37 protein-coding genes are annotated in these 46,036 nt (G+C 34.2%); 19 read left to right on the top strand and 18 right to left on the bottom strand.

Annotated features, from left to right (window positions below; genetic code table 11):
- Positions 1-198 (bottom strand): hypothetical protein (locus tag ACHZDT_RS17155; protein WP_394775861.1); only part of this gene is annotated, 198 nt, incomplete at its 3' end.
- Between the two features lie 796 nt (positions 199-994).
- On the opposite strand from ACHZDT_RS17155, the gene ACHZDT_RS17150 reads away from it, so the two are divergent.
- From ACHZDT_RS17150 to ACHZDT_RS17135, 4 genes are all read left to right on the top strand, one after another.
- The gene (locus tag ACHZDT_RS17150; protein WP_394775860.1) at positions 995-1,252 is read left to right on the top strand and encodes a hypothetical protein; all 258 of its coding nucleotides are present in this window, start codon (positions 995-997) and stop codon (positions 1,250-1,252) included.
- Between the two features lie 422 nt (positions 1,253-1,674).
- Positions 1,675-1,830 (top strand): hypothetical protein, encoded by a 156-nt coding sequence (locus tag ACHZDT_RS17145; RefSeq protein WP_394775859.1) that lies wholly within the window; start codon positions 1,675-1,677, stop codon positions 1,828-1,830.
- 11 nt (positions 1,831-1,841) lie between these two features.
- Complete coding sequence (locus ACHZDT_RS17140; protein ID WP_394775858.1) at positions 1,842-2,024, top strand: hypothetical protein; 183 nt, start codon at positions 1,842-1,844, stop codon at positions 2,022-2,024.
- 170 nt (positions 2,025-2,194) lie between these two features.
- A complete protein-coding gene (locus ACHZDT_RS17135; protein ID WP_394775857.1) occupies positions 2,195-4,114 on the top strand; it encodes a glycoside hydrolase family 97 catalytic domain-containing protein in 1,920 nt (639 codons plus the stop codon).
- 81 nt (positions 4,115-4,195) lie between these two features.
- On the opposite strand, the gene ACHZDT_RS17130 is transcribed toward ACHZDT_RS17135, so the two are convergent.
- The 14 genes from ACHZDT_RS17130 to ACHZDT_RS17065 all read right to left on the bottom strand — a co-directional run bounded on the left by ACHZDT_RS17130 (position 4,196) and on the right by ACHZDT_RS17065 (position 26,452).
- A complete protein-coding gene (locus tag ACHZDT_RS17130; protein WP_394775856.1) occupies positions 4,196-4,657 on the bottom strand; it encodes an OsmC family protein in 462 nt (153 codons plus the stop codon).
- A 307-nt stretch (positions 4,658-4,964) separates the two neighbouring features.
- A complete protein-coding gene (locus ACHZDT_RS17125; protein WP_394775854.1) occupies positions 4,965-6,149 on the bottom strand; it encodes an aldose epimerase family protein in 1,185 nt (394 codons plus the stop codon).
- 279 nt (positions 6,150-6,428) lie between these two features.
- Entirely contained in the window at positions 6,429-7,937 is a 1,509-nt protein-coding gene (gene araA / locus ACHZDT_RS17120) for an L-arabinose isomerase (RefSeq protein ID WP_394775853.1), read from the bottom strand.
- A 204-nt stretch (positions 7,938-8,141) separates the two neighbouring features.
- Positions 8,142-8,843, bottom strand: a complete 702-nt coding sequence (locus ACHZDT_RS17115; RefSeq protein ID WP_394775852.1) for an L-ribulose-5-phosphate 4-epimerase — start codon at positions 8,841-8,843, stop codon at positions 8,142-8,144.
- A complete protein-coding gene (locus ACHZDT_RS17110) occupies positions 8,827-10,518 on the bottom strand; it encodes a ribulokinase (protein WP_394775850.1) in 1,692 nt (563 codons plus the stop codon). The genes ACHZDT_RS17115 and ACHZDT_RS17110 overlap by 17 nt, the downstream gene beginning before the upstream one ends.
- 168 nt (positions 10,519-10,686) lie before the next feature.
- Entirely contained in the window at positions 10,687-12,672 is a 1,986-nt protein-coding gene (locus tag ACHZDT_RS17105; RefSeq protein WP_394775848.1) for an alpha-L-arabinofuranosidase C-terminal domain-containing protein, read from the bottom strand.
- Positions 12,673-12,881: 209 nt separating this feature from the next.
- Positions 12,882-14,864 carry a glycoside hydrolase family 127 protein gene (locus ACHZDT_RS17100; RefSeq protein WP_394775847.1) on the bottom strand — a complete coding sequence of 661 codons (1,983 nt, stop codon included), beginning with the start codon at positions 14,862-14,864 and terminating at the stop codon, positions 12,882-12,884.
- A gap of 13 nt (positions 14,865-14,877) precedes the next feature.
- Positions 14,878-15,861: an arabinan endo-1,5-alpha-L-arabinosidase gene (locus ACHZDT_RS17095; protein WP_394775845.1), complete on the bottom strand. Its 984-nt coding sequence runs from the start codon at positions 15,859-15,861 to the stop codon at positions 14,878-14,880.
- Positions 15,862-16,033: 172 nt separating this feature from the next.
- Complete coding sequence (locus ACHZDT_RS17090) at positions 16,034-16,993, bottom strand: glycoside hydrolase family 43 protein (RefSeq protein WP_394775844.1); 960 nt, start codon at positions 16,991-16,993, stop codon at positions 16,034-16,036.
- 449 nt (positions 16,994-17,442) lie between these two features.
- Positions 17,443-19,062, bottom strand: a complete 1,620-nt coding sequence (locus tag ACHZDT_RS17085) for an arabinan endo-1,5-alpha-L-arabinosidase (protein WP_394775843.1) — start codon at positions 19,060-19,062, stop codon at positions 17,443-17,445.
- Positions 19,063-19,072: 10 nt separating this feature from the next.
- Entirely contained in the window at positions 19,073-20,620 is a 1,548-nt protein-coding gene (locus tag ACHZDT_RS17080) for an alpha-N-arabinofuranosidase (protein WP_394775842.1), read from the bottom strand.
- A 75-nt stretch (positions 20,621-20,695) separates the two neighbouring features.
- On the bottom strand, positions 20,696-21,706 hold the full coding sequence (locus ACHZDT_RS17075) for an arabinan endo-1,5-alpha-L-arabinosidase (RefSeq protein WP_394775841.1): 1,011 nt from the start codon (positions 21,704-21,706) through the stop codon (positions 20,696-20,698).
- A 109-nt stretch (positions 21,707-21,815) separates the two neighbouring features.
- Complete coding sequence (locus ACHZDT_RS17070) at positions 21,816-23,378, bottom strand: RagB/SusD family nutrient uptake outer membrane protein (protein ID WP_394775840.1); 1,563 nt, start codon at positions 23,376-23,378, stop codon at positions 21,816-21,818.
- A gap of 29 nt (positions 23,379-23,407) precedes the next feature.
- Complete coding sequence (locus tag ACHZDT_RS17065) at positions 23,408-26,452, bottom strand: SusC/RagA family TonB-linked outer membrane protein (protein WP_394775839.1); 3,045 nt, start codon at positions 26,450-26,452, stop codon at positions 23,408-23,410.
- 562 nt (positions 26,453-27,014) lie between these two features.
- Here ACHZDT_RS17065 and ACHZDT_RS17060 point away from each other — a divergent pair.
- Complete coding sequence (locus ACHZDT_RS17060) at positions 27,015-27,704, top strand: NUDIX domain-containing protein (RefSeq protein WP_394775838.1); 690 nt, start codon at positions 27,015-27,017, stop codon at positions 27,702-27,704.
- Positions 27,705-28,054: 350 nt separating this feature from the next.
- On the opposite strand, the gene fsa is transcribed toward ACHZDT_RS17060, so the two are convergent.
- Together fsa and ACHZDT_RS17050 are read right to left on the bottom strand one after the other, a co-directional pair.
- A complete protein-coding gene (gene fsa, locus ACHZDT_RS17055; RefSeq protein ID WP_394775837.1) occupies positions 28,055-28,711 on the bottom strand; it encodes a fructose-6-phosphate aldolase in 657 nt (218 codons plus the stop codon).
- 547 nt (positions 28,712-29,258) lie between these two features.
- Positions 29,259-30,257: a GntR family transcriptional regulator gene (locus ACHZDT_RS17050; protein WP_394775836.1), complete on the bottom strand. Its 999-nt coding sequence runs from the start codon at positions 30,255-30,257 to the stop codon at positions 29,259-29,261.
- Between the two features lie 101 nt (positions 30,258-30,358).
- Here ACHZDT_RS17050 and ACHZDT_RS17045 point away from each other — a divergent pair, with 101 nt between their 5' ends.
- The 8 genes from ACHZDT_RS17045 (at position 30,359) to ACHZDT_RS17010 (ending at position 38,204) form a co-directional block, all read left to right on the top strand.
- Positions 30,359-31,414 (top strand): aldose epimerase family protein, encoded by a 1,056-nt coding sequence (locus ACHZDT_RS17045; protein ID WP_394775835.1) that lies wholly within the window; start codon positions 30,359-30,361, stop codon positions 31,412-31,414.
- 57 nt (positions 31,415-31,471) lie between these two features.
- Positions 31,472-32,632 (top strand): galactokinase, encoded by a 1,161-nt coding sequence (galK, locus tag ACHZDT_RS17040; protein ID WP_394775834.1) that lies wholly within the window; start codon positions 31,472-31,474, stop codon positions 32,630-32,632.
- A gap of 16 nt (positions 32,633-32,648) precedes the next feature.
- Positions 32,649-33,704, top strand: a complete 1,056-nt coding sequence (locus tag ACHZDT_RS17035) for a UDP-glucose--hexose-1-phosphate uridylyltransferase (RefSeq protein WP_394775833.1) — start codon at positions 32,649-32,651, stop codon at positions 33,702-33,704.
- Positions 33,705-33,984: 280 nt separating this feature from the next.
- Positions 33,985-35,670, top strand: coding sequence for a sodium/sugar symporter (locus ACHZDT_RS17030; protein ID WP_394775832.1), 1,686 nt, complete (start codon positions 33,985-33,987; stop codon positions 35,668-35,670).
- Between the two features lie 196 nt (positions 35,671-35,866).
- Positions 35,867-36,259 carry a helix-turn-helix domain-containing protein gene (locus ACHZDT_RS17025; protein WP_394775831.1) on the top strand — a complete coding sequence of 131 codons (393 nt, stop codon included), beginning with the start codon at positions 35,867-35,869 and terminating at the stop codon, positions 36,257-36,259.
- Positions 36,260-36,663: 404 nt separating this feature from the next.
- Positions 36,664-37,269 carry a hypothetical protein gene (locus ACHZDT_RS17020; RefSeq protein WP_394775830.1) on the top strand — a complete coding sequence of 202 codons (606 nt, stop codon included), beginning with the start codon at positions 36,664-36,666 and terminating at the stop codon, positions 37,267-37,269.
- Positions 37,270-37,469: 200 nt separating this feature from the next.
- A complete protein-coding gene (locus ACHZDT_RS17015) occupies positions 37,470-37,628 on the top strand; it encodes a hypothetical protein (protein WP_198529559.1) in 159 nt (52 codons plus the stop codon).
- A 6-nt stretch (positions 37,629-37,634) separates the two neighbouring features.
- Positions 37,635-38,204 (top strand): GNAT family N-acetyltransferase, encoded by a 570-nt coding sequence (locus tag ACHZDT_RS17010; RefSeq protein ID WP_394775829.1) that lies wholly within the window; start codon positions 37,635-37,637, stop codon positions 38,202-38,204.
- A 22-nt stretch (positions 38,205-38,226) separates the two neighbouring features.
- Here ACHZDT_RS17010 and ACHZDT_RS17005 read toward each other — a convergent pair whose 3' ends face one another.
- Positions 38,227-39,489, bottom strand: coding sequence for an NAD(P)/FAD-dependent oxidoreductase (locus tag ACHZDT_RS17005; protein WP_394775828.1), 1,263 nt, complete (start codon positions 39,487-39,489; stop codon positions 38,227-38,229).
- 101 nt (positions 39,490-39,590) lie between these two features.
- On the opposite strand from ACHZDT_RS17005, the gene hutH reads away from it, so the two are divergent.
- The 6 genes from hutH to ACHZDT_RS16975 all read left to right on the top strand — a co-directional run bounded on the left by hutH (position 39,591) and on the right by ACHZDT_RS16975 (position 45,755).
- Positions 39,591-41,111: a histidine ammonia-lyase gene (gene hutH / locus ACHZDT_RS17000; protein ID WP_394775827.1), complete on the top strand. Its 1,521-nt coding sequence runs from the start codon at positions 39,591-39,593 to the stop codon at positions 41,109-41,111.
- A 39-nt stretch (positions 41,112-41,150) separates the two neighbouring features.
- Positions 41,151-42,365: a WG repeat-containing protein gene (locus ACHZDT_RS16995; protein WP_394775826.1), complete on the top strand. Its 1,215-nt coding sequence runs from the start codon at positions 41,151-41,153 to the stop codon at positions 42,363-42,365.
- A gap of 124 nt (positions 42,366-42,489) precedes the next feature.
- Positions 42,490-43,221: a 3-oxoacyl-ACP reductase FabG gene (fabG, locus tag ACHZDT_RS16990; RefSeq protein ID WP_394775825.1), complete on the top strand. Its 732-nt coding sequence runs from the start codon at positions 42,490-42,492 to the stop codon at positions 43,219-43,221.
- A 173-nt stretch (positions 43,222-43,394) separates the two neighbouring features.
- Positions 43,395-44,630, top strand: a complete 1,236-nt coding sequence (locus tag ACHZDT_RS16985; RefSeq protein ID WP_394775824.1) for a beta-ketoacyl-[acyl-carrier-protein] synthase family protein — start codon at positions 43,395-43,397, stop codon at positions 44,628-44,630.
- Complete coding sequence (locus ACHZDT_RS16980; RefSeq protein WP_394775823.1) at positions 44,623-44,877, top strand: acyl carrier protein; 255 nt, start codon at positions 44,623-44,625, stop codon at positions 44,875-44,877. Before ACHZDT_RS16985 ends, ACHZDT_RS16980 begins: the two co-directional genes overlap by 8 nt.
- On the top strand, positions 44,877-45,755 hold the full coding sequence (locus tag ACHZDT_RS16975) for a lipid A biosynthesis acyltransferase (RefSeq protein WP_394775822.1): 879 nt from the start codon (positions 44,877-44,879) through the stop codon (positions 45,753-45,755). Before ACHZDT_RS16980 ends, ACHZDT_RS16975 begins: the two co-directional genes overlap by 1 nt.
- Positions 45,756-46,036: the final 281 nt, after the last annotated feature.

Below are 46,036 nucleotides of genomic sequence, written 5' to 3'. Positions count from 1 at the left end.
GCTCTCTTTTACCGGAATGGGGTGCTCACTTTTACCAGAATTTGCAGTATCACTCCATTCATTAAATTTTACAGTTAGCCCCGTTCGTGATTTTTGATCTATTCTATTGCTATCCCAAAACCTAACATAAATGCTGGATAATTCAGATTTGCCTTTTATAATAAAATATCGAATTTTCATAGAGTTAATTGTTATCATACGAAGATAACATTTTGCCGAAATATTGCCGAAAATATCTTAATTTATCCTACTTTGCCTTAATCTGTCTTAATTTTTTTGTAAGAACAAAACACACAATCCTATTAAATCAAAGGGTTTCGCAATGGTTTCTCTAATTTCTTTTATTCTTACAAATTAAGAGGGTTGTAAAACGGCTCCGGGTACAAAAACCTCTTCTTAACGGAAGAGGTTTTTTTGGTTTTAGGTATCTCAAAGCAGCTAAACTCGCATCCGTTTAATAACGTACAAAATCATAATAAAATCTATTAACTTTGTACATTAACTACTTTCCATTATAACAAAAAAATATTGCATGAAAAAAAGCAATATTTTAAAGAACTAATTTCAAATTATAATTCTTTTACGTTTATAATCATTCCTTAAAATAATTCTTTAGTAAGCTTAACTAAATAAAACAATTAAAAGCCCATTGAGGAATCTGCATTTTAATCTTCTTTTGCATTCATTATTATTTATTCTTAATTAAAATCCCTCTATAAATAAATCGATAGTTATAAGAAAATATTGTAAGAAAATAGTTAAAAAATAGAAATTTTCTAATAACTTAAACAAAATGCATATATTTGGATTTTTAAGAAAAAACTGTATTTTTTAAGATTTATCAACATGCTTTATTGAAAATTAATCTAATGAATAATATAATCCCTAAAATAAATGTGGAAGCTATTCGAGAAGTTTTGTCCAAGTAACTGTAATTATTTGGGCCCACATTAAAATACACTCGAAAAATTCATATTAAATTAAAAAAATAAAAATGACAAAAATTAAACATTCAGTTTTAGCACTAATGGTAGCCCTTTTTGCAACAGTTTCATGTTCAAAAGAAAGTGTTACTGATGAAAGTGAAAGTGCAATTAATAAAAGTGAACATCTACTTTTAAAGCAGGTATACGGCTTTGAAAATATTACTCAAAATATCAACGTATCAAATGTAGAAGCATTTAAATCATATAATTTAAAAAAATTCACAAATAAATCAACTAGTTCAGAAGAACTTAATTACAAAATATAACAGAGATAGACTGGGGCAGTAATAAGATATCTTATTTAATACCGTTTGTTAATAATCCAAAGAAAACTATTATTATTTTAGTAGATAATAATATTAATATTCAATATATTGATTTTGGCAAAGGAACAATTGTAGAAAACAACTTAAATCCAACCACCGGAAATGGAAATATTATAATAACCACTCAAGAGGGAACAGTAAAAAAATCTTTTGCAGATGGTGTTTTAATAGTAAACCTAACATCAAAAACTTTTAGACAGTGCTTCGATGATGCATATAATGCAATTTGCGATGGAGCAATTGGATGTGCTTCTTGGTATTCAAGCCCTCTTCCTGCATTAACATCTATTGCATATTGTGCGGCTACGGCAACAGAGAAAAATAGTCCAGCGTTACCAAAACTTCCATTAGATGATCAGCCTTTGCCAACAATGCCTGATGAAAATGAGCCATTGCCAACAATACCTGGTGGTTATGAACCGTTGCCAACATTTCCGGGAGATTATCCATTACCAAAATTACCGACATTACCACCAACTGATATGTCAGATAGTCCACTTAGAAAAGTAAAACCATAAATTATATCATCATGAAAAAGAATAATAAATTATTTTTAGTAATAGCAATTATAGGTTTAATTGCAGGTACTCTAGTTAAACTAACAGGAAATAAAACCTTAGGAGATATTTTTCTTGGATTGTCGACCTTACTTTGGTTATATATGATAATACCTGTAGTTTACAAAATTATGACTCGAAAACTAAGATCGTAATTTATAATCTACATTAACTTAAAAGGCATTTTAGAAATTCTAAGATGCCTTTTCTGAATAGTATAGACAATCTTTTCCTCTTTTTCAAACCCCATTAAATTATTCGTAACAAACAATTTATATCAAAATTATTTTTTTTATATTTACAAGTGTAAATAAAACACTTAACTATGAAAAAACTATTATTACTAACCATTTTTGGAATATTTACCAATTCCTTTGCTCAAAAAAAACCAAATTCATTTTTCACAAATTCCCAGAAGACTATAAAAGTAGACTTCGAAATGAATGCGAAAAACACTCCAACCTATTCCATTTCTTACAATGGAAAACCCGTCCTAAATGCTTCTGAATTGGGAATTATCCGCGAAGACGCTAATTTCTATTCCGATTTAAAGGTGATTAAAATCTCTGACGCTAAAAAAGTAACTGACCACTACTCGATGCTTCAGGGAAAACGAAAAGATATTTCTTATTCAGCAAATCAATATATAGTAAGTCTTCAAAATTCTAAAGGTGAATCAATGGAAATTATTTTCCAACTTTCAAAAGATGGTGTTGCACTTCGATATAACTTTCCTTCAACATCAAAAGATCTTAAACGAATCGTCGAAGAAAAAACCACTTATAACTTCGATTCTTCGGCGAAAGCCTGGTTACAACCTATGTCGAAAGCAAAAACAGGTTGGAAAGAAACCAATCCGGCATATGAGGAACATTATGCAATGGGCGTTCCTGTAAACACAAAACCTGCAATGGGCGAGGGTTGGGTTTATCCTGCACTTTTTGAAACCAACAACAATTGGGTTTTGATTACCGAAACTGGTTTGCATAATAAATACTGCGGAACACGATTACTTTATAATGAAAATTCAAAAGCGATGCAGGTAACTTTTCCTCAAAAAGAAGAAATTTTCCCAAATGGTGCTTTAAATCCAGAATCAAAATTGCCTTGGATTACTCCGTGGCGAATTATAACGATTGGATCTTTGAACACGATTACCGAAAGCACTTTAGGAACTGACTTGGCTGATCCTTCAATAAAAATGGATACTTCTTTTATTAAAGGCGGACTTTCGTCATGGAGTTGGGTTTTATTAAAAGATGATTCGGTAAACTATGAAACCACGCACCAGTTTATTGAATATGCATCGAAAATGAATTGGACTTATTGCTTAATTGATGCCGATTGGGATACAAGAATTGGTGACGAAAAAATGAAGGAATTGGTAGCTTTTGGAAAAACTAAAAATGTAAAATTATTGGTTTGGTACAATTCTTCCGGTCCTTGGAACAGCACTGAATATCATCCGAAAAATAAATTACTAACACATGAAAACAGAGCTTTCGAATTTAAAAGACTGAATGATTTAGGCATTGCCGGAATTAAAGTTGATTTCTTTGGCGGTGACGGACAATCAATGATTGCCTATTATCATGATATGCTGAAAGATGCAGCAGATTATAAACTAATGATTAATCTACACGGCGCAACTTTGCCTCGTGGATGGCAACGTACATATCCAAATTTACTAACTACCGAAGCCGTAAAAGGCTACGAATATATTACGTTTTTCCAAGATATTGCCGACTTAGAACCGAGTCATTGTGCAATGTTGCCGTTTGCCAGAAATGCTTTTGATCCAATGGATTTTACTCCGATGGCTCTCGATAAGATTCCGAATATTAATAGAAAAACAACTCCTGCTTTCGAATTGGCTTTACCTGTTTTATTTTTATCGGGGATTCAACACATTGCAGAAATTCCAGAAGGAATGGCCAAGATGCCTGCTTATGTGGTTGATTATTTAAAAGATATTCCAACGAATTGGGACGATTCTAAATTCATTGCAGGTTTTCCGGGGAAATATATTGTAATGGCGAGAAGAAGCGGAAACATCTGGCACATTGTTGGAATTAATGGCGAAAATTCTCCAAAAGAAATCGAAGTGGATTTATCTTTTGTGAAGAACAAAAAAGGTTTTATTATTCTGGAAGATGAAAATGGTTTTAAACAAGAAACTATTTCTAAAAATCAAAAACTGACTGTGAAGATGAAACCTAACGGTGGATTTGTGGTTAAGATATAAATTCCAATATTTTAAAATTCAAAATTCCAATGATGTTAGCTATCTATTGGAATTTGGAATTTTTTTGTTTTGGAATTTAATTTATATTTCACAACTCGCATTATGCAAAATAGGAAAATTGCACGAGTTCGCGATAAAACACAATTGATTTGCTTTTGTGTGCAATTCTATTGCTAATTCTATTTTATTAGGATTTGAAATCTTTACTCTCGGATTTAACTGAACTTCTGTAAAGCGCCCGCTTCCGTCAGGAGAAACTTCGAGAGTTGCTTCGGCATTGTCTGAATATTCCACAACTTCTATTCCGTTTTGAGAACAAACGTATAAGTATGACATCATGTGGCAGGAAACCAAACTGCTTAACAATAAATCTTCAGGATTGTATAATTCAGGATCGCCTTTGAACGCTTTTGCTGCTGAAATATTTAAAGCTGGTTTTCCTTCAATTTTAATTTGATGACTTTTACTATAAAATCTCTTTGCTGAATCTTCTTGATTTTGTTGGGAAGTCCAATTTGCTTCTACTTTGAATAGATGTCTCATTGAATGTTTAGTTTTTATTGTTGCTAAATTAAGATTTTTATAAGATGCAAATGATTAATCTCGCAAAGTCGCAGAGGCGCAAAGTTTAAACACAATTTTGTCATTTCGACTGGAGGGAGAAATCACACTTGCAATTCGACAAAGATTGGAGGCTTTTCTGTGCGGAGTTACTAGTGTGATTTCTCGCTCCGGTCGAAATGACAAAAATTCGTGAAATTGATGGCGACTTAACCCCATAAAAAAACCTCGAAAGCATAACTTTCGAGGTTTCTTAGAGAATTACTAAACTAATAAACAAATTCTAAAACTATTTTTTTACAGAAAACTTAAAAACAGTTTTAGTTTTATAATTTTCTCCCGGGTTTAAAACCGTTGTCGGGAAGTTTTTTTGGTTTGGAGAATCCGGATAATGTTCTGTTTCTAAACAAAGTCCTGTTCTGTGTGCGTAAGTTCCGCCGTTAGGCATTGGTAAAGTTCCATCAAGGAAATTTCCGGAGTAAAACTGAATTCCAGGTTCGTCAGTTGTCATTTCCATAATTCTTCCGCTTGCTGCGTGATATACTTTTGCTATGATTGTTTTTCCTTTTTCAGGATTGTTCAATACCCAGCAATGATCGTAACCTTTTCCTCTTTCTAATTGTTCGTTTTTCACTTCGATGTCTTTCCCAATTAATTTTGGCGTTCTGAAATCGAAAGGTGTATTGGCAACATCATCTAATTTTCCTGTTGGAATAAGAGTCGCATCAACCGGAACCAATTTATCAGCATTCAAAGTCAATTCGTGATCTAAGATTGTTTTTGTAAAATCTCCCGACAAATTGAAATATGAATGTTGCGTCAAATTCACAACCGTTTTCTTGTCTGTTGTTGCTTCATAAAGAACCTCTAATTCGTTATGATTTGTTAAAGTATAAGTCACAAAAACTTGTAAATTTCCAGGATAACCTTCTTCCATATCTTTACTTAAATAAGATAATTTCAAGGTAGCTTCTGCTCCGGATTTTGCTTCTTCAGCTTTCCAAACCACGTTAAAATATCCTTGTGGTCCACCGTGCAAAGCATTTGGTGCATTATTGATGGCTAGTTGATATTCTTTTCCGTCAAGCGAAAATTTCCCTTTAGCAATTCGGTTTCCGTATCTTCCGATCAAAGCTCCGAAAAATGGATTTTCTTTTTCGTATTGTGCCAAAGAATTAAATCCAATTACTACATTTTCCGAAACACCGTCTTTATTGGGTACTTTCAAATCTGTAATTCTTCCACCAAAAGTGATGATATCAACTTCCATCCCTTTTTGGTTTTTCAGCTTATAACTATCAACCTTTTCTCCTTTAGCAGTTGTCCCGTAAGAAGATTTTTCGATTGAAACTGTAGCTTTTTTATTTGAAACAATTTTTTCTGTATCTGATTTTTTATCGCTTTTGCATTGAATTGAAACCGTAGCCAAACTCAAAAGGCTTATTCCGAAAACGCAACGTTTTAATACATTCATAAATGATAATTTTGTGGTTATTGTGAAATGTTAGATGTTAAAGTAATCTGTTAGACATAATAAAAAATGCTATATTTTGACGCGGATTAGACAGATTCGTTTCACGAAGACGCGGATTTACACAGATTTTTTAATATCTAAAATCCGTTTTCATCTGCGCTTTTGCCAGCAAATCCGTTTTATCTGCGTTTTATTTTCACAAAGTGAATTTATTACCACAACAAGTTAAAAGTAACAAAAACTTAGAAGCTTAGCAACTTAGAACCTCAGCATCTCAAATTACAGTCCGTGTTGAAACAAATGATAATACGCTTCATTCGCATTGATCTTATCTTTAAAATCTCTTACTGTCGTTTTTTCGTCGATAACCAATAATTCAATTCCGGCGATATCTGCAAAATCTTCCATGTATTCTGTTGTGATTGCCTGACTGTAAACGGTGTGATGTGCTCCACCGGCTAAAATCCAGGCAGTTGCTGCAATATCAAGGTTTGGTTTACAATCCCATAAAACTCTTGCAACCGGTAATTTTGGTAAATCTGCCAATGGTTTAATAGCTTCAACTTCGTTTACAATCAAACGGAAACGATTTCCCATATCAACCAACGAAACATTAATTGCATCTCCCGCAGGCGAATTAAATACCAAACGTGCAGGATCTTCTTTTCCTCCAATTCCTAATGGATGCACTTCGCAAGAAGGTTTTGCATCTGCAATTGATGGACAAATTTCTAACATATGAGAACCTAAAACATATGATTTTTGTGGTGTAAAATGATACGTATAATCTTCCATGAAAGAAGTTCCTCCTTCAAGACCTACATTCATAACTTTTAAGGCACGAACCATTGCAGCGGTTTTCCAGTCGCCTTCGCCACCAAAACCGTAACCATCCGCCATTAATCTTTGTGTTGCAATTCCAGGAAGTTGTTTCCAAACTCCAAGGTTTTCAAATGTATCTGTAAATGCTCCAAAACCTCCTTCTTCAAGGAAAGCTCTTAAACCTAATTCTATTTTTGCTGCTTCTACTAATGAACTTCTTTGTGCTCCGCCTTCTTTTAAAGAATCAGTCAAAGAATAAGAAGATTCGTAAACTGCTAATAAATCATTTAATTGTTGGTCTGTAACTTTCTCAATATGTTTGGTAACATCTGATGAATCATATCCGTTAACAGACATTCCGAAACGAATTTGAGCCTCCACTTTATCACCTTCTGTAACGGCAACTTCACGCATATTGTCTCCAATACGGGCTACTTTTAAGTTTTGAAGTTCATCCCAACCAAGAGCTACTCTTGTCCAAACACCTAATTTGTTCAAAACGCGAGGATCTTCCCAATGTCCTACTACTACTTTACGCTTTTTACGCATTCTTGACATGATAAAACCAAACTCACGATCTCCGTGTGCCGATTGATTCAGGTTCATGAAATCCATGTCGATAGTTCCCCACGGAATTTCAGCGTTGTATTGTGTATGCAAATGACACAATGGTTTCTTTAAAATACTCAATCCGCCAATCCACATTTTTGCAGGAGAAAATGTATGCATCCAGGCAATAATTCCAATACAGTTTTTAGCTGAATTTGCTTCTAAACATACATCTAAGATTTGAGAAGGAGATTTTACAACATCTTTATAAACCACTTTTACAGGAATTTGAGATGACATTCCTAATCCTTTTGCGATTATTTGAGAATGTTCCGCAACTTTTCTTAAAGTTTCTTCACCGTATAATTCCTGGCTTCCTACTACAAACCAAACTTCTTTTTGAGATATATCTATCATGTCTTTATTTTGTTTCAAGTTTTCTTTGTTTCAAGTTTGCTTCGCCTGTTCGAGCAGAGCTCTCGAGTCAAGTTTTGAAATGTCGAAAATCTTTGTTATTTATCTTTTTGTTATTGTTGTTTCAAGTTTTTCTTTGTTTCACGTTTCTGGTTTCACGTTCCAACAACTTGAAAGAAAAAAACCTGAAACCTGAAACTAAATTTTCTACTGTCCGTAATACGAGTCTTTGCCGTGTTTACGATTGTAATGTTTCTTTATTAGGGAATCTTTTAATCTTAGTGCGTTTGGGTTTATTTGTAAAGTCAGGTACGCCATTTCGGCAACCACTTCTAAAACCTTGCTATTGTATACTGCTTTTGCTGCATTTTTTCCCCAGGCGAATGGACCGTGGTTTCCGATCAAAACCATTTCTACTTCTTCGTAAGAAAGATTTTTTTCTTTGAAACAATCCAAAATCTGAATTCCGGTATTGTGTTCATAGTTTCCTTCGATAAGCGAATCTGCCATCGGTGGCGCACACGGAATATCAGCTGTTAAATGGTCGGCATGCGTAGTTCCAAAGATTGGAATATCACGTTGCGATTGTGCCCAAGCTACCGAATATGTTGCGTGTGTATGTGCAACGCCTCCAATATTTGGCCAGTTTTTGTATAAGTATGCATGCGTTTTAGTGTCAGATGATGGACGCATGGAACCTTCAATGATATTGTTATCAAAATCGACAATTACAATATCTTCCGGTTTTAAATCTTCGTAAGGAACGCCGCTTGGTTTGATAGCAAAAACACTATTTTTTCTGTCCACTGCACTTACATTTCCAAAAGTATATACGACCAAATTCAATGCATTTAACTGCATATTGGCTTCGTAACATTCTTGTTTTAAATCTTTATAAAGAGAACTCATGTTGTGATGTTTTTATGGTTGGATCTTCAAAAGCACTTAATTGATCGTAAGCGATTAACAATTTGTTATATGCTGCTACTTTATCTAATTGAGGGAAATATTCTCCGTCAAAATCACTTCCTATTTTTTGACTTGCTTCGATTACGTTCGGATAAATTCCGGCTGCAACGGCTGCGTAAATCGCTGCTCCTAAAGCCGGAGTTTGGTCCGAAGCTGCAATTTTAATCGGTTTGTTTAAAACATTAGCCAAAGTTTGCATGATGAAAGGAGATTTACGGGCAACGCCGCCAATTCCGATAACGCTGTCGATTTTTACACCTTCTTCTTCAAAACGATCCACAATTTTCTTTGCTCCAAAACAGATTGCGTTTACTAAAGCTTTGAAAATATGCGGTGCTTTTGTTCCTAATGATAAATTCGAAATTGCACTTTTTAATTCCTGATTGGCATCTGGAGTTCTTCTTCCGTTAATCCAGTCTAAGGCAATTGGAAGGCTTTCTGAAACCGGAATTTTCTCTGCTTCGTTTGTTAATTCTACAATTAATTTATCATTGAATTCTTCTCTTAATTGTTCTTTTTGAGCAGCTGTTAAAACAGAAGATGAAGTCAATAAATGATCGGTTGGCCAAAGTAATAATTCTTTGTACCAAGCCAGTAAATCTCCAAAAGCAGATTGTCCCGCTTCTAAACCAATGAAGCCCGGAATTACAGATCCGTCAACTTGTCCGCAGATTCCGCGTACTGTTTTTGTTCCAACTTCATCATAAGAACCTACCAAAATATCACAGGTTGAAGTTCCCATAACGCGAACTAAAGTGTTCTCTCCAATTTTTGCTCCAACAGCTCCGGAATGTGCATCGAAAGTTCCTACGGCTACAACTGTATCTGTAGAAAGTCCTAAACGATCTGCCCATTCTTTGCTTAAATTTCCGGCAACTAAATCAGATGTATACGTTTCATCATATAAATTCCCACGAAGCGTTGCCAAATACGGATGCAGTTTTCCTAAAAATTCTGCCGGTGGCAAACCATTCCAGTCTTCGTGCCACATCGCTTTATGACCCGCGGCGCAACGGCTTCTTTTAAAGGTTTTTAAATCTTTATCTTCAATCAATAAATACGTCATTAAATCGCAATGCTCCATCCAGGTGTGCGCTGCATTTCGAACGGCTTCATCTTCTCTGGCAATGTGCAGGATTTTTGCCCAAAACCATTCTGATGAATAAATTCCGCCTACATATTTTGTTACGTTTTCTCCGCCCCAGCTTACTGCCAGTTCGTTGATTTCGTTTGCTTCATTTATAGAAGTATGATCTTTCCAAAGTACCATCATCGCATTCGGATTTTCCTCAAAACCTTTTGTCAATGCCAGCGGAATTCCTTCTTTCGTTACAGGCACAGGAGAAGATCCAGTTGTATCAATACAAATTCCTCGAACTTGCGAAGGATCAACTTTACTCTCTTTTATAACGGTTTGAATCGTGATTTCTAATCCTTCAATATGATCTAATGGATGCTGACGAAACTGGTTTATCGATGCGTCACAATATTGCTTGTTTTTCCATCTTTTATAATGAGAAACATTGGATGCCAACTCTTGTCCATTTTCAGTATCTATTAGCATCGCCCGAACAGAATCTGTTCCGTAGTCCAATCCTATAACGTAATTTTTCATTCGAAATTCATTTTATGATAATGACAAATATAATTATAAATAATTTATAAGTGTATAAAAAACACTTAATAAAAATAAGTACTCGAATTTTTGCAAATAATGCATCAAAACAGGAATTTAGGATCAAAACAAAAAACAAACGTTGGTATTACATTTATTCTGTTGCGATTATTTCAACTTAATTTTCAAAACAGTAACTGAGTACGCCGGAAAATCATATTGAACCTTGTTTCCGTTTACTTTAAATTCGCTTTCTTTCGGACTAATTTTAGTTGGAGCTTCAAAAGAATTCTCATCATTTATTCCGTCTCCTTTTAAAGTTATAGCTGTTCCTTTTGAATCTAATTTGGCTCCTTTTACATCAATTGAAACATTTTGAGATGTCGCAGCGGCGTTTACAATTTTCAGGATTACTTCTTTAGAATTCACATCTTTTACTGCCGATGCAAACAAATCATTTTGTCCTGTAACTGCTTTTCCGTCTTTTGTAATATTGATTAAATCGGTTCCTTTATTGTTGGAGAATAATTTCTGAACATAATAATTTGGTGTTCCATAAGATTGTAAATTGTTGAACCAAATCATGTCCGGCGTCCATTGCCAGCCTTCTACGTGAGCCAATAACGGTGCATAAGAAGTCAAGTGAACTACGGCAGCATTACGTTCCATTCCCATCATAAAAGCCGCTTCAGAGAAAGCACATTCCCAGTTGTTTTTATTGTCCGGACTTGCAATTGCCACACTTTGCGCTGCGTATTCTCCAGCAAAAATCTTTGGTCCTTTACGGTCGTAATTATCGTAACGGGTTACATTTTTACGGAACCAAGCCGGATCTTTATAATAATGTTCGTCGACAATTTCTGCGTTCAGTTTTTTAAGTTCCGTCATACCGTAATCAAAATAATCTCCGTCAGGAAAAGGTCCGGTTCCGGAAACAATGATAATGTTTGGGTATTTATCTTTAATGGCTTTTTGAAATACTTTGAAACGCTCGATATAATCGGGTCCCCATTGCTCATTTCCAACTCCGATATGTTTTAAATTAAAAGGTTTTGGATGTCCCATATCGGCTCTGACTTTTCCCCAAGCTGTCGTTTGATCACCGTTTGCAAATTCAATTAAATCTAAAGCATCTTGTACATAAGGATCAATTTGATCCATCGGAACTAATTCTCCGGTGTTGAACTGACAAGCCATTCCGCAACTTAAAATTGGTAACGGTGAAGCTCCGATATCTTCAGCAAGTTGAAAATATTCGAAGAATCCTAAACCAAAACTCTGGAAATAATCCGGTGCCAGTTTATGTGCAAATTCGGTATTCCAACGGTTGATCATCGTTTCTCTGTCCTCAACATTTCCAATTGATTTTTTCCATTGGTAACGCAAAGCCAAAGTTTTTCCTTCGACAATACATCCTCCCGGAAAACGTAAAAATCCTGGTTTCAAATCGTATAATAATTGTACTAAATCTGCACGCATTCCGTTCTTTCTTCCTTTCCAGGTATCTTCCGGAAACAGCGAAATGGCATCTAGATCTATTACTCCTGTTCCTTCAAAAGTGATTCTGATTTGTGCTTTTGCTTCTGTTGCCGTTGCAGTTAATTGTGCGGTGTAATTCGTCCAGTTTTTGGCTGTTGGCGTAATCGAAGTTTCGCCTAAAATCTTTTTATTTTTATCAATGAATTGAATTTTAATCTTAGAAATATCTCCTGATAATTTTGAAGCTTTCAAGGATAAATTATATTTCAAATCTTTCTTGATTCCCATTCCTCTGAAACCTTCGTTGATCATTTCATAACCGTTTGCATCGTTAACCGTAACGCGGCAATAATTATGATTTGTGCCTTTTTGAGAATACTGAATAATATTGGCTATTCCGGATTGTAGGTTTAGTTTGTGTCGGTCGCTGTTGGGCTCGTTCCATCCCATCATTGGGGTTTCGAATTCGAATGATCTGTTTTTGATCATTTCGGCATATAAACCTCCATCTGCAGCAAAATTGATATCTTCAAAAAACACTCCGTACATCGTCGGTTCGATTTTAGTTATTGTTTTTGCAGCGTCAACCTGAAAATTATTTTTTTGTGCCGAAGCATAAAAGCCGTTCAGCAATAAACCACAAAGGGTAATTTTGGTAATTAAATTGGACTTCATTTTTATTTTGTTTGTGTTTTAATGGCACGCGGATTACACTGATTCACTAAAGTGAAAAGGCGGATTAAAACGGATTTTTATTTTTTTTGTTCTCCTGCAAGGTTTCCAAAACCTTGTAGGTATTATTAAGTCCCTAAAGTTTAAAAATTAAACCTACAAGGTTTTGGAAACCTTGCAGGAATAGAATCCTAATTCTTTATTCTATTCTCTTAATTCTCATAATCCAACCAAACTTTCATCTTCCCAACGCCTCTGTTTGACCAAGAATAATATGGTATTGCTTTGAATTTTGAATTTTCGATGACGTTTACGCCTTGCAATAAATTAGCTTCTTTTTTTACTTTGAAAGTGTCTCCGGCGGCTACATCTATTTTGTCAAAATTGGTTTTGTTGTCGATTTCTTCTACGGCATAAACGATTGGTCCGTATTCTAAAGAGACTTTATTTTTATTGGTTTCAACTTTAACATTTGTTTCTACTTCCTGAACTTCCATTGGGAAATTAAGGTTGATTTTATCGCCTTTTTTCCAATTTCTGGTAATCGTGAAATAACCGTCTTGTGGCTGAATGGCTAAAGTTTCTCCATTTAAATTAATGGTTGCTTTTTGAGTGGATGCTTTTTTATACGAATATAAATTGCTTGGTAAAACTTCATTTCTTGCCCAACCCGGAACTCTAAGTTTGATGGTGAATTGGCTTTCTTTTTTCGGGTTAACTGAGATTGCTATTTTTCCGTTCCAAGGATATCCGGTTTGTTGCGAAATCTGTAAATCGGTTTTTCCTAAAGTCAAAGAGGCGTTGTTTGAAGCATACAAATTCACATACAAAACATCTTTTGATTTCGAATAAATAAGTCCCGGAATCGAAGGCACAAATCGGATTAAGTTTGTTGGACAACAAGAACAGTCAAACCAAGCCTGACGTGTGCAAGATCCTCTATTCGATTTAAAAACACCATCCGATTCTAAGGCATTTGGGTAGAAAAATTCTTTTCCGTCTAAGGATATTCCCGAGATTAATCCGTTATACATTGTTCTTTCGATCACATCAAAATATTGTGATTTTCCGGTTAAATTATGCAATCTGTGATTCCAATATACATCGCCAATTGCAGCGCAAGTTTCGTTGTATGCGGTTAGATTTGGCAATTCATAATTAGCTCCAAAAGCTTCTCCGTCATGTCTTGAACCAATTCCGCCTGTGATGTACATTTTTTTGTTGACCATATTGCTCCATAAATTATTTACGGCATCTGTATAGCCTTTGTCTTTTGTCATGGCAGCAATATCTGTCATTCCCGCGTACATATAAACGGCTCTTACGGCGTGACCAACAACTTCATTTTGCTGTATAACCGGAATATGATCTTGTGCATATTCGCCATATAATTTATGATTGTTCGGATTTCCGCGATTGTCTAAAAAGTATTTTGCTAGTTTTAGATAGTCTTCTTTTCCGGTAATTTGGTATAATTTTATCAAGCCCGTTTCTACAATCTGATGTCCCGGAACGCCTTTTACCTGACCCGGTTTGTCTCCAAAAGTTTTTACTAATAAATCTGCATTTTCGATCGCAATGTCAAGGAAATTTCTTTTTCCGGTCGCTTCATAATGCACAACAGCAGCTTCAATCAAATGTCCTGAATTGTAGCATTCGTGACTAATTTGTAATGATTCCCAACGCTTTCCTTCAATTACCGGAACCCACGGCGCTGGCGGTTTTGCAGGATTTATAGTTCTCCAGGTCGTTAAGTAACCGTCTTTTTCCTGACCTATTTTTACAATGGCAATTAAGGAATCTAAAACGCGATCTAATTTTGGGTTTGGTGCGCTGATCAAAGTGTTCGATGCGCCTTCGATAATCTTATAAACATCGGTATCATCAAATGGCATTTGTCCTCTGACTTCTCCGGTTCTTTGTTTTCCTGCGATTAAAAAATTCTCGAAACGACCTTCTTCATTGCATTTTTGAATGGCATATGCAATCGTAATTTCCTGCACTCTTTTAATAATAGGCAACCAAAAAGAATCGGTTAATTTTACATTTTGAATGTTTACCGGTTCAATTTCGTAACCCGCTTTTAGGGCAGAAGTTTTATTCGATTGCACAGCATCGTTCTTCGTTTCTTTACAGGAAATAAAGATCAAAAGTGATAGAAAAATCGTCAAGATATGGAAAGTGTGTTTTTTCATTATTTGGAATATTCTATTTTAAAACGGGCCATAAATCATTGTCCCAAATCATTTCTTTGACTACTAATCTTGGTGTTCCGTTGGTTTTCTTTTCGTAAGCGTGATAAAAAATATAATCTTTACCATCAAACGTGTAAGCACTGTTATGGCCTACGCCAAAATAATTTTCATCGCCCTGAACTACGATGCTTCCGCCACCTTCGGTTAATAATTTTCCGTCTTTATCTACATAAGGTCCGGTTACGTTTTTAGATCTTCCAATAACAACTTTATAGGTGCTTTTTTCTCCGCGACAGCATAAATCCCACGAAAGGAATTGATAATAATAGCCGTTTTTCTTAAAGATAAAAGGAGCTTCAAGTGCGCCATCGCCCGGATCAGCATCTGCAAGTTGGAAGGTTCTTTTGCGTTTTGCAATCGTATGCCATTCCTGAGGCTGAGCGATTGATTTTAAATCGGGATTTAGTTTTACTAATTTTAATCCTTCCCAAAAAGAACCAAAAGATAACCACGGCGTATTGTTTTCGTCGAAGATTAAATTCGGATCAATGGCATTCCACATATCTCTGTTTGGCTGTGATTGAATAACAATTCCCTGATCGACCCATTTGTAATTTTTGTCTTTTGGATCTAAAGTAGTATTGGTCGCAACGCCAATTGCCGATGTGTTTTTGGCGAAAGCCGAAACGGAATAATACAGATAATAAATATTGTTATGCAATGAAATATCAGGCGCCCAAATATGGTTTTTGAAATCGGCCGCCACGCCCTTTGCCCAAATTGGTTTGTCCATGAAAACCTGAGGTTCGGGATTCCAGTTTTTTAAATCTTTGGAACTAAAAACACTGATTCCGTTTCCTGTGCAATATAAATAATAAGTATCTTTTTGTTTGATGACAACAGGGTCATGCACTACAATTTCCTGCGCAAATGAGAGTGAACCAATCAATAAGATTAGAATAGGAAGTGCCTGTTTTATGTTTTTGTAAAACTTCATAAGTTGATGTTTTTTTTCACCATATAAGTGATGTAAGATAATTTAAGTTTGAACTAAAAACTGTTACTTTCTAAATCATATAAGTTTTTCCAACCTTAGTTTTAAATGAACTTATAGAACTTATATGGTGAAAATTTGTTCTGTTATTTTGAAAACTGAGACTGAAAACTTTTTACTGAATTCCTTCAGAAGTCATCACGACACGTTTCATTGTTCCATCTTTGTTATAGTATAATTTGTCTACGCAAACAGATCTTCTAAAACTTCCTCCGTTTGGAATTGATGCTCCGTTGTGATAAATAAAATACGATTGTCCTTTAAAATCTATAATCGATTGATGGTTTGTGTTGCTGTTTCCGGCAAGTTCATTTAAGATTCCTTTGAATTCCCAAGGACCTGTAATAGACTTACTCATCGCATAAGCTATCTTTTCTGGAAATTCATAAGCGTATGATAAATAATACCAGTTTTTGTGTTTGTGAATCCACGGCGCTTCGGTAAAATGAGGTAAATCAATGTGTTGAATTGGTCCGTCAAGTTCAATCATATTTTCTTTTAATTTGGCGTAATGACAAGAAGTATTTCCCCAAAACAAATAGGCTTGTCCATCCGTGTCGATATAAACCGTTGGATCAATATCGTCCCAGCTTATGTCGGTAAATTTGGTCATGTCATTTGTAATCAGGGCTTTTCCTAAAGCATCTTTAAAAGGTCCGGTTGGACTATTTGAAACCGCAATTCCAATTGATTTTCCGTGCACTGAACCATGTTCAACAGTAACATACCAATAAAATTTTCCATTTCTTTCAATTACTTGTGACGCCCATGCATCGCCGGAAGCCCATTTAAAATCGGTTACTTTTAAAGGTACCGGATGTGATTCCCATTTTTTCATATCTGATGAAGAATACACGACCCATTCGTTCATTTTATAGAAGTTGAAATCGTTTGGTGCTTCGTCATGACCGGCGTATAAATACACTTTGTCTTTATAAACCAATGCCGCAGGATCGCCTGTGTATTGATCTTTTATAATTGGATTATTGAATTTTGCGGGATCAATCTGACTTTGAACTGTTTGACAGAAGGCTAGCAAAACTAAAAGTGATATGATCGTAATTATATTTTTCATTATGATTTATTTTAAAACATAGTTTCTATGCGTTAAGTTTTTTTTTCACGCAGATTTTGCAGATTTAAGCAGATTTTTTTTCTTTTATTCTATCTAACTTTTTAAGATAGTCCCAACGGGACGTCATATTTATAGAACTTTTATTTGTGTTTTCATAAAACCCCATCGGGGTGACATAGTAGCAATCATAAGAAAACTTAGATGTCGCTCCGCTGGAGCTAATAAAAAGAACATATTATATTGGCTATAAATATTACGCTCCGCTGGAGCTTTAATGCACATAGCTATGTGTTTTATTTGGAATGAAACGTCTTTTCCGATTTGTTAAGCTATGTTTCTATGTGTTAAATATTTTTTCTCGCAGATTTTGCAGATCAGGCAGATTTTTTCTCTTTTCAATCCTTTGATGTTTGGTTATTGATGTTTGGAATTTAAAAATTGGAATTTCCTTAATTTATCTTTTTTCCCCAAACCGGTAATCCGCCTGATGTTAAACCTGAATAACTGATCGTCACTTTTCTTGTCGCTAATTCCCAATCCCAAGCATCAGATACATTGCATTTTACTCCGTTTACTGTTAAGATTTTTTTGGTGCTGTCATACGACCAGGTTCCGTTTGCATCTCCGCTCACTTTTTTATCTGCAGTTAAATAAAGGGTTACTGATTTCTGAATGACTTTGTATTGATAATTCATCGTGATTTGTTCCCAAGTACCCACAAAATTAGCTTCTGTAATTGTTGTGGCTGGTACTGCTGCGTAACGTTCCGCTTCTACAACCGGCCAACCGTCTTCTGTCCATTGAATACCGCGAACATGTCCCATCATTACGGCATTTGAAACGGCAATTCCGGCTACTCCTTCCGGTAAACGTGCCTGAGAAGCATAATACCATTGTTTGGTATCCGGGTTTTGGAAAATTCCACAATGTGAAATTCCTACCCAGCCTGTGTGATTTTTAAAAGAATATGGATCTGTTAACATCGGGAAACAATCTGCTCCGTTTGTAATACTGGTTCCGGTAATGGTTTGGTATGGTCCTAAAATGCCTTTTGAACGTGCTACACGTGTATTGTACGCAACCGATAATTCGTCATAAGCCAAGAATAAATAATAATATTGTGTATCCGGATTATAGATAATTTCAGGTCCTTCGAGTGCTTGCCAACGGTTTGTATTTACGTTTCCGCGTCCTGCAATTCGCACTCCGTAATCGTCAATGGTTTTTAGTTTATCAGGTTTTCCTGTTGTTGGATTCAGTTTTAAAGCTGCAATTCCGGAATGCCATGAACCATAAATTAAATACTGATCGCCTTCGGGAGTTTGAATAAAACTCGGATCGATGGCATTGAATTTAAAATACGCATCCCAATCATTTCCTCCATTTCTCACGTAACTTTTTAAGCCGTCAGGTTCTGAGCAAACTACCATTCCTTTATCTGTCCAATTGTTTGAAGCCAGATCGTCTGTTTCGGCTAAGCCAATGAAAGCGCGTTCTGTCCAGGAAGTATTCGTGTCTGTTCCTACAATTGGGTTTGTGACTACGATGCTGTAATACATTCTGTAAATATTTCCGACTTTCCGAACGCAAGGCGCCCAATATCCATAATTCGGATTTGTAATTGCGGGCAATGCCGGAGACATTCTCGCTCTTTTGTTATTCAAAGAATCTTTTACCCAAGCCGGAGCTTCGGTCATTGATGATCCCATAAATTCCCAGTTGACTAAATCCTTTGATCTTCTGTAAAAAAAATGTCCGTGTCCGTCTGTTGCATTTCCATAAGAAGCATCTGTTTGATACATATAATAATATTCACCACATTTTTCGACTGACGGATCGTGCACGTTGGCTAAATTCCATTGTGCTTTACTTCCCCAGCTTGATATTGAGGTATAATTATCTGCATAAGTTGGTCCGGGAAAAGCATTCGGAACTACTACAACAGGCGGATCAACGACTGGATCAGGATCTTTTGCAGGATCATCACTTGAACAGCTGACCGAACTCAGAACAATCAGCAACAGCCCAATGTAAGACGCTATTTTTATTATGGAATTTGATTTTTTCATTTTTAGATTTTTATTTTCCTTCTAAAACCACTACTGAGAAAGGAGGAATTGTGATTTCTAATTTTCCTTTTTTATTTTCAAAACCTTTAAAAACGGTTGGTACAATTTTGTTTGGCGTATCGAATGAATTGTAATCTTGTAATTTTGTAGATGTTAAAATTATTCCTGTAAAGTTTTTAACACCCAAATCTTTTACATCAATTTCTATTTTATTTTGATTTTTGGCATCCACATTTACTAATGAAATATGAACCAATCCGCTTTTATCTTTTGATGCTGAAGCCGAAACTGCAGGAAGTGATTCTCCGTTAAAACTGTACAATGGCGATTGAAAACTGATTGGTAATAATTTAGCATCCTGATGAACGTTATACATTTTCATTACATGATAGGTTGGCGTTGTAATCATTTTTGCTTTGTCCGTAAGGATTACAGCTTGCAAAACATTTACGCATTGTGCTAAGTTTGCCATACGAACTCTATCCGCATGATTGTTAAAAATATTTAAAGTTGCTCCGGCTAAAACAGCATCTCTCATGGTATTTTGTTGGTACAAAAATCCAGGATTTGTTCCTTGTTCTACCTCGTACCAAGCGCCCCATTCGTCAACGATCATGGCTACTTTTTTTTCCGGATCATATTTGTCCATTATAGCGGAATGTTTGGTAACCAATTCTTCCATTTTTAAGGCAGATTGCATGGTATGGAAATAGCCATCTTCGGTAAAGTTTACTCCGTCGCCTTTTTTACCCCAATCAATTACGGCATAATGGTGAACGCCAACTCCGCCTAACATATTGATTGGAATGTTTTTCATTAAAACTTCTGTCCAATTATAATCGGCGCTATTTGATCCGGAAGCGATTCTGGTGATTCCTCCGGTATTTTCCCAATCTGACATGAATGTGGCATATTTGCGATATTCATTCGCATAATATTCTGCTGTCATATTTCCTCCGCAACCCCAGGCTTCATTTCCAATTCCCCAGAATTTAACTTTCCAAGGTTCTGTTCTTCCGTTCTTTTTACGCAAATCGCTCATTGGACTTTTACCGCTAAAATTGGTGTATTGAACCCAATCTGATAATTCCTGAACGGTTCCGCTGCCTACGTTTCCCGACAAATATGGTTCTGCTCCCAGAAGTTCGCACATATTCAGGAAATCATGTGTCCCGAAACTGTTGTCTTCTGTTGTACCGCCCCACCATTTGTTTACAATTGTTGGTCTTTCCGGTTGCGGTCCAATTCCGTCTTTCCAATGGTATGTATCAGCAAAACATCCGCCCGGCCATCTTAAATTCGGAATTTTTAATTCTTTTAAAGCTTTAATAATATCATTTCTAACTCCTTTTGTATTTGGAATTTTTGATGTATCTCCCACAAAAAAACCTCCATAAATAGAACGTCCTAAATGTTCTGCAAAATGTCCGTAGATGTTTTTATTAATCGTTGGCGCATCTGCATTATTTTTAATGGTAACTATGGTAATTCCGCCTTGAGCGAAATTAATCTGACTACAAAGGGTAATAAGAAATGTGATTAAAAGTGCTTTTTTCATACGTGGGTAATATTTGTTTTATTGGAATATGTATAAAAGAGGAAAGCTTTATGAGACTTTCCTCTGAATAGTTTTTTAATAAGAAAGTGTTGGCCATCCTGATGCCCATGTGAAATATACAATTTCTAGTTTTGGATTTCCACTGTCTGCTCCGTCATAATAATGTACAGATCCTTTTTGAGTTCCTGTAATTCTGGATAAATGTCCCGGTCCTATATAATTTCCTTGTGTTGCTAAAACTGTTGTTCCGCCACCGCTTTTTAAATTGACTCCGTTTTTATCCACAAATGGCCCAAACGGACTTGTTGAACGACCTACTACAATATAATAAGTACTATTTACGCCATTGCAGCAATTGCCTCGGTTTACGAACATATAATAATAACTTCCTTCTTTGATTAGACAAGGAGCTTCCCAACTTGCGCTGCTTCCGCCTGCTACAATGGTTTTACTTCCTGTTGTTTTTCCTGTTGAAGGATTAATTTGGATAACTCCAATTCCGGCATGCCAGGAACCATAAGCCATATAAACATTGCTTCCGTCTACTAATATTGAAGGATCAATTGCATTTACATCTGAAGAGGATGACGATGAAACGACAACGCCTCTGTCTGTCCATGTTGTTCCTGCGCTTTGCGAAATTGAAGGCGTTGTTACCAACCCAATTGCTGATGTTGCAGAACCAAAAGTAGAACAGGAATAATACATATTCCATCGATTATTGAACCATGCAACGTCTGGAGCCCAAAATGTTTTTACAAAACCGGGAACATATCCTGTGATCCAACTTGGTGTTGAAGTAAAAACTGATGTTCCCCAAGTCCAGTTTACTAAATTGGTAGAATAAGTCATTGGGATATTATCTCCTGTTGTAAAGACATAATAATTAACACCGCTTTTTACAATTGTACTAGGATCGTGTGACGGAACTGTTCCGGTTACTGTTTTTGCTGTTGAGCTTTTAATTTGAGAATTTTGAGTTTCTACAACCGCAGTTGCATCCTCGTTTGAAGGGATTAAGACATCTTCATTTTGACAACTTACTAATAATACTGCTAATAAAACTAAACTTGTAATTGTTTTCATTTGTTATAATTTTAGTTACTGCGTTAATAATTATCTTATTCTTGTCTTGTTTTCAGTTTTCAGTTTTTCAGTCTAAGTGTAAACTGAGACTGAAAACTGAGACTAAATATTAATAGCTGTCATTTTGTATTGTTCCCGGATTATTATCCATTTCTAATTGTGGAATTGGGTAATATTCTCTTCCTGGTGTGTATGAATTAAACTCTGCATCTCTGGATTTTAACCAGGCTAATTTTGCTCCGTTTTGCAACCATCCCCAACGACGAATATCATCAAAACGATGTCCTTCAAGCGGAAATTCCAAAAATCTTTCGTGACCTAATTGTTCTCTCATTTGATCCTGAGACATTCCTGGTTTTGCAGTTGCTAAATCTGGCAAGCCAACTCTGTTTCTTACCATTTGGATATAAGTATATGCGCCCGGAGTATCGCCAGTTTCGTTTAAAGTTTCGGCATACATTAAAAGGATATCTGCATAGCGTAACAAACGTTCATTTATACCGGAACGCCAGTCGTATTCGTCTGAAAATTCTCCATCAGAATTTTGGTATTTTCTACAAAAAATATCATTTAAATCTGCCGGACTTGCAGCATAAAATGTTGCAAAATCTTTTCCGTACAATTTCATTCCGCCCGGTTTGTTGTAGAATATAGTTGCATCTAAACGAGGATCAAGATCTCCTGCTGTTGTTTTTTCATCATGAAATTCATTAAACAATGCCCATGAAGGCTGAACATCTGTCCACCCGAAAGCTCTTGGCGCATAAGTAATGGCTCTTGCCGAAGTTTTCCCCCAACCTGAAGCTGGAATTCCACCCCAGCCTAAATCTACATCACCGGCTTCACGGCTCATTTGTACTTCAAAAAGTGACTCTGAATTGTTTTCGTTTGCAGTTGTAAAATTATCGCGATAGTTGGCTACTAAAGAGTAAACTCCTAAATCTATAACTTGTCTGAAAGTGGCTTTGGCATTCGCAAAATCTTTGGTAAACAAATAGGCTTTTCCTAAATATCCTAAAGCGGCTCCTTTTGTAGCGCGTCCTTTTTCGCCTTTGTCCAAGCCTGAAATGTTATCATATGAAGTTGGCAATAATTCAGCGGCATCTTTAAAATCAGCAATTACCTGAGCCCATCCTTCTGCTTCGCTTTTCTGCGGATATTTAACTGAAACATCTGTTGGGACGGGAACGCTTTTAAACATATTTACAGCGTGAAATAAATACAAACCTCTCAAAAAATGTGCTTGCCCTAAAATTCTGTTTTTAAGGGCCGCATCCTGAAATTCAATAGCAGGAACGTTTGCCAAAACCTGATTAGCACGGTAAATTCCCTGATAATAGGTTTCATAAGCCCAGCCATAAATTGCGGCATCGGCTACATTTGAGTTAAAGTGTCCCACATTGTACATGGATGCCCACGGGCTGTTTGTACGGGAATCATCGGCTCTTGCATCCAGTAATAACGGCGTGCTTCGCATATAAGTACCATCTGTTAATAAACTGCTGTATGCGGCATTTACACCTTCGATTGCGTCCTGATCTGTTTTCCAGAATGAGCCTGCTGTTTCAACATTAGGATCTACTTGCAGTAAGTCTTCGTCTTGAACACAGCTTGTTGTAACAAGAGCTAATGAAAAGAAAACTGCTATATAATTAAATATTTTATATTTCATTTTGATTCGTTTTAATTGGTTAAGCTAGTTTAAAAATTTACTTCAACACCCAGTGAAATTGTTCTTGGGTTTGGAAAAGATCCTGCATCATATCCTCTTGAAAACAATCCGTCGTTTAAATTGAAATCCGGATCGTATCCTTTGTATTTACTAAGGATTAATAAATTTTGACCGTTAACAAATATTTTAGCTTTTTGAATAAAAGTATCTTTAGGAACCGGAATTAAATATCCAATTTCCATAGTTTGCAATTTGATATAATTTCCACTTTCAATAAATCTGTTAGAATCTCTTCCATTCGCATTTGGATCTCCAATAATTGGACGCGGAACATCAGTATTTGTGTTTGTTGGTGTCCAGTAATTTAGTTCATCAACACTATGATTTCCGTATTGTCCGGCCATTAAGTTTCTGTACAAACCGTTGAATACTTTATTTCCTCCGCTTCCTTGCCAGAACATTGAGAAATCAAAGTTTTTATAGTTGGCGCTAAAATTAAATCCGTAACTGTATTTAGGAATTGCAACTCCCTGAAACGTTCTGTCAGCATCAGTAATTTTACCATCGCCATTTACATCTTTAAATTTAATATCTCCAACACCTGCATTTGTTTGTGTTGGCGAAGCGGCTAAATCTGCTGCATTTTGAAAAATTCCTGCTGTTTCATAAGCGAAGATTTCACCTATTGATCTTCCAACTTCGGTTTTTGAAGCTGCTCCATAAATTGGATTTCCATCACGACCAATTTGTAAAACTTCGTTTTTTAACGTTCCAACATTGGCAGAAATAGAGTACTTAAATTTATGGTGATTGTTATTATAACTTGCTGAGAATTCTAAACCACTGTTTTTAACTGCTCCTGCATTTGTTACTACGTTTGCCGGAAATGCTCCTGACGAAAATGGCAACGGAACTCCAATTAATAAATCGGTAGATTTTTTTTGATAATATTCTGCTGTAATTTGTAAGTCATTATCAAAAAATCCTAATTCAAGTGCCACATTCGAAGTTGAAGTTTCTTCCCAGTGAACATTTGGATCAATTGCACTTACAACTGTTGTTCCGGGTGCTAATGCATTATTAAAATCATAACTTGCAAAAGAATTAATTGTTGGTGAATACGCATAAGTTCCAATTGTATTGTTTCCTAAAATCCCGTAACCACCTCTTACTTTAATCGTATTCCACCATTCCGGCAAGTGAATAAATTTTTCGTTGCTTATTTTCCAAGCTCCTGAAAAAGAGTAGAAATTACCTGTATTATTTTCTTCGCTAAAAAGCGATGTTTTATCCTGTCTGAAATTCCCGGTAATGAAATAACGATCATCATAAGAATAATTTACTCTGCTTAAATAAGATATATTCGTAACGGTGTTTTTATATTCACCTGAACTTGTCGCATCAGCATATTGAATTTGTGCAATTTCGCCGGGCTTATATCCTACACCTCTTGACCATTGTCTGTAAAAATCTTTACGTTCCTGAATCCATCCTGCCAAAGCATCAATTTTATGTTTTCCAAGTGATACTTCATACGTCAATAAATTGTTTAGGAATGTTCTGGACTGATTTCCTGTTTCAACATCTAATGCCGCTTCATCATTTGTCGTGATATAATACCAGCCTAAATCACTTGGCGGATTAAACTTTCTGTTGTGCCAGTCTAATCTGTCATAACTTGCATCTATTTTATATTTTAAACCTTTAATGATTTCAAGTTCTCCCCAGATATCTCCAATAAAACGATTTCTTTTTCCGTTATTATTTATTAGATTATTAAACCCAATTACGTTCATCGAAATGGCTCTTTGAGTTAAATTATCTGTTCCTCCATATCCTCCAAGTCGGTTTGCATCATAAACTGGCATTGTAGGAATTGCACCCAATAAATCAACAATTGCAGATTGTCCGGCATTATATTCGTTGAAATTTTCTTTGTCTGATTGCGTATATCCAATTTTAGAACCGTATTTGAATTTTCCTTTTTTACCGTATAAATTCAAACTCGTAGATAATCTTTCATAATCTTGCGGAGAATTCAAATAACTTGTGTTTTTGAAATAATCCACATTCATATTATAGCCTAAATTTTCGGCACCGCCATTCAGCGTAAGCGATTGATTTTGGATAATTCCTGTTTGAAAAGCCTCGTTTTGCCAATTTGTATTTACATTTTTAATATAAGATGGACTTGCAGGATCATTTCCCGGAGCAATTGTTAATCCTGCATTTACTTCGGCCGCACTTGTAATTTTCTGATACCCTGTTCTGTCTGTTAAATCCCATTTTTTAGCCACATTTTGAAGTCCGACTAATGATTTGAATTTAATATCAAGTTTACCGTTTTTACCTTTTTTGGTCGTAATAATCACAACTCCATTTGCGCCCTGAACTCCATAAATAGCAGCAGAAGAGGCATCTTTTAAAACCTGCATGGATTCAATATCTCCAGGTGCAAAATCATTTGGACTGTCAACGATCATTCCGTCAATAACAAAAAGTGGATTGTTATTTGTGAATGAATTTATACCTCTGATTTTTACATTTACAAATCCGCCAGGTTCACCTGAAGATTGTACTGTTACTCCGGCAACTTGTCCCTGAAGCATTTTTGCAGGATCATAGGTTACCGTTTTTTTAGCAGATTCCATATCTACAACAGAAATTGATCCCGTTAAATCTGATTTCTTTTGAGTTCCGTAACCTATTACGACTACCTCATTTAATTTATTTGTGTCTTCGCTTAATGCGATGTTTATTTTTGATTGATTTCCCACTGCGATTTCCTGATTTTGAAATCCTATAAATGAGAAAACTAAAATATCCGCAGAAGATGCTTTAATCGAAAACTCTCCATCAAAACCGGTTGTAGCAACTGTTTTGGTTCCTTTTATCATAATATTGACACCTGGCAATGGCAATTTATCTTGTGCCGAAGTAACAACTCCGCCAATCACTTTGTCCTGAGCCGACATTTGATGAGCAGAAAATAGTAGCATTAAAACTGCTAAAAGCCATTCTTTTTTTGGCAATAGATAATTGCAATAAAAAAATAATTTTTGGTTTGTTATCATATTGGTTAGTTTAAGTTAGTTAGTGTACAATTATAAGTGTTAATTCTACATTTGTAAATTTAACTAAAAAAAAAGCTTAAAAACAAATTAATATGGCAAAAAAAAGCACTTAAAAAAATACATATCGCAAATTAAGTATAATTAGAATGTTTAAATTCTGAATTTTTTTCCAAAAAGAAGGGCTTTTTTGAATATTTAATTGTGTAAAAATTACACTTTTAAGCAAAATGCCACTTTTTAAGCAAAAAATGCCTGTTGATAAAAAGATTACAAATCTGCTGTTTTATAACTATTTGAATGTTATAGATGTGCTATTTTTGTAAAAATAAACTTATTTATAAATCTTAATTTTGATGTTAGATTATACTTTTAATTAAAAAAATGTCCTTAAGTGTCCTGTATTTTGACTTAAAAAATCATAAAAGTGAAAATAGTGTGTTATTTTCTAATCAAAAAATGATTCTTTTAACTTATTTTAAACAGGTTTTTTAAGTGTATAATTCACATTAATAAATTATGAAACCTGTTAAGAAGTTTATATATTTACAATAAAAAATTGAGTATGCTAAACAGTTATAGCTCTGCCGATAAAGTCTTATTAGCAGTAGATTGTATCATTTTTGGATTCGACCATGAAGGTTTAAAAATCCTTTTAATTAAAAGAGACTTTGAGCCTGAAAAGGGAAAATGGTCTTTAATTGGTGGCTTTTTAAAACGCGATGAGGTATTAGATGATGCGGCAATCAGAATTTTGAATACTTATACAGGTTTGAACGATATTTATATGGAGCAATTATATGCTTTTAGTGAAATTGATCGTGATCCTGTTGAAAGAACCATTTCTGTATCCTATTATGCTTTAATTAATATCGAAAATCATAATGCAGAATTAATTAAAAATTATCATGCACAATGGTTTAGTATTGCCGATGCTCCTAATTTGATTTTTGACCATAACCAAATGGTACAAAATGCAATTAAACGATTACGCTACAGAACTTCGATAAAACCAATAGGATTTGAATTGCTACCTGAAAAATTTACCATGCGCCAATTATTAGAATTATATGAAGCAATTTTAAGCAAGGAATTAGACAAACGTAATTTTATCAGCAAAATTAATTCATTAGAAATTTTGAATAAATTGGAAGAAAAAGATATGCAATCTTCCAGAAAAGGATCTTACTTATATACTTTCAACAAAGAAAAATATGAAGAGAAATTACTTAATGATTTTGTATTGAATTTATAAAAATTTAGCCCACTGGTTTAGCGGATTAAACGGGTTTTCGCAGATTTTATTTTTAAAATGCGAATAATCATAAAAATTTCTCTCGCAAATTTGGCAGATAAAAATTAAAAAAGCCGTACAATCTGCTAAATCTGCGAGAAAAAAATATTTACTAAAAAACAAAACCCTGAAAGCCACAAACTTTCAGGGTTTTTCATTCAATAAAACTATTATTAAAATAACTAAAATATTCTTTTTATTTGCCTACTGATTTTACGGATTAAACGGGTTTTCGCGGATTATATTTAAAAAAATCTGTGCCAATCCGTTTAATCCGTAAAATCCTTGGGCTAAAAATTCGTAAGCTAAATCTAGCTATTCCCTTTTTGATAATCTGCAAGGAAAGTCGCTAAACCAATATCTGTAAGCGGATGTTTGAGCAAACCTTCAATGGCGCTTAATGGTCCGGTGATAACATCTGCACCTGTTTTTGCACAATTAATAATGTGCATCACATTACGAACCGAAGCCGCCAGAATCTCCGTTTCGAAACCATAATTATCAAAAATTAATCTGATATCTTCTATCAAAACTATTCCATCTGTTGACACATCATCAAGACGTCCGATAAACGGAGACACATAAGTTGCTCCGGCTTTTGCTGCTAATAATGCCTGTCCGGCAGAAAATATTAAAGTACAATTGGTTCTGATTCCTTTATTCGAAAAATATCTTATTGCTTTTACGCCATCTTTTATCATCGGAATTTTCACTACTATTTGAGGATGTAACGCCGCTAATTTTTCTCCTTCGGCAACCATTCCTTCAAAATCTGTTGAGATTACCTCAGCGCTTACATCGCCGTCAACTAATTCGCAGATCTTGATATAATGATCTAAAATATTCTGCGCGCCGGTAATTCCTTCTTTTGCCATTAATGACGGATTTGTGGTTACACCATCTAAAACTCCTAAATCATTTGCTTCTTTAATATCTTTTAAATTTGCTGTGTCTATAAAAAATTTCATGTTTCTTTTTATTTTGAAATGTTATAATTATTGTATTTTAAATCCAGGATTTCTTTTGGAGAATTTTTGTTTTTATTTGGTTTCGTTCATAATTATAAAATCAAAAAACGAAATAAATAATAAGTGTAAAATATACATTTACAAATGTAAGTAAAATAATTTCACAAAAACAAAAAATTATTTCCTTATTTTTTTAATTAAAAATTTAATGATTTAATGAGTAAAAGGTTATTATAATGAGATATTGATTTATTGTGAGTGTTTTTTAAAATACGTAATAGAAATGCAAAACGTATAAATGATGTTCCTGGTGCAATGTCATTAAGTTAAAAAATCAATAATGGTTGCCGAATAATTCTCTTGCAAAATCGCAAAGCTCGTCATTTTCGAGGAACGAGAAATCGCACTAGAATCTCCGCAAACAAAATCAGCAATCTTTGTCGAGCTTCTCGTGGAGATTTCTCCTGCGTCGAAATGACATTGCCCGCAGGGAATATATATAATTGCCTAATCTTCCAAAAATTTTGTTCGCAATAAAAATGGAATTTTACAACGAATTTCTAATTATCAAAGATGATTTATTCTCTATTTGTTCTTTCTTCCCTTTGATAACCATATCTGCCAAAATTTTTCCCATCATTTCAAAATGAGTTGAAATAGTTGTGATTCCATTTGCTACAATCTTTTTTAATGGCGTTTCATTGTACGATATAATTCCAAAATCAATTCCTAATTTCAGGTTTTGATCTCGTGCTTTTTCGATCACACGAACTAAATCACGATCATTTGGGATAATATATAAATCTCCTGAAGTAATTTCCCGATCTGTAAATTCGGTTATGATTTCATATTCAAAATTATAATTGGTACAAAAATTTTCGAATCCAATTTTCATTCCGAGTGGTTCCCGAAATCCCGGAAAAATTAAAATTAATTTCTTGTATTTTCCCAATTTGGATTTCCCTTTCAATAAGCCTTCAAAAATATCTTTTTCATGATTTTGATAAATTGCCGGATATAATTTCAAGTCAGGATTTGTTTGATCCAGTATGATAACTTCGCTTACTGGTAGGGTTTTTACAAATCTGGCTACATCGTTTAAGTTGGTTGGCATAATGATGTATTTTGTATAATTCCCGTTACTGTCATTTATGAGTTTTTGAAAGACCGGAACATTAAAATGATGAAAGAAAATATCGACCTGAACATTTTTTCCAATGTTTTTTAAAAACGAATTATAGATGTCTTCCTTAAAACTATTTAATTCATCAAATAACAAGAAAATCTTTTGTTTTATAGTGGTTTCAACGCTTTTAACGTAATATCCTTTGCCTGGAATGGCATAAATAATTCCCCTTTTTTTGAGTTCATCATAACCTAATAAAACCGTATCACGCGATAATGAAAAAGCCAGACAGACTTTATTAACAGACGGAAGCCTGTCGCCTTTTACCAATTTTTCTTCTTCGATTGCTTTTTCTATTGAAAGAATAATCTGCTTATATTTTGGCAGTCCAATGTTGTTTTGAATCGAAATAATATTCATGAAAAATAGATTTTTGCGCAATATACAAAAAACTAGTAGGTACTGGTATGTAAAGTAAAAGAATGTTTCTATTTTTGGATTTCACTTTTGGTAAAAATTGTATGAAAATAAAACATATATCGCATTTTCAAAACGGATCTACTCCTAAATCATTTGGTTTAATGCCAGATAATGAAGAAATTCTTTCTTTTGAATTATCAAATAAAAACGGAATGAAAGTTCAGATCATTAATTATGGTGCAACTGTAACTTCATTACAAATTCCGGTTTCAAATGGTAATCTTGTTGATGTGGTTTTAGGTTTTGATGCTTTAGAATCTTATATCGCTTCGTATAATTTGCCAAGTGCGCCTTATTTTGGAACAACTGTTGGGCGTTATGCGGGCCGAATCAACAAAGGTGCTTTTACATTAAATGATAAAACATATCAGTTAAATGCCAATAATAACGGAAACACTTTGCATGGCGGAAACATTGGTTTTGGAAAAAAAGCATGGAACGTTATCAATTTAACTTCCGGCGATAATCCATCAATAACTTTAAGTCTTTCGAGTAAAAATCTTGACGAAAATTTCCCGGGTGAATTACATATAGATTTAACTTATACTTTAACCGAAGACAACGAACTGAAGCTTGAATACAAAGCATCAACTACCCAAGATACGATTATAAATTTAACGCATCACAGTTATTTTAATCTTGATGGTCATGATTCAAGCGTTCTGGATCAGACTATGTTTATTGATGCCGAAAAAATATTAGAAACGAATGCAGAGAATATTCCAACAGGAAATTTTACTGCTCTTTCTAATCATGATTTTGATTTTAGAACGACTAAAAACTGTCCGGCTTCAATTGACAACTCGTTTGTAATTGAGTCTACAAATAATGTTGTGGCGCAATTATTCAGTTCAAAAAATAATTTACAAATGAGCGTTTACACAAATCAGCCAAGCGTTCACGTTTATGTAGGCGGAAATTGTTTTGATATTTTAAAAGGAAAAGAAAATACAAATTATCATCCGTCAAGCGGAATTTGTTTTGAAACTCAAAATTTCCCTGACGCACCAAATCACGATCATTTTCCTAATTCGGTTTTGAAAAAAGGAGAAGAATATCATCAAAAAACGGTTTATAAATTTGAGAATATAAACTAAAAACCGATTAGATAAAAGCTCAGAAATCACAAGATATTACCCTTTGAATCAAATATAATGAATGACATTTTAATCCAGAATACGACAGCTTTTTTTGAAAAATCATTTGGATCAGTTCCTCAAAAAGTCGTTCTTTCTCCGGGAAGAATCAATATTATTGGCGAACATATTGATTATAATGACGGTTATGTTTTACCGGCGGCAATTGACAAAGTTATTTGTTTTGCTTTCGAAAAAAATAATACCAAAAAATCAAGGATAATTGCGATCGATTTAAACGAAGAGTTTGAAATTGATTTGTCAAACGAAGTTAAATTAAGTGAGATTGTCTGGACAAATTATATTCGCGGCGTTATCAAACAATTACAGGATAACGGTTTTGTTTTTGAAGGTTTCAATTGTGTTTTTAGCAGTAGTATTCCGGTTGGATCGGGATTGTCATCTTCGGCGGCTTTAGAATGCGGAATGCTTTTTGGGATAAAAGAACTTTTTGATTTAAAAATTGAAAAAGTCGATATCGCTTTATTAGGACAAAAAGCAGAACATTGGGTTGGAATAAATTGTGGTATTATGGATCAGTTTTCAAGCGTACACGGTCTTGAAAATAAAGTAATAAAACTGGATTGTAACACGCTGGATTATGAATATCATAATGCCGATTTTAAAGATTATTCTCTGGTTTTATTTGATAGTAATGTAAAACATTCGCTTTTTACATCTGAATATAATACGAGAAGAATTGAATGCGATCAAGGTTTAGCGATTATAAAAAATAATTTCCCTGAAATAAAAAGTTTTCGGGATTGCACCGAAGAACAACTTTTGAGCATTCAGGATAAAATAAATGAAACGGTTTTTAAAAGAGTTCACTTTGTTGTGAAAGAAATTAACCGTGTAATAAGAGCTTGTGAGGCTCTTGATAACGGAAATATAAAACTTTTAGGACAATTGCTTTTTGAAACGCATTATGGCTTATCACAAGAGTATGAAGTAAGTTGTGCAGAGCTGGATATGCTGGTAGATACCGCAAAATCTGACGATGCAATTGTTGGTTCACGATTAATGGGAGGTGGTTTTGGTGGCTGTACAATCAATTTGATTAAAAAAGGTCATGAAAATGAGGTAAAACGTAAGTTTTCGAATCTTTATTTAGATACATTTGGGATTGAATTAAAATTCTATGATGTAAAAATCGCAAACGGAACAACACTACTTTAATACCAAAGAATTAAACATGAAAAATTTTGACATTAACGAAGACCCTCACAGACGTTTTAATCCCTTACTTAATGAGTGGGTTTTAGTATCACCTCATCGTTCAAAACGCCCGTGGCAAGGACAAAACGAAACAATTACAACCGAAACATTACCAAAACACGACCTAACTTGTTATTTGTGTCCGGGAAATGTTCGGGCAAACGGGGAGAATAACCCCAATTATGAAGACAGTTTTGTGTTCGAAAATGATTTTGCTGCGATGAAGCAGGACGAAATTATTTTTGAAGAAGACATAAAACATACTTTTTTTAAGGCAAAACCGGAACAGGGAATTTCAAGAGTAGTTTGCTTTTCGCCAAGACACGATCTTACGTTGCCGGAAATGGAAATTGACGCGATTGAAAATATCATCAAAACCTGGCAAAAAGAATACACGGATTTAGGAAACATCAAGTACATTAATCACGTTCAGATTTTTGAGAATAAAGGCAGCGTGATGGGTTGCAGTAATCCGCATCCGCATGGACAAATCTGGGCGCAATCATCATTGCCAACTCAGGTGGAGAAAACACAAAACAGCCTGAAATCGTATTTTGATAAAAACCAAAGAACGCTTTTACAGGATTATCTTCAAGCCGAATTAAGAAACGGAGAACGTGTTGTAATCGAAAACGATCATTTTGTGGCATTAGTTCCATTTTGGGCAATCTGGCCTTATGAAACTATGATTATCAGCAAAAGAGCATTGAATAAAATTACTGATTTTACTGCCGAAGAAACAAATGCTTTTGCTGTAATTTTAAAGCAATTAACAATTAAGTACGATAATTTATTTAGTACCTCTTTCCCGTATTCATCAGGAATTCATCAAGCGCCAACAGATGGTTTAGAGCATCCGGAATGGCATTTTCATATGCATTTTTATCCGCCATTATTGCGTTCAGCAACTGTTAAAAAATTCATGGTTGGATATGAAATGTTAGGTGAATCTCAGCGTGATATTACAGCTGAAAGAAGTGCCGAAACTTTAAGACAACAATCAGATATTCATTATAAATTGAAGAAAAAATAAACAATGAAAAGTATTGCAGCGAAGCCTGATTGTGAATTTAACACAATAATTTGTTTATAAATGTAAAAAATACATTTGTTAGTAGCGTATATATAAATATTTATTTTACTTTTGGCTATCGTTCAGTTTTTCATAAAAATATAACAGATTAAAAACACATATCATATTTTAAAACCATTAACAATAACATAATCTTAGTTTGAATCTTTTTTCAGATTAAGATTCTAAACCGCAACTAAATAAACAATCACTTATATTAATTTTTAAAATACTACTAACAATGAACCAGAACCTTGCTTTCGCAGATTATGCGGTATTTATTATTTATTTCATCGTAGTTTCTACCTACGGATATACCGTTTACCGCAAACGTAAACATGACGAACAAGATGCTAAAGCCTATTTTTTGGCCGAAGGAAACTTAACCTGGTGGGCTATTGGAGCATCTTTAATTGCCTCAAATATTTCGGCTGAACAATTCATCGGGATGAGTGGTGAAGGTTTCTTTTTAGGAATTGCTGTTGCTGCTTACGAATGGATCGCTGCTATTGCGTTGATTATCGTGGCTGTTTGGTTCATTCCGGTATATCTTAAAAATAAGATTTATACAATGCCACAATTTTTAAAAACACGTTATAATGAATCGACTGCGTTGATTATGGCGGTTTTCTGGTTGTTTTTGTATGTATTTGTAAATTTAACTTCTATCCTATATTTAGGAGCCGTTGCTATTAATGGTTTAGCCGGAGGAGAATATTTGCATGTTATCATGATTGGTTTAGCTGTATTTGCTTTATTTATCTCTTTAGGAGGTATGAAAGTGGTAGCTTATACTGATGTTATTCAGGTTGCGGTTTTAATTATTGGAGGTTTAGTAACTTCATATATCGCCCTGACAACGGTTGGTCAATATTTTGGAGTTGGTGAAAATGCCATTGCAGGTTTCAAAGTTTTAATGAGAGAAGCTCCTGAACATTTCAAAATGATTATCCCAAAACCTACTGCGACATCTTCTCAACTTGATATTAATAAGTATTTGACTTTCCCGGGTTTGATGTCATATCTTGCCGGAATCTGGATTATCAACTTAAACTATTGGGGTTGTAACCAATACATTACGCAAAGAGCTTTAGGTGCTGATTTGCAAACTGCCCGTACAGGAATTTTATTTGCGGGTATTTTAAAATTATTAATGCCCGTAATCGTAATGTTGCCTGGTATTGCTGCTTATGTTTTATATGAAAACGGACATTTACCTCAATTAGTGGGAGGAAAAGATGGCGCTTATTCTGCCGTATTGACTTTCTTGCCAACGGGTTTAAAAGGACTTTCGGTAGCGGCGTTAACGGCTGCAATTGTAGCTTCGTTAGCCGGAAAAGTAAATAGTATTTCAACGATTTATACGTTAGACATTCATAAAAAATACATCCAGAAAGAAGCTGGTGAAAAACAACAGGTAAACATCGGTAGAATTGCCGTTTTTGCGGCAATGCTTTTAGCTGTTTTATTCACTTGGAATGATATTTTAGGAATTGGCGGAGTTGGTGGATTTACGTATATTCAAAAATATACAGGTTTCATTAGTCCCGGAGTTTTCGCAATGTTCGTTTTAGGTATGTTCTGGAAAAGAACTACGGGAGCAGCTGCAATTGTGGGTGTAATTTTAGGATTTGTACTTTCTGTTTTATTCAACGAATATGCTCCAATGCTTTTTGGAAACGAGACTTTATTATATACTGCTTATCCTAACGGAAAAGGAGCTTATGAAATTCCGTTTCATATTTGTATGGGATTATCATTCTTATTCACCTCTTTAGTAATGGTTGCAATGAGTTTTGCAGGGCCAAAAATTAATCCTAAAGCGTTTGATATAGATTCTGAAATGTTTAAATTAAAACCACAAACTACAGTTTTAATCGTAATTACATTATTGATTATCGTGGCTTTATATGTAAAATTCTGGTAGTATTATTTTTTACTATATTATTTTTTGAAGAATTAAAGACTATCATTTTTTGGTAGTCTTTTTTTTGTTTCAGAAGATTTGACTTACATTTATCCAAAGAAACTAATCAGATTTTAAACAGAAATAGTAGCTCACTAAAAAGCCTTGTTTTTTACCAATTTCTATTTTGTAAAAGAATTTTAAATACCTTTGAATTATGAGCACAGCAACTAAACCAAAACATATTGGCAGAAATATTAGCCGAATCAGAGAACTTCGCGGTATTAAGCAAGAAATACTTGCAGAAGCTATTGGAGTAAGCCAACAAACGGTTTCCAGCATTGAAGGAAGCGAGGAAGTTGAATTTAAAAGACTTGTAGAAATTGCAAAAGTCCTTGGAGTTAGTGTAGAAGCAATAGAAAACTTTTCAGAAGAAAATATGATTAATTATTTTAATACTTTCAACGATAGCCCTAATAACATCTTCGCAAATAATAATAACACTTGCAATTTTAATCCTCTGGATAAAGTGATCGAACTTTACGAACGCTTAGTTCAGGTGGAAAAAGATAAAAATGAATTTTTAGAAAAAATGCTAAAAGAAAAGTAATATTCTTTAAAAAACAGCTTTTATAAAAAATGCGCAAATGTCTGAATAGACGTTTGCGTATTTTTTTTGTTTGGTATTGTCGATAACGCCAGCGCAATGTCATTAAGTTAAACTTTTCTTGATAATTAGAGTGATGGCGAACCAAGAGTTGAAATGTGCCGTTAGGCTCTAAATATTGGTAGTTAATAGAGATTCAAAATACATTGGCGTGCCGTAGGGTACGCAACAAAATGATAACTATTGCGTACCTACGGCACGCTAGATTCATTCAGATTCATATTAACTACCAATATTTAGAGCCTAACGGCACACATTTAGCCTATTTTTTAAAGGTTGGCAGGATGTTTTTAATTTAGAAAGATTCGCTTACATTTATCCCAAAGTTATTAACTCATAATATAAAAATGAAAAAATTAGTATTTGCATTGTTCCTTATTTCCGGAGCTGTATTTTCTCAAGACATGAATGTTGTTCAGGGTAATTTTGATTTCCTGAAAGATCAAAAAGAAATCAACACCGAATTTGATTATAGTAATTTTACTATGATGAAAGAAAACAAACCCGAATCGCAATATGTTGAAGAACACAAAGCCGATTTAGATAAAAAAGCTAAAGGGAACGGAAACATTTGGCAAAAACAATGGATTTCGGCCAAAGAACAAATATGGACGCCAAAATTTTTAGAAATTGGAAACATTGTATTGTCTAAAGGAAAAAAAGATTTAAATTTTCAGGAAGGATTAAATACACCTTATACATTAATTGTACAAACTGTTTGGATTTATCCGGGTTGGGATGCAGGAATTATGAAACAACCTGCAAAAGTTACTACCAATTTAAAGTTTGTTGAAACTGCCAACAAATCAAATGTTTTATTAGAAATTACAAGCGAAGAATCTCCGGGTGATCAATGGGGAAATAACTTTAGTAACGAATCCAGAATTGGAGAAGGATATGCTAAAACAGCAAAATCCCTTTCGAAATTGATATTGAAAAAAGCATATAAATAATATGAAAAAGCCCGAATTAACTCGGGCTTTTTTTATTCCGTTCACGAGCGTCCCTTTCGTAAACATATGTGTGATTATAGTAAACTGCATTACATAGTATAATTGTATTATTAAATATAATGCTTATCTTTGTGTAACAGATTTATCTTACATAATTTTGTGACACATTTATAATTTGCTTTAATTAAATAATAAATATTATGGCTAAGCCAATTAAAATAACTCCTGTATTAAGAAGCAAAGATGCTGCTGTTTTTTATAAAAAACTTGAAGAAAATAAGACTTCTAAAGTTAGTACAGCACGTATAATGCAAATTAGAGAAACTGCAAATCAGTTTAAAGCAATTTTAAAGAAATAATAGAGAATGCCATTAAGTAACTATTCATTAATTGAACTGAAAGCTGATACTTTAATAAATAACTTTAATTGTGGCGATGATAAAGATGATGCTGATTTAAATGATTTTCTTTTTTCAAAAGCAAAATATTATTCCTCTGAATTATTGGCTACAACATACATTCTTGAAGATAAAACTAGTACTATTGCTTATTATAGTATATTTAATGATAGTCTAACAATTGAAGAAAGTAATTTTAATTCTAAAAATGCTTTAAAAAAATTTCTTTCAAATTTGGTTTCCCACCCTAAAAGACATCTTAAAAATATCCCTGCGATAAAAATTGGCAGATTAGCTGTGAGTAAAGATAAAAAACGGCAAGGTATTGGTGAAAAAATTATTGATTTTATAATTTCTTTTAGCATAGACCACAATACTAATTGTGCCTGCAAACTAATAACTGTTGATGCCTATAAAAAATCATTAGGATTTTACGAAAAAATGGGATTTATATATTTATCTGATAAAGACAAAAATGAAGATACAAGACAAATGTTTTTAGATTTAACGCCGTACTTAAATGCGGAAATTCAATAATAAAATTTATACATAAAAAACCCTAGTTTACACTAGGGTTTTCTTTTTCTTCCTTTTGCATATTCAGTAAATACGCCATGTTTTTGATTACATGATCGTGTTTCTTCACAAACGGATTTTCCTCATTCCATACATAACCTGCCAAAACCGAACATATTTTTTCTTTTACTTCAGGGTTTTCAGGTTGGTGAAAAAATAAAGTCTGAAGGTTTCCAGTGTACCATTCTTTCACGTAAGTGGTAAAAACGGCAATTCCGCGTTTCATGTATTCGGTAAATTCAACTTCCCAGTTTACTTCAATTCCTTGTGATTCTTTAAGGTATAATTTTGCTGCCAGCATTCCGGATTCGGTTGCAAAAGCTACACCAGATGAAAATACAGGATCTAAAAATTCAGAACTATTTCCGGTTAACGCAAAACCATCACCGTACATTCTTTTTACCGCTCTTGAATAATTTTCGAGTTTTACAGGTTCAAATAAAAACTCCGTTCCTTTGAATCTCTTGATATAATAATCTGATTTCTGAATCGCATTTCGCAAAGCTTCCGCACTGTCTTTATTTTCAGATAATGAATTAATAAAATCCGTTGGACCTACAACACCTAAACTCGTGTTTCCGTTAGAAAACGGAATAACCCATAACCAAACTTCGGTTTCCAGAATATCAAATGAAATTTGAGTTCCTTCCTCGCCTTCCGGTCTGTTAATATCTTTTACATGTGTAAATATCGACGAATGAGGATCTAATTGCGATGGCGTATCAAGATCTAAAAGTCGTGGTAAAACACGTCCGTATCCGCTAGAATCGACAATAAAATTAGCGTGAATTTCTTTAAGGTTTCCGTCTTTATCTTTTACGATTGTTTTTGATTTTTTCCCTTCAAAGGAAACTTCCAAAACCTCTGATTCAAATTCAAGATCAATCCCTTTTCGAACCACTTCCTGCGCCATAGTATTGTCAAAATCAGCTCTTGGCACTTGCCAGGTCCAATCCCAGCCTTCTCCAAATTTTTTACTGAAATCAAAAACACAAATTTCTTCTCCTCTTATAAAACGAGCGCCTAATTTTTTTTCAAAATTCATTGCATCTAAGCTTTCAAAAAGCTCAGCCTCAGCAAAATGATCCATAACCCGCGGTATCAAACTTTCGCCAACCACAAGTCTGGGAAACTTTGTTTTTTCAACAACTTTTACCTTAACATTGTTTTTATGAAGATAAGATGCTGATACACATCCCGAAGGTCCTGCACCAATCACTAAAACATCAACAAACTCCTGTATCATATTAAAAATATTATCAATTATTAGCCTACATTTGCCATCATCAAAATAACTACATTTATTTTGATTAATAAAATTAAATTAGCACAACCAAAAACAATTTAATGAATACAATTACTGAATATTTAAGTTTAGCAGAATTTGAATCTATAATCTTTGGAAATAACAAAGTTACAATAAGCGATGCTGTTTTAAACCGGGTAAATGAAAGCTTCAATTTCCTGAAAGAATTTTCCGGAAACAAAGTTATATATGGAGTAAATACTGGTTTTGGACCAATGGCTCAATACCGAATCAAAGAATCTGACCAAATTCAATTACAATACAATTTAATCAGAAGCCACTCTTCAGGAACCGGAAAACCACTGAGTCCTGTTTGTGCAAAAGCAGCAATTTTAGCAAGATTAAATACTTTATCATTAGGTAATTCCGGCGTTCATCCGTCAGTTATCCACTTGATGGCAGAATTAATTAACAGAGATATTACACCTCTTATATTTGAACACGGTGGCGTTGGTGCCAGCGGAGATTTAGTACAATTATCACATTTAGCTTTAGTTTTAATTGGCGAAGGCGAAGTTTTTTATAAAGGTGACAGAAGACCAACTCCTGAAGTTTTTGAAATTGAAGGCTTAAAACCTATTCAGGTAGAAATTAGAGAAGGTCTTGCGTTAATCAACGGAACTTCTGTAATGACAGGAATTGGAGTTGTAAACGTTCATCATTCTAATAAATTATTAGACTGGTCGTTAAAAGCTTCTTGCGCCATAAACGAATTGGTGCAGGCGTATGACGATCACTTTTCTGAAGAATTAAACCAAACAAAACGTCATAAAGGACAACAGGAAGTGGCTTTAAGAATGAGACAAAATCTTTCTGACAGTACTTTGATCCGTAAAAGAGAAGACCATTTATATTCTGGTGAAAATACTGAAGAAATTTTCAAGGAAAAAGTTCAGGAATATTATTCATTACGTTGCGTACCTCAAATTTTAGGTCCGGTTTTAGAAACGATAAATAATGTTGCTTCGATTCTTGAAGACGAATTTAACTCGGCAAACGACAACCCAATTATAGATGTAAAAAATAAACACGTTTATCACGGAGGAAACTTCCACGGCGATTATATTTCGCTTGAAATGGATAAACTGAAAATTGTTATTACAAAATTAACCATGTTGGCAGAACGTCAGTTGAATTATTTACTGAATTCAAAAATCAACGAAATTCTTCCTCCGTTTGTCAATTTGGGAACATTAGGATTTAATTTCGGAATGCAGGGCGTTCAATTCGTTGCAACCTCAACAACTGCCGAAAGTCAAATGTTATCCAACCCAATGTATGTTCACAGTATCCCGAACAACAATGACAATCAGGATATTGTAAGTATGGGAACAAATGCTGCGGTAATTACATCAAAAGTAATCGAAAACTCTTTTGAAGTTTTAGCGATAGAATTAATTACAATCGTTCAGGCAATTGATTATTTAGTACAAAAAGATAAAATTTCATCGGTTACAAGAAAATGGTACGATGATATCAGAACCATAATTCCCGTATTTTCAGAAGATCAGGTGATGTATCCTTTTGTTCAAAAAGTAAAAGATTATTTGATCAACAGTTAATACCTTTTTTCACATTATTAATATTGAACCTTAAAAATCATGAAAAAACCACTTATTTTTTTATTCGTATTATGTATTCAATTCGTTAATAGTCAGGATTTGGCTTTGGTTAAAAAAAATTCTAAAATTGGATATATTTCTAAAGATGGAAATTTTAAAATCGAGCCACAATACAAATCGGCAAAAAGCTTTTCTGAAGGTTTGGCTGCTGCTGAAGATAACGGAAAATGGGGTTTTATTGATACAAAAGGAACATGGGTAATTCCGGCAGCTTTTGTTGATTCAAAAGATTTTAACAGCGGAATTGCAATTGTAAAAAAAGATAAGGATTGGGTTTATATTAATACTAAAGGAGAAATTCAAACTCCGCCGCCAACCGAAAAATTATTTGATTTTAATAACGGCGTTGCTTTTATAAGACAATCAGACAAAGTTGGATTAATCAATTCAAAAATGGCAATTGTTTTACAACCAAAATACGACCAGATCAAATCTTTTGAAAATGGTTTTGCAAGAGTTGAAAGCAATAAAAAATGGGGAATTATAAGTGCCGATGGTAAAGAAGTTGTAGAACCTGTTTATGATGAAATAGGAAACTATTTTAAAAATACAACCTGGGCAAGAAAAGACAAGACTTTTGGAATTGTGAGCGCAGGAAAATTTATTCCGGTTGATGGTGCCGAAAAAATCTGGGATTTTGAAACTCAGGATTTGACTTATGCTAAAAAGAATGGAAAAATTGGTTTCATTGACTTAAAAGGAAACTGGACAATTTTACCTATATATGATAAAGCAAAAGCATTCTCAAAAAATCTGGCTCCGGTTTGTGTAGGTTCAAAATGGGGATATATTAATCCTAAAGCCGAATTTGTTATTCCGCCAACGTATAGCGATGCTGAAGTTTTTAGTTCAAACGGAATCGCTCCGGTAAAAGAAAAAAACTGGGGATTTATCAATGAATCAGGAAAATTAATAATTCCAACACAATACGGGATAACTTCAAACGGATTCGTTATTTCTTTATTTGTACAACAAGACAAAGGATTTATTGATGGTCTTGCAAGAGTAAAAAATGAAGGGAAATGGGGATTTCTTAAACCTGACGGAACCGTATTAAGCAACCAATGGTTTGAAAACGCCGAACTATTTTCAAAATCAGCGGAAAAAGAAAAAGTTATAACTGAAGTTGCTGTTGAAAAACCAAAAACAGAAGCAAAACCTGCAGCAAAATCAGCAACTAAAAAGAAGAAATAATATTTTTATTTCTATAAAAAATAAAATCTACATAAATGAAATCGCCACTAAAAAAATTGTGTCAACAAACCAATAAATAAAAGGCGATACCAGTTATGACCTATAAAAAATAAAATCTACATAAATGAAATGTGTATTAGTAACAGGCGGTTCAAGAGGAATTGGAAGTGCTATTTGTAAAAAATTAGCCGTTGAATCCAGTTATCATATTCTGATCAATTATCATTCGAATAAAACAGCTGCCGAAGCAACACTTCAGGAAATACAAACATTAGGAGCAACCGGAGAAATTTTGGGTTTTGATGTTTCTAATTATGAAGAAGTACAAAAAACATTAACGCAATGGCAGGAAGCAAATCCTGAAGCGATTGTAGAAGCAATTGTAAACAACGCCGGAATTACAAAAGATGGTCTTTTTATGTGGATGACTCCTCAAGACTGGAACGGAGTTGTAAACACTAGCGTAAACGGATTTTTTAATGTGACGCAATTTTTCATTCAAAAAATGCTTCGCAATAAATATGGTCGAATCGTAAATATAGTTTCGGTTTCGGGCGTAAAAGGAACGGCTGGACAAACCAATTATTCGGCAGCAAAAGGCGCAATTGTGGCAGCGACAAAAGCTTTAGCTCAGGAAGTTGCCAAACGAAATATTACTGTAAATGCTGTAGCTCCGGGTTTTATCAAAACTGATATGACAAGCCAATTAGACGAAAAAGAATTATTAAAACTAATTCCCGTAAATCGTTTTGGTGAAGCAGAAGAAGTGGCAGATTTGGTAAGCTTTTTGATTTCAAAAAAATCAAGCTATATTACAGGAGAAATTATCAATATAAACGGAGGAATATATTCTTAATAGTTTCTATGTTTGCGAGACTATTTTAAGTTTTTTTTTAACGTCGAAAATTGCACGCAAAGACGCGAAGTCGCAAAGTTTTATTTAAAAAAACTTAAAAAAGAGAATAAACTTCGCGTCTTTGCGAGATTAAAAAAATTATACTTTAAGGATAAAAAATACTTTGAAAGACGATGAATAAGAGAGTTGTAATTACTGGAATGGGAATTTATTCCTGTATCGGAACTTCTTTAGATGAAGTAAAGGAATCGTTATACAACGGAAAATCGGGTATTCAGTTTGATTCTGAAAGAAAAGAATTTGGTTTTCAATCAGCCTTAACAGGAATGGTTCCAAAAGCTGATCTAAAAAATTTATTGACCCGAAGACAACGTATGAGCATTGGTGAAGAAACCGAATATGCTTATATGGCAACAATCGAAGCGTTGAAAAATGCGAATATCGATGACGCTTTTTTTGAGAATCGCGAAGTGGGAATTATGTACGGAAATGACAGCGTTTCAAAAGCTATTATTGATGCTACAGATATTGTAAGAGAGAAAAAAGATACCGCATTAATAGGTTCCGGAGCCATTTTTAAATCGATGAATTCTACGGTAACGATGAATTTGTCTACGATTTTTAAACTCCGTGGCATTAATCTTACCATAAGTGCGGCTTGTGCAAGTGGTTCACATTCTATAGGACTTGCTTATTTTTTAATAAAAAGCGGATTTCAGGATATCATAATTACAGGAGGCGCGCAGGAAATCAACAAATTTGCCATGAGCAGTTTTGATGGTTTAGGTGTATTTTCGAATAGGGAAAACGAACCTGAAAAAGCCTCAAGGCCTTTTGATGCTGATCGCGACGGATTAATCCCAAGTGGCGGAGGTGCAACTTTAATTCTGGAAAGTTACGAATCTGCAATTGCAAGAGGTGCCAATATTATTGCAGAAGTTGTAGGTTACGGCTTCTCATCAAACGGCGGACATATTTCCACACCAAATGTCGAAGGTCCGTCTATAGCCATGCAACGAGCGCTTGATGAAGCAAAATTAAAAGCAAGTGATATTGACTATATAAATGCTCACGCAACCTCAACTCCAGTTGGAGACGGTAATGAAGCCAAAGCTATTTTTGAAGTTTTTGGTGAGAAAAATCCGTATGTAAGTTCAACAAAATCAATGACTGGGCACGAATGTTGGATGGCGGGAGCCAGCGAAGTAATCTATTCTATCTTAATGATGCAGAACGATTTCATTGCTCCAAACATAAATTTAGACAATCCTGACGAAGATGCTGCCAAATTAAATTTGGTCAAAACTACTTTAAACAAAAAATTTGACATATTTTTGTCCAATTCCTTCGGATTCGGAGGAACCAACTCTGCGTTGGTGGTTAAAAAGTTTAAATTAGACGATGAATAAAGAAGAGATTATAGCAAAAATTAATGGTTTTTTAGTTGATGAATTTGAAGTAGATAATGATGATATTGAACCAGATGCTAATTTAAAAGACACACTTGGGTTAGATAGTTTGGACTATGTTGATTTAGTAGTTTCCATTGAAGCTAACTTTGGCGTAAAGCTCGTAGAAGTAGATTTCGTAGGAATCGCTTCTTTTCAAAGTTTTTATGATCTTATCGAAAACAAATTAAAAGCCAAAATTGCTTAATGAGCAAATGGGATGGCAAATCAAAAGGAACTGTTTTAGGGTATAGAATATTCGTTTTTTTAATACAAAAAGCGGGTGTTAAAGCCGCTTATGTTTTACTGTATTTTGTTGCTTCCTACTATTTTTTATTTCTAAAGAAAAGCAACAAAGCTATTTCTTATTATTTTAAAGAAAGGCTGAACTATTCCTGGTTCAAATCTAAAAAAATGGTTTTTAAAAGTTATTACACTTTTGGACAAACCATTATTGATAAAATTTCCATTTCGGCAGGAATGCGAAATAAATTCACCTATGAATTTGACGGAATCGGAATCTTGAAAAATCTTTTGGCAGAAAAAAAAGGAGGCGTTTTAATCAGTGCACATATTGGAAATTTTGAAATCGCAGAACATTTCCTGGGTGATATCGACATTGATTTTCAGATCAATCTGGTTACTACAGATTTAGAACATTCGGCTATTAAAAATTATCTCGAAAGCTTTGCCCAAAAACCCACCGTAAAGTTTATTATTATCAGCGATGATCTTTCTCATATTTTTGAAATCAATGCGGCACTTGCAAATAATGAACTGGTTTGTTTTACCGGCGATCGTTATTTTGAAGGCACAAAATCATTATCTGAAAAAATCCTTGGCGAAGATGCAAACTTTCCCGCAGGTCCGTTTTTAATCGCTTCAAGGTTAAAAGTTCCAGTTGTTTTTGTTTATGTAATGAAAGAACCAAACCTGCATTATCATTTGTATGCGCGTGAAGCTGTAGTCAAACACCGTGATGAAAAAGGATTGCTGAAAGCGTATGTTGAAAGCGTAGAATCGATGTTGGCAAAATATCCTTTGCAATGGTTCAACTACTTTGATTTTTGGAATCAATTGAAATAAAATGAATCTTCTAGGATAAAAAATAAAAATCTTTTTAAATCTGTGAAATCTGCGTGAAAAAATATTCAACACATAGAAACATAGATTTTAAAGCTGCTTTTTAATGTAGTCTTAGAAAATCAAGATTTTATCGCATAGTCGTATGACCAAACTATTCGGTAATATTTTTAAAATAAAATAATTTTAATTTTCCTTTTTAAAGCTCCAGAGGAGCATAATATTTATAGATAATATATACGTTATTCGTGATAAAGCTCCAGCGGAGCGATATCATTGTTTAT

This window comes from Flavobacterium sp. (genome assembly GCF_043722275.1).
Taxonomy (GTDB): domain Bacteria; phylum Bacteroidota; class Bacteroidia; order Flavobacteriales; family Flavobacteriaceae; genus Flavobacterium.
The sequence above is the reverse complement of the archived record's forward strand: the minus strand, read 5'-3'. Positions and strand labels throughout refer to the sequence as shown.

What these genes read in the sequence shown, in the direction of transcription:
- ACHZDT_RS17150 (WP_394775860.1), top strand. Translation starts at nt 995, where the DNA reads ATGACAAAAATTAAACATTCAGTTTTAGCACTAATGGTAGCCCTTTTT.
- ACHZDT_RS17140 (WP_394775858.1), top strand. Translation starts at nt 1,842, where the DNA reads ATGAAAAAGAATAATAAATTATTTTTAGTAATAGCAATTATAGGTTTA.
- ACHZDT_RS17135 (WP_394775857.1), top strand. Translation starts at nt 2,195, where the DNA reads ATGAAAAAACTATTATTACTAACCATTTTTGGAATATTTACCAATTCC.
- ACHZDT_RS17130 (WP_394775856.1), bottom strand. Translation starts at nt 4,657, where the DNA reads ATGAGACATCTATTCAAAGTAGAAGCAAATTGGACTTCCCAACAAAAT.
- ACHZDT_RS17125 (WP_394775854.1), bottom strand. Translation starts at nt 6,149, where the DNA reads ATGAATGTATTAAAACGTTGCGTTTTCGGAATAAGCCTTTTGAGTTTG.
- araA (WP_394775853.1), bottom strand. Translation starts at nt 7,937, where the DNA reads ATGATAGATATATCTCAAAAAGAAGTTTGGTTTGTAGTAGGAAGCCAG.
- ACHZDT_RS17115 (WP_394775852.1), bottom strand. Translation starts at nt 8,843, where the DNA reads ATGAGTTCTCTTTATAAAGATTTAAAACAAGAATGTTACGAAGCCAAT.
- ACHZDT_RS17110 (WP_394775850.1), bottom strand. Translation starts at nt 10,518, where the DNA reads ATGAAAAATTACGTTATAGGATTGGACTACGGAACAGATTCTGTTCGG.
- ACHZDT_RS17105 (WP_394775848.1), bottom strand. Translation starts at nt 12,672, where the DNA reads ATGAAGTCCAATTTAATTACCAAAATTACCCTTTGTGGTTTATTGCTG.
- ACHZDT_RS17100 (WP_394775847.1), bottom strand. Translation starts at nt 14,864, where the DNA reads ATGAAAAAACACACTTTCCATATCTTGACGATTTTTCTATCACTTTTG.
- ACHZDT_RS17095 (WP_394775845.1), bottom strand. Translation starts at nt 15,861, where the DNA reads ATGAAGTTTTACAAAAACATAAAACAGGCACTTCCTATTCTAATCTTA.
- ACHZDT_RS17090 (WP_394775844.1), bottom strand. Translation starts at nt 16,993, where the DNA reads ATGAAAAATATAATTACGATCATATCACTTTTAGTTTTGCTAGCCTTC.
- ACHZDT_RS17085 (WP_394775843.1), bottom strand. Translation starts at nt 19,062, where the DNA reads ATGAAAAAATCAAATTCCATAATAAAAATAGCGTCTTACATTGGGCTG.
- ACHZDT_RS17080 (WP_394775842.1), bottom strand. Translation starts at nt 20,620, where the DNA reads ATGAAAAAAGCACTTTTAATCACATTTCTTATTACCCTTTGTAGTCAG.
- ACHZDT_RS17075 (WP_394775841.1), bottom strand. Translation starts at nt 21,706, where the DNA reads ATGAAAACAATTACAAGTTTAGTTTTATTAGCAGTATTATTAGTAAGT.
- ACHZDT_RS17070 (WP_394775840.1), bottom strand. Translation starts at nt 23,378, where the DNA reads ATGAAATATAAAATATTTAATTATATAGCAGTTTTCTTTTCATTAGCT.
- ACHZDT_RS17065 (WP_394775839.1), bottom strand. Translation starts at nt 26,452, where the DNA reads ATGATAACAAACCAAAAATTATTTTTTTATTGCAATTATCTATTGCCA.
- ACHZDT_RS17060 (WP_394775838.1), top strand. Translation starts at nt 27,015, where the DNA reads ATGCTAAACAGTTATAGCTCTGCCGATAAAGTCTTATTAGCAGTAGAT.
- fsa (WP_394775837.1), bottom strand. Translation starts at nt 28,711, where the DNA reads ATGAAATTTTTTATAGACACAGCAAATTTAAAAGATATTAAAGAAGCA.
- ACHZDT_RS17050 (WP_394775836.1), bottom strand. Translation starts at nt 30,257, where the DNA reads ATGAATATTATTTCGATTCAAAACAACATTGGACTGCCAAAATATAAG.
- ACHZDT_RS17045 (WP_394775835.1), top strand. Translation starts at nt 30,359, where the DNA reads ATGAAAATAAAACATATATCGCATTTTCAAAACGGATCTACTCCTAAA.
- galK (WP_394775834.1), top strand. Translation starts at nt 31,472, where the DNA reads ATGAATGACATTTTAATCCAGAATACGACAGCTTTTTTTGAAAAATCA.
- ACHZDT_RS17035 (WP_394775833.1), top strand. Translation starts at nt 32,649, where the DNA reads ATGAAAAATTTTGACATTAACGAAGACCCTCACAGACGTTTTAATCCC.
- ACHZDT_RS17030 (WP_394775832.1), top strand. Translation starts at nt 33,985, where the DNA reads ATGAACCAGAACCTTGCTTTCGCAGATTATGCGGTATTTATTATTTAT.
- ACHZDT_RS17025 (WP_394775831.1), top strand. Translation starts at nt 35,867, where the DNA reads ATGAGCACAGCAACTAAACCAAAACATATTGGCAGAAATATTAGCCGA.
- ACHZDT_RS17020 (WP_394775830.1), top strand. Translation starts at nt 36,664, where the DNA reads ATGAAAAAATTAGTATTTGCATTGTTCCTTATTTCCGGAGCTGTATTT.
- ACHZDT_RS17015 (WP_198529559.1), top strand. Translation starts at nt 37,470, where the DNA reads ATGGCTAAGCCAATTAAAATAACTCCTGTATTAAGAAGCAAAGATGCT.
- ACHZDT_RS17010 (WP_394775829.1), top strand. Translation starts at nt 37,635, where the DNA reads ATGCCATTAAGTAACTATTCATTAATTGAACTGAAAGCTGATACTTTA.
- ACHZDT_RS17005 (WP_394775828.1), bottom strand. Translation starts at nt 39,489, where the DNA reads ATGATACAGGAGTTTGTTGATGTTTTAGTGATTGGTGCAGGACCTTCG.
- hutH (WP_394775827.1), top strand. Translation starts at nt 39,591, where the DNA reads ATGAATACAATTACTGAATATTTAAGTTTAGCAGAATTTGAATCTATA.
- ACHZDT_RS16995 (WP_394775826.1), top strand. Translation starts at nt 41,151, where the DNA reads ATGAAAAAACCACTTATTTTTTTATTCGTATTATGTATTCAATTCGTT.
- fabG (WP_394775825.1), top strand. Translation starts at nt 42,490, where the DNA reads ATGAAATGTGTATTAGTAACAGGCGGTTCAAGAGGAATTGGAAGTGCT.
- ACHZDT_RS16985 (WP_394775824.1), top strand. Translation starts at nt 43,395, where the DNA reads ATGAATAAGAGAGTTGTAATTACTGGAATGGGAATTTATTCCTGTATC.
- ACHZDT_RS16980 (WP_394775823.1), top strand. Translation starts at nt 44,623, where the DNA reads ATGAATAAAGAAGAGATTATAGCAAAAATTAATGGTTTTTTAGTTGAT.
- ACHZDT_RS16975 (WP_394775822.1), top strand. Translation starts at nt 44,877, where the DNA reads ATGAGCAAATGGGATGGCAAATCAAAAGGAACTGTTTTAGGGTATAGA.